Raw genomic sequence first — 56,819 nt, forward strand, 5'->3', positions numbered from 1 at the left:
GGCCAACGTGTCAGCCCCTAGCCTAACGCCAACTCTCCTTAACCGCACCACGTCGCCCACCCAGTATCAACCGACCTATCCCCAGCAACAGGCTTTCTACCACGAATGCCAGCACGAACCCGGCGCCGACGCCCCAGCCGATGGCCTGCGGAACCAGCAAGACCTGGTAGCTGTAGCCGTTGAGCGTTTCTTCTCGCAGCCGCGGGTCGGCTTGCGTCAGGACATGCCAGGTACGCTGCGCCCATGAACCTTGCAGCGCCTGCCACTCGTCTTCGAGCATCTGGTTGCGAATCATCAGGCTTTCGATGCTGTTGGCATCACTGAGAAAAACGGGGTCGTCACTGCTGCGGTAGTGTCGCAACAAGGCTTGCAGGTCGCCGTTGAAAAAACGCTCAGCCGTCTGGCGAAAACCGTCCAGCGCCTCGCGAGATTCGAATAGGTGGGCCTCCACGCGCTGGCTATAGTCCTTGACCAGCCCCGGGACCTGGATGCCGGCCAACAGCCCGAGGGTGAACAGCAGCAACCGCAGGTAACTTCTGAACATGCAGCATCCTTAGCTTTGTCCGTGCGCGGTGCACTCGCCGTGCCGCCACAGGGCCCACTGACCTGGCGCGTAGCGGTTCCAGGTTTCGTTCTCGGTCAAGGCCTCGGTGGCGATCACCGTGACCACGTCGTTGGGGGTGGTTTGGGTATGGAAATCGACGATCAGGTCTACATCCTTCAGCCGTGCCGCGCCAAACGGCGCGCGGCGGGTAATGTGGACCAGTTTCGTCGAACAGAAGCAGAACAGCCAGTCGCCATCGCTGAGCATGCAGTTGAACACGCCGCGGGCGCGATAACCGGCACAGGCTTCGACCAGCACCGGCAGTAGCTGTTCCACCGGCACCGGCTCCGGGAAGGCGCCGCGGATGCGATTGAGCAGGTCACAAAACGCCGCCTCGCTGTCGGTATCGCCAATGGGCTGGTAAAAGCTTGTGGAACCGGTGAAATCACCCAGTTGGCCGTTGTGGGCAAAGCACCAGTTGCGCCCCCACATCTCGCGCATGAAGGGGTGGGTGTTGGCCAGGCAGACCTTGCCGACATTGGCCTGGCGGATGTGCCCGATCACCACTTCGCTCTTGATCGGGTAGCGTCTTACCAGGTTGGCCACTTCGGACTCGCTGCTGGCGGCAGGGTCCTGGAACAGGCGCAGGCCGCGCCCTTCGTAAAAGCCGATGCCCCAGCCGTCACGGTGCGGGCCGGTGCGCCCGCCGCGTTGGATCAGGCCGGTGAAGCTGAAGACGATGTCGGTGGGGACGTTAGCACTCATGCCCAGCAGTTCGCACATGGCGGTGTCTCCGTTTACAGGCGGGGCTCGACCCGGCCAGCGCCGGCAGGCAGCGCAGGCGGGTCGTCACGGTAACGATCGCTGCGTTCCGCGGCCAAGGCCTCCCCAGGCGCCAGCGCCTGCGCTTCGGCGGCCTCGCGCTGGGCGGCGGCTTGGGCACGCAGGCGGCGCTCGCGGGCGCGTTTCTCCAGCGGCCAGCGCACCAGCACGAACAGGAAATACAGCACGAAGGCGATCATGCCGTACATGGCAAAGTCCGATACTGCGCGCCAGGCGTTGTTGCCCACTTTGAAGGCGACGTCCAGCACCGTGATGGCAATGGCCGGAGCGAAGCTGTCCTTGACTGGGTCGACCACGGTCGGCGTAAGCAGCAGCACCGCCAGCACGACGCGCAGTGGTTCGCGCAGCCAGCGCCACATCCAGCCGGTGAGCTTGAAGCCCACCAGAAGGCAGCCCAAGGCGGCCACGGCGTAGAGGCCCCAGGCCAGGGTGTAGTCGTTCTCGATCATGGTAATCGTGCAAGCCAGGCAAAGAGGTGCCTATGATAAACACATTTCCTGGCGCAAACAGTGTTTGCCTGTACCGGCACGCCAACGAAGCTGCCGGCAGCGCCCTTCAAGAACCGAGAGAAATTCGATGCCAAGCACCCACTTGCCGCCCCTGGCCAGAGCCGACGACGCGACCGACCCCTATGCGTGGCTGCAACAGCGTGACGAGCCCCAGGTACTGGCCTACCTCGAAGCGGAAAACGCCTACCAGCAAGCCTGTCTGGCTCATCAGGCCCCGTTGCGCGAGCAGTTGTTCGAGGAGATCAAGGGCCGCATCCAGGAAACCGATCTGTCCCTGCCTTCGCCATGGGGGCCCTACCTGTACTACACCCGTACCACCGCTGGCGATGAATACCCCCGCCATTACCGCTGCCCACGCCCTGGCGATGATTCCAACACGGTCGATGAAGGCCAGGAGCAACTGTTGCTGGACCCCAACGCCCTGGCAGGCGGCGGCTTTCTTTCGCTGGGGGCGTTCAACGTTAGTCCCGACCATCGCCTGTTGGCCTATAGCCTGGACACCAGCGGGGACGAAATCTACACCTTGTACGTCAAGGATCTGGCCACAGGCGATGTAACCACCCTGCCCTTCGACGGCTGCGATGGCAGTCTGACCTGGGCCAATGACAGCCGCACGCTGTTCTTCGCCGAACTCGACGATACCCATCGCCCTTGGCGGCTGTACCGGCATACGTTGGGTCAGGACGGTGCCCAGCGGGTGTTCGAGGAGCCCGATGGCCGGTTCTTCCTGCACTGTTACCGCACCAGTTCCGAACGCCAATTGGTGCTGCTGCTCAACAGCAAGACCACTAGCGAAGCCTGGGTGCTGGACGCGGCCACGCCGCAAGCGCCGTTCACCTGCCTGGCACCGCGCGTGGAAAGCCATGAATACTTCCCCGATCATGGCCTGCTCGATGGGCAGTGGCGATGGTTCATCCGCACCAACCAGGACGGCATCAACTTCGCCTTGTATCACGCCCCAGTCGACCCCGTGCCTAGCCACGCCCAGTGGCAGCTGTTGGTAGGCCATCGCGATGACATCATGCTCGAAGGGCTGAGCCTCAATGCCAGCGCGTTGACCCTGAGTCTGCGTGACGGCGGGCTGCCGATCATCGAAGTGCGCCCACAGGGGCTGGCGCCCTACCGGGTGGCTTTACCCGACGCCGCCTATAGCCTGTACGTGCAGGACAGCCTGGAATTCGACAGTCCTCGGATACGCTTGCGCTACGAGGCGCTGAACCGGCCGGCCCAGGTGCGGCAGCTGGCGCTGGCCACTGGCGCGCAGGAAGTGCTCAAGCAGACGCCGGTGCTGGGGCCCTTCGATGCCGACGCTTATGTCAGCGAACGCCTGTGGGCCACCGCCGCAGATGGCACCCAGGTACCGATCAGCCTGGTGCGACGGCGTCAGGATGGGGGCCGCACGACACCGCTCTACCTGTACGGATACGGCGCTTATGGCGAGAGCCTGGACCCGTGGTTCTCCCATGCGCGGCTGAGCCTGCTGGAACGTGGCGTGGCGTTTGCCATTGCCCATGTGCGCGGCGGCGGCGAGCTGGGCGAGGCCTGGTACCGTGCCGGCAAGCAGGAGCACAAGTGCAATACCTTCAGCGACTTCATCGCATGCGCCGAACACCTGATCAACGAGGGCGTGACGTCCCCCGCCACCCTGGCCATCAGCGGGGGCAGCGCTGGCGGGCTGCTGATCGGCGCCGTGTTGAACCTGCGTCCCGAGCTGTTTCGCTGTGCCATCGCCGAGGTGCCGTTCGTGGATGTCCTCAACACCATGCTCGACCCTGAGCTGCCGTTGACGGTGACCGAGTATGACGAATGGGGCAATCCCGAGGTACCTGAGGTGTATGAGCGCATCAAGGCCTATGCGCCGTATGAGAACGTGAAAGCCCAGCCTTACCCGGCGATGTTGGTGGTGGCCGGCTACAACGACAGCCGGGTGCAGTACTGGGAAGCGGCCAAGTGGGTCGCCCGCCTGCGTACGCGCAAGACCGATGACAACTTGCTGCTGCTCAAGACCGAAATGGGTGCCGGACACGGGGGTATGAGCGGGCGTTACCAGGGGTTGAAGGATGTAGCCCTGGAGTACGGGTTTGTGCTGGGTGAGCTGGGGGTTGCCTGAGGTTTCGAGCTGTTTGTGTGTGTGAGGCGGCCCCAGCGGCCTTGGCGTTCGTGTTCGGTTGTGGCGCTATCGGCAACGCTAGGACAGCCGCCTTCGCTCACTCCGTGTCCCGCACCGGTTTCTCTGCATCCTGCCGCAACCCTGGTAAAGGCTGGTCCTTTGGCGGGCCAGGCACTGGCATTGGCGGTAGCAAAGGTGCCCCTTGGGAGGTGCCGGTGGCCTTGGGCGGGCTGCTTGGGGTGATCTGCGGATACGGCGTGGGTGTAGGCGTGCCCGGCGCGCCGGGTACAGGTGTGGTCAACCGGGGTGGCGTGCTGGCAGCGTGAGCCGCAGGCACGCCTGCCGCCAGGACAACGGCGAGAATCGCAGCAAGCATCGGCAACCTCCTGTTCAGAACCTTCCTACAGGCTACGCCCATATGACATTTTTCGCCTGTGCGCCGATCATGCAGCCGCGCTAGACTCGACGGCATAACCGTCATTTGCCTGATCAGAACGAAGGAAACACCATGACCTCCTCTACTTCCGCCGCCACTGCGCGCCTGGACCGCATTCTCGCCGATGCCAAGCGCGACAAGGAAATGGGCTACCGCGACAAGGCCCTGAGGATGTACCCGCATGTATGCGGGCGCTGCGCACGCGAGTTCGCCGGCAAGCGCCTGAGCGAGCTGACCGTGCATCACCGCGACCACAACCACGACAACAACCCGCAGGACGGCTCCAACTGGGAGCTGCTGTGCCTCTACTGCCACGACAACGAACACTCGCGCTACACCGATCAGCAATACTTCAGCGAAGGCTCTACCAGCACCCCTAGCATTGCCAAGGCCACCCACAACCCGTTCGCGGCGCTGGCAGGCATGCTGAAGAAGGACTGACCGGTAGCCCCCGCTATGACCGGGCAACCCGTATAATCGCGTCTTTTTTGCGAAGGGCCCCGGTTCGTGGCTAACAAACGATACAGTTGCATCGGCCTGTTCAACCCCAAGTCGGCCGAAAACGTAGGCTCGGTGATGCGTGCGGCCGGCTGCTACGGGGTAAACTCGGTGTTCTATACCGGCAAGCGGTACGAACGCGCGCGGGACTTCGTGACCGACACCAAGCGCGTGCACTACGACATTCCGCTGATCGGCATCGATGACCTGCAACGCATCATCCCGCTGGGCTGCACCCCGGTGGCGGTGGAGCTGGTCGAAGGCGCCCGCCCCCTGCCCGACTATACCCACCCGGACCGGGCCATCTACATCTTCGGCCCCGAAGACGGCAGCCTTAGCCCCGACGTCAGGGCCTGGTGCGAGGAAACCATCTACATCCCCACTACCGGTTGCATGAACCTAGCGGCGACGGTGAACGTGGTGCTGTACGACCGCCTGGCCAAGGGCCTGAACACCCGCTCAGGCCCGAAATTCAAGTGATGCGTGCGCTGTCATGACCGCCAGGAGGCTCGCCTGGCACATGGAGTGAACGCCGCCCGCCGCCGGCAGGTCAGCTGCTTACACATCACGAAGAGGGCTTACCAATGCTTGATAATCACGCTGATGCACCGTTGCAGGAAAAGAACGTCCATGGCATCGAACGCGCCACGTCGTTGGCCGGTGGTGCTTTGCTGGTGGGCAAAGGGCTGAGCCAGGGCGGTATCGTAGGGCTGTTCAAAGTGGCCGTCGGTGGCCTGGCGCTGGTGCGCGGCTTTACCGGGCATTGCGCTACCAAGGCGTGGTTGCAGCACCACCGCGATCAGTACGATCAGCTGAAATCGGACCTCAAGCGTACTGGGGACGAGCTGACTGCACTGAAGGACAGTGCTAAAGCGGCCACCGAAGGCGTGACGGTGACTGGCAAGGACCCTGTCGCTGGAGTGTGATGCCCTGGCCAGTGTTTTGGCCTTGCCGTGGCGGCGCTGCGGCAAGGCGTAACCATGACGTCTTGCGGTTTGATTGGTAGTCGTCACACGTTCGACTTGAGGGCGGCCGGGGCGCCGGACCGGCCGCGACGGGCTGCGCAGCAGCTCCGGAATCTCAGATTCCGTACTGCTGGAACCGCTTTACGGACCCGATGGCCTTCAAAGGTTGTGCAACGCGTGGCTCCCATCAGGCATTGCGTAGCGCGTCAACGCAGCACTTTGCTCTGCAACGCCTCCGACCGACGCCCAAGTACGTTTTCACTGATCTGCACGAAGTCCTCGAGGCTGACGCTCGGTAGCCGCATCAGCCCTCGCGCCACGTCGTCGAGTGATTGCCGGGCCTGGGTGTGAATACGGATCTCCTTGTCCAGCGCCTGCAACAGCATCACCCCTCGCGCCACTTGGGCAGGCGTTGCCTGCTGCCCCTTGAGGTGCTTGACACTTGCGCCCTGCTTGCTCAGGCGCGCCTGCCAGGCCTGGTAACGATCATCACTCAGGCCGCCTGATCGGCGCAGGAGCTCGGTGGCGTAATAGTCGGTCAAGCTCTCGATCAACCAGTCATTGCCCTCACGCCCACGCAGCTGCGTGAACAACTGGACCACTTCGCGCAGCAGTGGGCTGCTACCGCTCTCGCTGACCATGGCCTGGCCACTGTGCAGGTAGAGCGAGCCGTGAGCTGCCATCGCCCCGCGCCACATGTGATCGCGTGCGCCCACCACCAGCAGTTTGGGCGGGTTTCTTGGGAAGGTGGCCTGCAGTTGCGGCCAGATGTAGGTCAGCAAGGTCAGGTTGTCCAGGCGGCGCATCCCTTCCCCGACCGGCGCTGCCACCGTCACGTCGGTTTCGCCCAGGCGCGCACGGCGGCTACCCAGGTTGCCAGCCAGCATCCAGCCCGTGGGTCGATCAAACAGCCGCGAGACGTTGTCGATGCGGAACTTGTCCTTGCCAATACGTGGCCAGGCGGTCTCGACGCTGTTCCAGCCTTCGGGCAAATCGAATGCCAGGCGGGCGACCAACTCCGTGCCGTCCTGCTGGTCCAGCCGACCGGGTGGGACCAGTTGGTCGCCCAGGAACAGCGCCCAGTGCGCCGTCATACGGGTGTTGTACACCCCAGGACCGTGGAGCTGGTTCAACTGCACGCGATAGCTCAGGCTGGTCTTGCCAGCCGCTGGCTGCCATACCCCGCGCTGGCCGCGAAGCTGCCAGTGGCCATCTGCCTGGAAGCCGCTGTAGGCCCCCGCCTTGCCCAGGTCGAAGTCCAGGCTGCGCACGGCGCTGCCATCGGCAAGCGTGAGGCGCACTTCGGCTTGCCCGGTCGCGGGCAACAACCGGACCTGATAGTCAAGATCGACTTTTTTCGCCCAGGCCGGTGCCACCGCCAGCAATCCCAACATGGCCACCAGCACACTCAAACGGCAACGCATACCGACACTCCTTGTTCACCAGTGGGTAAAGCGCCTGCTTAGCTGGCGCGAAAGATCAGGTGATCTTCCCAGTCGTCCTCATGCACGTCACGCTCGCTGAGCATGCGCCCGGCCTGGGATATGCGCTGTTCATGCACTTGCTGGCGGTCACCGCATACCAGGTGGTGCCAGGCCGGCAGGTCCTTGCCTTCGCTGACCAGGCGGTAACCGCAGGTCGCTGGCAACCACCGAAACTGGTCAGCCTTGCCCGGGGTGAGCTGAATGCAGTCGGGCACTTGGGCAAAGCGATTGGGGTAGTCGCTGCACTGGCAGGTGTCGAGGTCGAGCAACGTGCAGGCGATGCGGGTGTAATAAACACTGTTGTCGTCCTCGTCCTCGAGCTTTTGCAGGCAGCACAGCCCGCAACCGTCGCACAGCGATTCCCATTCCTGCGGGTTGAGTTGCTCGAGGGTTTTGCGCCGCCAGAAGGGGGCGTTGTCAGCGATCATGACGCGAATTCCTGCAAGGGATCAGCAGCGCGTGTCCGGCATCGGGCCCGAAGCAGACAGCGCCTGAAACGGTTCGTTAAGGCGTGCAGCATGAAGCTGCTGGCCGTGGCGGCGCCAGTCTAGGGCCTGGCATGCAGCAATACCAGACCGCTTGTCAGCCATGCTCGCGCACAGGCGCGTGGTAGATCGGTACGCGTGAAGGGCCGCCATGAGGCGCTACCCGCAGGCAACGCGCTCTGGCCCAGGCCGAACGATCAATACCCGCGGTCGAAGTCCACTTCGCCGCGCAGCGCCTGGTCGGCTTCGAACGCCTGCAGGTTGTCGAGAAACAACCGCACCATGGCCGCAGGCGTGGTGGGCGCGGCGCTGTGTCCGGTGAGCAACAGGCCCCAGGCGGTCCAGAACGGATGCTGCCTGGGCAGCGGTTCCTGGCGGCATACATCGATCACCGCCCCGGCCAGGTGACCCTCCTTCAGCGCATCCACCAGGTCCGCGTCGACGACTGCCACACCGCGTCCGGCATTGATGAACAAAGCAGTCGGCTGAAAACGCCGGAACATCGCCGCGTCAAAGATATCGTGCGTGGCCGGCGTGTCGGGCAGCAGGTTCAGCACATAATCGACCTGGCCCACCAGGCGCGCGAGATCGTCCAGGGCGGCTACCTCGACGAATGGCGGCTGTTCACGGGCCTCACTGGCCACACCGTACAGCACCACCCCGAACGGACGCAGGAACTCGGCCACCGCCTGACCGATGTCGCCGGTGCCAACGATCAACACCTTGCGGCCCTGCAGCGAGCAACCGGGGCGGTCATCCCAGCGCCGCTCCACCTGGCTGACCAGGCGCGACAGGACGTGCCGTTCATGGCCCAGCATGTAGGTGAGCATGTATTCGGCCATGACCTGACCGAAAATGCCCACGGCGCGGGTCAGGCGATACTCGCGGGGCAGTCCCGCCGCCAGCAGCGGCGTCACGCCGGCCCAGGTCGACTGCATCCAGTGAGGCCGATGCCCCTGGCGCAACAGGCTCGCCAGCAGGTCGGGCTGACCGAGCCACACCGGGCACTGCGGCGCCAGCCGGGCCAGTTGCGCGGAGTCGTCGCTGGTCAGGACGTCAAGGTGCGGTGCCGCCTGGTGCAACAGGTCGGCGTAGCGGACGTGGTCATGCTCGGCAATCAGTACGCGCATGATCAGGCGGGATCGTTACGGTGCAGCAACTCGTCGGGCAGGTGCTCGATGTACTCGTCATCCGGCGGCGGCATCTGCAGGTGATACCCCTGGTTGTCGAGGTTTTCCAGCACCTTGGTGATGTCTTCGCGGGCCAGCTTGCGTTCGGGGCTGAGCACCAGGTCGAAGGCGTGCTGGGGCGTGCCGAAGAACGGCAGCAAGCCTTCGGGGACGCGTTGCAGGCCATCGGCCTTGAGCACGTACAGGTACATTTCGTTCTTGCGGGGGCTCTTGTAGATCGAGCAGATGCGTTTCATTGAGGGTCTCCGGCACCGGCCAGGCTGTCCAGCAGTGCCTGGCCCATCCGCTCACGGCGCCAGCCGCGCAGCGAATCGGGCAAGGTGTAAGGGCCGTCGGGGTAACCGCTTTTAAGCAGGGCCTCGAGGGTTTTCTTGCGCAGCATCAGCTCGGGCGCGATGCCCAGCCGCTGCCCTTCGGCCTGGCCGACGGCGCGCAGTTGCTTGAGAATGCCCGAGGCTTCGATCGGCAGCGGCTCAGGCAGTGGCTCGGGCCATTGTTCGGCCGGCAGGCTGGCGGCGTGCTTGATCAGTTGCAGCAAGGTTTCGCCATCCTGGCGCAAGGTGCGCGGGTGCATGTCGTCGATGCGGGCCAAGGCCGCCAGGTTGGTCGGCTGGCTCTTGGCAATGGGCCACAGCGCATGCTCCTTGAGGATGCGGTTGCGCGGAACATCACGCAGGCGGGCCTCGCGCTCGCGCCAGGCGCACAGGGCGCGCAGCACCGCCAATTGCTGGGGCGACAGTTTCCACGCCAGCTTGACCTCGCGGTACAGGCTGTCGGGCTGTACCTCGCGGCGCAACTGGGCCACCAGTTCAGCACCGTCTTCCAACACCCAGGCATACTTGTCGTCGGACAGGCGCGCACGCAAGGCGCTGAACAGCTCGGCCAGGTGCACGGCGTCCTCGGCAGCATAGCTGACCTGGGTCTCGGACAGCGGGCGTTGCAGCCAGTCGGAGCGGGTTTCGCCTTTGGGCAGGTCGATGCCCAGCACCTCCTGCACCAACCGCGAATAGCCCATGGAGAAGCCCAGGTTGAGGTAGCCGGCGGCCAGCTGGGTGTCGAACAGCGGCTGGGGCAGCTTGCCGGTCAGGCGCAGCAACACCTCCAGGTCCTCGCTGCAGGCATGCAGCACCTTGACCACGTTACGGTCTTCGATCAGCTCGGCCAGCGGCTGCCAGTTGCCGATCAACAGCGGGTCGATCAGGAACGCGCACTTGCCATCGCCAATCTGGATCAGCCCTGCCTTGGGGTAGAAGGTGTCGACGCGCATGAATTCGGTATCGACCGCGACAAAGGGCAATTGGCGCCATTCGCGGCAGTGTTCGGCCAGGCTCAGGTCGTCACGGATCCAGTGAATTTCGATGGCCACAAGGCTCTCCCACTAACATTGGCGCGCAGTATATACGGCGCGGGCACTGCTGGTGAAACCCGGGCCATCCTTGATGTCGATCAATGGTGCAATTTCATGGACTGTGCAACCCGGCCGGCGGCCTGCTCAACGCTTGGCGGTGAGCCAGGGCCGGCAGCTGGCGAACAGGTCCAGGGAACGCTCGTACACCTGGGTGTGAACTTGCAGCAACCCCAGCATCGAGTGGAACAGGTTGTCCTGGGACAAGGGCGCGTCGTTCAACTTGGCCAGGCAACCGGTATCGACACCGAAGTCCTGTTGATAGCTGTCGGAGAACCAGGCCAGCAGCGGTACATGCTTTTGCTGTTCCGGAGCGATGGCGTACGGTGTCCCGTGCAGGAACAGGTTGTACTCGCCCAGCGATTCGCCATGGTCTGACAGGTAGATCATGGCCGTATCGACCTTGTCCTGCCGGCTGCGCAGGGTGTCGATCAGGCTGGCCAGGACCCGGTCGGTGTAGGCCAGGGTGTTGTCGTAGCCATTGATGATCTGCGCTTGGCTGCACTGGTCCAAGGCGTTGCTCTGGCACACCGGGGCAAAGCGCTGCTCGGCCTTGGGGTAGCGTTTGAAGTAGTCGGGCCCGTGGCTGCCCATCTGGTGCAGCACCAGCACGGTGTCCTTGTCCAAATGGTCGATCAGCTCGCCCAGGCCCTGCAGCAGGATTTCGTCGTGGCACTCGCCTTCGGCGCAGAACTGCGGGTCCTTGAGCTTGCTCATGTTGATGAACTGCACGCGGTCGCAGGTGCCCTTGCACCCGGACTGGTTGTCGCGCCACTGCACGTCCAGGCCTGCCCGTTCGAGGATATCGAGCAACCCTTCACGGTTCTTGGCAACGCGGGCATCGTAGGCTTTGCGGGGCATGCCGGAGAACATGCAGGGTACCGACACAGCCGTTTCAGTGCCGCAGGAATGAACGTCCGAGAACGCCAGCAACCCCTGCTCGGCGGCAAGCCTGGGGGTGGTATCGCGGTTGTAGCCCAGCACGCCGAAGTGATCGGCGCGCGCGCTTTCACCCACGACCAGCACCGTCAGGGATTTGCGCTGGTGATGCTGCCAGTCCGGGGTGCGGGCGGCGTCTTCACCATAGTGCGCAAAGGGGCGTGCACTGGTGACCACGCGCTCGCTCACGTACGCCACGGAGGCACCGACGATATTGCTGGGGGTCAGCATCAGGCGCAGTTCATGATGATTGCGAAACAGCGACGACAGGCCCTGATAATTGGCCAACCCCACCGAGCCCAGGCCTACCACGCAGGCCGCCGTGACCACCAGCTTGCCGAACAGCTCGCGCTGCCACGGCCGGTACACCACCGGTGCTCGCCATAGCAGCACCGAGGGCAACACCCCAAGGCCAAGGATGTACAAGGCGAACTTCAGCGACAGCAGGTCGCGCACTTCTGCCACGTTGGTTTCGGCGATGTTGGCGAACATGCCCGCGTCGATCAGCACGCCGTAGCGATTCATGAAGTACGCCACCGCCGCGCCACTGACGAACAGCAGCACCAGCAAGGGCTTGAGCACATAGCGGAAGGCAATGAGGGTAAGGATGAGGTTGAAGGCGAACAACATCAGCACCGCAAACGCGAGGGTCAGCCACAGGCCGGGCAAGCCGGGGGGCACGACTTGCTCCAGGTGCTGCCACAGGAAAACATTCATGCCGATCAACAGGTACAGGCTGGCCAGCAGCGTGACCCATTCGGTGCGCAGGGGTTTGATGTTGAGCATTCAGGTTCGCAACCAAGAGAAGTGACCACCAGCGCCGGATGGCACTGGGAGCAAGCAGGGCGAACTCTAGAAACCGGGCCATCAATTTTCTGTGAAAAATAACGTAACAATTTAGTGAAAGCGCTGATTTCGATGAGGACCTGTCAGTCGTTCAGCAGGGGTTCAGGATTCGCGGCCTCCCCCGTCGAGGCAAACGCGGCTATCCTCAGAGGTCAGGACCTTAACCAATCCCCCTGACAGAGGTGAAGAAATGCCTGTTCCGCACGATCTGCTCGCTGACTTGCACGTTACCGCTGACGCATTCCAGGCGCTCATTGACAAGGACCAGACGCTGCATGGCTTGCACAAGGAGTACAACGCCAAGGACAAGGAAGTGGTCGCCGCCGAGAAAAACGGCACCAACGACGACGCCGTCACGCGCTTGCGCCGCGAGCGGCTGCTGATCAAGGACAAGATCGAGCGCATCATCCACCCGCCCAAGTAATCACCGGCCTCTTTGCTGGCGCCAGCCCATCATCGGTCGCATGACGGGTTGGCGCTGAACCCCTCGCCAGTACAGCCTTGCCCTTGTTATCCGGCCAAAGCGCCCAGCGCCGTTTCCAGGTCATCGATCAGGTCGGCAACCGCCTCGATGCCCACTGACAGGCGCAACAGGTTTTCGCTGATGCCCATCGCCCCTTTCTGCTCGGGGCTCATGGAGCAGTGGGACATGCTCCAGGAATGGTTGATCATGCTTTCGACCCCGCCCAGCGAATCGGCCAGTACGAAAATCTGCAGCGCTTCGACCAGACGGTTTAGCGCTGCCCGATCGCCCTTGACCTTGATGGCGACCACGGCCCCGCCGCTGCGCATCTGGCGCTTGCACAGGTCATGCTGCGGGTGGCTTTGCAGCCCTGGGTAGTACACCTGCTCGACCTGCGGGTGGCCTTCGAGCCTGCGGGCCACTTCCAGCGCGTTGGCACACTGGCGTTCCATGCGCACGTCCAGGGTCTTGAGGCCGCGCAACGCCAGGTAGCAATCGAACGGCCCTTGCACCGCGCCGATGGCCATGCTGATGCGGCGCAGTTGCCGGTGCAGGTCTTCGCTGGCCGCCACCACCACGCCACCGGTGAGGTCGGAATGGCCACCGATGTACTTGCTGGCCGAGTGCATGACCAGGTCTACGCCCAGGGTGATCGGGCGCTGGTTCCACGGTGAGCAGAAGGTGTTGTCGATGCAGGTCAGGATGCCCCGGGTACGGGCAAGGTCGCACACGGCCTTGATATCGACCAGGTGCAACAATGGGTTGGTCGGTGACTCAATCCAGATCAGCCGGGTTTCGGGCTTGATGGCAGCAGCCACGGCTTCCAGGTCATTGAGATCGACGTACGTGGTGGTCAGGCCGGAAGTACGGCTGCGGTAGTCCTCCATGATACGGAAGGTGCCGCCGTATACGCCGTTCATCACCACCACGTGGGCATCCTTGGGCAGCAGTTCCAGCACGGTGGCGGTGGCATTCACGCCTGACGCACAGGCCACCGCCCCGACGCCTTCTTCCAGGGCTGCAACACAGGTCTCGTAGGCGTGGCGGGTGGGGTTGCCTACGCGGCTGTAGGAGTAGTCCGGCGTATCGTCCAGGCCGCGCTTGATGAACGAACTGGCCGTGACGATGGCCGGGAAAATGGCATTGTCGGCGACTTCGAACTGCTCGCCGGCATGAATGGTTCGGGTGGCGAAATGGCGCGGCTTGTCGGACATGGTCGGGCTCGTTGGCAGAGGTAAGGTTGCCACTATCGCACAACGCAAAAGCCCTGACCTTGGAGTACCCTGTGAAAACTTCTTCGCCACGGCCCATGCCCCCTATGGACAGCTTCGACCGACACATCCTGACCCTGTTGCAGCGCGATGCCGCGCTCTCGCTCAAGGCCTTGGCCGAGGCCGTCAACCTGTCCACCACCCCGTGCTGGAAGCGGGTCAAGCGCCTGGAAGACGAAGGCTACATCGTTGGTCGTGTGGCCCTGCTGGATCCTGACCTGCTGGGGCTGGGCCTGACCGTGTTCGTGCAGGTCAAGACCCAGCGTCATGACAGTGCATGGCTGGAGCAGTTTGCCGCCACGGTCACGGCGTTCGAGGAGGTGATGGAGTGCTACCGCATGTCCGGCGACTGGGACTACATGCTGCGGGTGGTAGTGGGTGATATCGCAGCGTATGACCGGTTCTACAAGAAGCTGATCACTAGTACTGATGGGTTGTCGAACATTACCTCGAGCTTTGCCATGGAGCAGATGAAATACACCACGGCTTTTCCAGTGAATCGCGGTTGACGCGGGGTTGCAGAGGTGACCCTGTCGCCTGATCAGACTCAGTCGGTCGCCAGTGCCGCTGCAATGCGATTATCCGCCTTGGCCTTCTCGACCTTGATCGCCACGAACTTGGAGGTCGGGGTATAGGTCCCTTCACCATAACTCTCCAGCGGCACCAGGGGGTTGGTTTCCGGGTAATAGGCGGCAGCCTGCCCCGGCGGTACGTCATAGGCCACCAGACGAAAACCCGACACCCGACGCTCGACGCCGTCGTCCCACAACGACACCAGATCGACGCGCTCACCCGGCTCGAGCCCCATGCGCCGAATGTCGGCCTCGTTGACGAACACCACTTCGCGCAGCCCGAACACACCGCGGTAACGGTCATCCAGACCGTAGAGGGTGGTGTTGTACTGGTCGTGGGAGCGCAAGGTCTGCAAGATCAAGTCTGGCTTGTCGCCACGCGCCAGCACCTGGGCGTTGACCAGTTCTGCGGGGAGCGCATTGGGGCTGAATTGTGCCTTGCCGGTGGCGGTGCGCCAGATACGGTCGGCGGCGTGGTTGCCTAGGTGAAAGCCCCCAGGTTGCTGCAGGCGTTCGTTGAAGTTTTCGAAGCCTGGAATCACATCGGCAATCAAGCTACGGATATGGGCGTAATCGGCCACTGCGTGTTCCCAGTCGATGGGGTGCTTGCCCAAGGTGGCCTGGGCCATGCCGGCAATGATCCAGGGCTCGGAGCGCATGTGGGGCGAACGTGGCCGCAACTGGCCGTGGGAGATGTGCACCATGCTGAAGGTGTCTTCGACCGTCACGCCTTGCGGGCCGCTGGCCTGCAGGTCGATTTCGGTGCGGCCCAGGCAGGGCAGGATCAACGCATCGCCACCGGTCACCAGGTGCGAGCGGTTGAGCTTGGTGGAAATCTGCACGGTCAGCGCGCAGTTGCGCAGGGCGGCATGGGTGCGCGCGGTGTCAGGGGTGGCCTGGGCAAAATTACCCCCAAGGCCGATGAACACCTTCGCCCGGCCTTCTTCCATGGCCTTGATCGCCAGTACGGCATTGTGCCCATGGGTGCGCGGCACCTGAAACTCAAAACGAGCTTGCAAGGCATCGAGCAAGGCGGCCTTGGGCTTCTCGTCGATGCCCATGGTCCGATCACCCTGCACGTTGCTGTGACCGCGCACTGGCGAAAGCCCTGCGCCGGGTTTGCCGACATTGCCACGCAGCAATTGCAGGTTGACGATTTCCTGCACGATGGCCACCGAATGACGATGCTGGGTAACGCCCATGGCCCAGCACATGATCACGCGTTCGGCCTTGCGGTACATGCGCGCGGCCTGCTCGATCTCGGCCTGGGTCAGCCCGGACTGCGCCACGAGGGCAGGCCAGGGTGTAGCATCCAAGGTCTGCAGGTAGGCCTCGATGCCGCTGGTGTGCTCGGCAATGAAAGCATGGTCGAACACCGCCGGTTCACCCTTGGCCTTGGCTTCGCGCTCCCATTGCAGCAGGTACTTGGCAATGCCGCGCATCACCGCCATGTCTCCGCCCAGTGCCGGGCGGAAGTAGGCGGTATTGGTAGGCTCGGAGCCATTGCTGAGCATTTCCAGCGGGTGCTGCGGGTGCTGGAAGCGCTCCAGACCCCGCTCCTTGAGCGGGTTGAAGCACACCACCTGGGCACCGCGCTTCACGGCTTCGCGCAGCGGTTCGAGCATGCGCGGGTGGTTGGTGCCAGGGTTCTGGCCAATGACGAAGATGGCGTCTGCCAGTTCCAGGTCGTGAAAGACCACGGTGCCCTTGCCCACGCCCAAGGTCTGCGCCATGCCGACGCCGCTGGCCTCGTGGCACATGTTCGAGCAATCCGGGAAGTTGTTGGTCCCGTAGGCGCGCACGAACAACTGATAAAGAAAGGCTGCTTCGTTGCTGGCCCGGCCCGAGGTATAGAACTCGGCCTGATCGGGTGATTCCAGGGCGTGCAGGTGCTTGGCGATCAGCGCGAAGGCCTCTACCCAGCTCGTTTCGACATAGTGGTCGGTGGCTGCATCGTAGCGCATGGGATGGGTCAGGCGACCCTGGTACTCCAGCCAGTAATCGGTCTGATCGGCCAGGGCGCTGACGCTGTAGCGGGCAAAGAAGGCCGGATCGACCGAGCGCCCAGTGGCCTCCCAGTTGACGGCCTTGGCACCGTTCTCGCAAAACTTTACCGTGTCGTTTTCCGGCGACTCGCCCCAGGCGCAACCAGGGCAGTCGAAGCCGCCATTCTGGTTGGTCTTGAGCATGGCTCGCAAATTCTTGAAGGCGTTGTCACTGCCCAGCCAGCTTTTGGTCACGCTCTTGAGCGCGCCCCAGCCGGCAGCGGCGCCTTTGTAGTCGCGGATGTGTGGGTCCTGGCTCATGGGTGAAGTCCTCGCCCTGCTATGGCTTTTGTCCAGCCTATGAAGCCTGGCGTAGAGCCGTCCAATCGAAAGATCCTACGAGGTGATAAGCGCCTTCGATGACCCCCGTAAACGCGGGGGCTGAACGGTGATAGAGAGCATTTATCGGTCGGTCGGTCAAAGCCATTTGACGGCCCGCCCCACCAGGCGCTAGCTTGGAGGCCAACCTCCCTGATTCGAGCGCGTACGTGGAACAGAGCAGCCGGGCACTGATCGACGGCTTCAACCGGAAAATCGACTACCTGCGGATGTCGGTCACAGACCGCTGCGACTTCCGTTGCGTGTACTGCATGGCCGAGGACATGCAGTTTCTGCCCCGCCAGCAGATCCTGAGCCTTGAAGAACTGTTCCAGGTAGCCGAGCGTTTCGTGGCGCTGGGCACCCGCAAGATTCGTCTGACCGGGGGCGAGCCGCTGGTACGCCAAGGCATCGTCGACCTGTGCGGGCGCATCGCTGCCCTGCCGGGGCTGCGCGAGCTGTGCCTGACCAGCAACGGCTCGCAGCTGGGGCGCCTGGCGCAACCGCTCTTCGATGCGGGGGTGACGCGGCTGAACATCAGCCTCGACAGCCTGGATGCCGACCGGTTCAAGCAACTGACCCGCACCGGCGACCTGCACCAGGTGATCGCCGGCATCGATGCTGCACGTAAAGCCGGCTTTCGCCGGACCAAACTCAACTGCGTGGTACTCAAAGGGCGCAATGACGACGAACTCGTCGACCTGGTGCGCTTTGCGATCGATCGCGAACTGGACATCACCTTCATCGAGGAGATGCCGCTGGGACAGATCAGCGAGCACGCCCGTGAAGAGTCGTTTTTCTCAAGCGATGAGGTACGCGCGACGCTGGCCGAGCAGTTCAGCCTGGTGGAGTCGACCGAATCTTCGCAGGGCCCTGCGCGGTACTGGCGCCTGGCCGATGCCCCGCAAACCCGGGTGGGGTTCATTTCGCCCCACAGCCACAATTTCTGCGCCACCTGCAACCGCGTACGTCTCACCGTAGAGGGGCGCTTGTTGTTGTGCCTGGGCAATGAGCACTCGGTCGACCTCAAGCACGTGCTGCGTGCCCACCCCGGCAACGCTGAACGGCTGGAAAAAGCCATTCGTGACTCGTTGCACCTCAAGCCGTATCGCCATCACTTCGAGGTGGGCGGCGACGTTCAAATCCTGCGCTTCATGAACATGACCGGCGGCTGACCCGCCGTCTCTGGATTGCCATGATCGTTCATCCCACCCAGGGTGTGCTGCGAGTGCTGTTCACCCTCAAAGGGTCGATCATCAAACAGATCGCCCTGCGCTGCCTGATGGTCACACTGCTGGCGGCGGTCATCGTCCTGGTCGAACGGCATTACCCAGCGTTCTTCTATCCGGTCAGCGCTACGCCGTTCACCTTGCTCGGCTTGTCGCTGTCGATTTTCATGAGCTTTCGCAACAACGCGTGTTACGACCGTTGGTGGGAGGGCCGCAAGGCCTGGGGCAAGTTGATCGTCGAGATTCGGTCGTTCACTCGCGAAAGCGTGGTGATCGCCGATGCCGCGCTACGCGCCGAGATGCTGCGCAGCCTGTGCGGGTTCGCACAGGCGCTCAATGCCAGGCTGCGAGACGAAGACGACCTGGCTGCCGCGCGGCCCTGGCTGGGGAATGCCGAGGCGGTCAGCCCTCACAACGTGTGTAACGGCATCGTCCTGCAACTGGGCGAGCAGTGTTCGCGGCTGACCGAGCAGCAGGGCTTGTCCGAGTGGCGCTACAACCTCCTGGCGCAGCGGTTGGCGGGCCTTGGGGAGGTTCAGGCCACCTGCGAGCGGATCAAGGGCACGCCGTTGCCCTTCCCCTATACCTTGCTGCTGCACCGCACCATCTACATCTTCTGCCTGTTGCTGCCGTTCGCCCTGGCCGAACCGCTAGGCTGGCTGGCACCGCTGTTCACGACCATCGTGGGGTACACCTTCTTTGGGCTCGATGCCATTGGCAACGAGTTGGAAGACCCGTTCGGCCGCGACGAGAACGACCTGCCTACCGATGCCATGGTGCGAACGGTGGAGCGTGATGTATTGGCCGCACTGGGGCAGACGCCGCTGCCGCCAGCGCTGTTGCCGGTGGGGTATGTATTGAGTTGAACGCGCTGCGAAGCTCGAATGAAGCGGTCACCCACAAGCGCTGATACAGGTGCCCGGGGTGAGATTCGCTGCAGTCAGGCTACCGAAGCCAGGGTTGCCCTGGCCTGGTTCAGGCCCTTTTCATGGAAATCCCCGCTCATGTTCAGGCCCTCGGCATGAATGAATGTCACGTCGTGAATGCCAATGAAGCCCAGCACCTGCCGCAGGTAGGGCTCCTGGTGGTCGCTACCAGCCCCTGCATGGATGCCGCCGCGCGCTGTCAGTACGATGGCGCGCTTGCCATTCAACAGGCCCTGAGGGCCGGTGGGCGTGTACTTGAAGGTGATCCCGGCGCGCAGCACATGGTCCAGCCAGGCCTTGAGGGTGCTGGGTATGGTGAAGTTATACATGGGCGCCGCCAGCACCAGCACATCGGCTGCCAGCAATTCGTCGGTCAGCTGGTTGGAGCGCTCCAGGGCTTGGAGCTGTGTTGCACTGCGCTGGTCTTGCGGGTTCATCCAGCCGCCGAGCAGGTCGGCGTCCGGGTGCGGCACCGGGTTGGCCGCCACGTCACGCACGGTAATCTGGTCGGTCGGGTGAGCGGCACGCCACTGGGCGGTGAAGTCCCGGGTCAATTGGCGGGAAATCGAATCCTGCTGGCGTGCACTGCTTTCGACGATCAGAACGTGGGACATGACGGCCTCCATTGGGCTGGGATAAATGCGATGGAGGAAGGTTAGCGCTTGACCTATCGATGAAAAAGCGTAAATAGTCGGTACGATTTATCGATTAATTAGTTTATTCAGCCGCGCAGTTCACGGTGACGCGCAGCTTGATGATCTGACGGGTGAACTTGGCGGTGACGTCGGCGCGTTTGCCGGCCGGCACATTTATCCGGCGCACCCGCGGGGCTTCAGGACCGTTGCGAAAGGTCACCTTGCAGGCGGCGGGCACCTGGCCGTAGTTCTCCAAGGTAATGGCGCCCAGGTCATAGGCCGTGTCGTAGGCAGTGGCGTCGACCTTTACCCCGTCCATGTGTTTTTCCATGTCGATGGGATAGGCAAAAGCGGTCACCGGCAGGCATAGCAACAATGCCGCACAATAGTTCTTCATGGGCGTTCTCCTTGTGTAGAGCGCAGCTTAGGCCAACAGGAGCAGGACATGAAAGCGCCGCGCGTGACGCTGGATCAATGGCGGACCTTGCAAGCTGTAGTCGATCACGGCGGCTTTGCCCAGGCTGCCGAGGTGCTGCACCGATCACAGTCATCGGTCAGTTATACCGTGGCGCGCATGCAGGAACAGTTGGGTGTGCCGTTGCTGCGCATCGACGGCCGCAAGGCGGTGCTGACCGAGGCAGGCAGCGTGCTGCTGCGCCGCTCGCGGCATCTGGTCAAGCAGGCCAGCCAATTGGAAGACCTGGCGCACCACATGGAACAGGGTTGGGAAGCCGAGGTGCGCCTTGTAGTCGATGCGGCCTACCCCAGCGCGCGCTTGGTACGTGCCCTGGCCGCCTTCATGCCGCAAAGCCGCGGCTGTCGCGTGCGCCTGCGCGAGGAGGTGCTGTCCGGGGTCGAGGAGGTGATGCTCGAAGGCATCGCCGATCTTGCCATCAGCAGCTACAGCATTGGCGGCTACCTAGGCGCGGAGTTGAGCGCGGTGGAGTTCGTGGCCGTGGCTCATCCAGACCACAGCCTGCACCGGCTGGGACGCGAGTTGACGTTCCAGGACCTTGAAAGCCAATTGCAGGTGGTGATTCGAGATTCGGGCCGCGCTCAGCCACGCGATGTGGGCTGGCTTGGCGCCGAACAGCGCTGGACGGTCGGCAGCCTGGGTACGGCTGCCACCTTCGTCAGCAGCGGGCTGGGCTTTGCGTGGTTGCCGCGGCATATGATCGAGCGCGAGCTGCGTGACGGTGTGCTCAAACCGCTGCCGCTGGACCAGGGCGGTAGCCGCCATCCGCTGTTCTATCTTTACGCGAGCAAGGAGAAGTCCTTGGGCCCGGCCACGCAGATCCTGATCGACCTGCTGCGCAACTTTGACACGGCGCCGTTGGATGTGCCCTTCGCAGCCCCGGCCCAGGCGTGAGGGTGATGGCCAGGGCCGGCTGCGAACGCCGGCACCGGCTGGCTGTCTGAGCGGGGTGCAACACCTTGCGACCAGGCCCTGACACACGTTCAAACGCTGCGCTTGTGCTCGGCCCGCAACCAGCACTGGCAGACGTCGAAGATTCACGGCACGCTATTGCCCTTGTTCATTGCGATGTATCCACCGTACCGGCGGCCCTCGAAAGCCGCCGCCTCCACTTTGAAGGACCTTTGCGCCCATGCTGAAAAAACTGCTGCTTACCGCCTGTTCCGTCGCGTTCGCCACCAGTGTCATGGCTTCCGACAAGACACCGCACGTTGTGCTGGACACCAGCTTCGGCCAGGTGGAAATCGAGCTCAATGCAGAGAAGGCACCTGTCAGCACCAAGAACTTCCTGCAGTACGTGGACAGCGGCTTCTACAACAACACCCTCTTCCACCGGGTAATTCCGGGCTTCATGGTGCAAGGCGGCGGTTTCACTGAACAGATGGTGCAAAAGGGCACCAAGGACCCGATCCCCAACGAAGCCAGCAATGGCCTGCAAAACACCCGCGGCACCCTGGCCATGGCCCGCACCTCGAACCCGAACTCGGCCACCAGCCAGTTCTTCATCAACGTGGCCGACAACGATTTCCTCAACCCAGGCCGGGACGCGGGTTATGCCGTGTTCGGCAAGGTAACCAAGGGCATGGAAGTGGTCGACCAGATCGTCAATTCGCCCACCACCGTCAAGAAAGGCATGCGTGACGTGCCTGCCGACCCGGTGTTCATCAAGTCGGCTAAACGCATCGATTGATCACGGGTCTCACAGGGACGTGACCCGATTACCGGTCGGTTGAACAGGAGTTTCAACGCTGATGCTGTACCGTCGTTTCGAGCAACTGATCGACATCTTCCGCGACGCCCCCAGTGAAGCGCCGCCCAGCGGCGTATGGGCGTTCTATATCTATTATCTGCGCCAGGTATGGCCGAGCTTTCTGGCCTTGCTGGTGGTTGGGCTGATCGCTTCGTTGATCGAAGTGGCCATGTTCAGCTTCCTGAGCCGCATCATCGACCTGGCCCAGGGCGCGCCCAACGCCCGTATTTTCAGCGAGCACAGCGCCGAGTTGATCTGGATGCTGGTGGTGGTGCTGTTGCTGCGTCCGTTGTTCTTCGGGTTGCATGACCTGCTGGTACACCAGGCCATCAACCCGGGCATGACCAGCATGATCCGCTGGCAGAACCACAGCTACGTGCTCAAACAGAGCCTGAACTTCTTCCAGAGCGACTTCGCCGGGCGCATCGCCCAGCGCATCATGCAGACCGGCAACTCGCTGCGCGACTCGGCGGTGCAGGCGGTGGATGCGTTATGGCATGTGCTGATCTATGCCATCACGTCGCTGGTGTTGTTTGCCGAGGCTGATTGGCGGTTGATGTTGCCCTTGGTGATCTGGATCGTGTGTTTCATTGCTGCCTTGGCGTATTTCGTGCCACGCGTCAAAGCGCGCTCGGTGGTGTCGTCCGAGGCCCGCTCCAAGTTGATGGGCCGCATCGTCGATGGCTATACCAACATTGCCACGCTCAAGCTCTTCGCCCATACCGATCACGAACAGCAGTACGCCCGCGAGGCCATCAGCGAGCAGACCGAGAAAACCCAGTTGGCTTCGCGGGTGATCACCAGCATGGACGTGGTCATCACAACGTTGAACGGCTTGCTGGTCGTCGGCACTACCGGGCTCGCCCTGTGGCTGTGGAGCCAGTCGCTGATCACGGTGGGGGCCATTGCCTTGGCGACGGGTTTGGTCATCCGCATCGTGAACATGTCGGGGTGGATCATGTGGGTGGTCAACGGCATTTTCGAGAACATTGGCATGGTGCAGGATGGCCTGCAGACCATCGCCCAGCCCGTCACCGTCACCGACCGCCCTGCTGCCCCGGCCTTGAAGGTCACCCAGGGCGCCGTGCGGTTCGAGAACGTGCGCTTTCATTATGGGGAGGCGAGGAATGTGATCGAGGGGCTGAACTTGGCGATCAGGCCCGGGGAAAAGATCGGGTTGATTGGGCCGTCGGGTGCCGGGAAATCGACCCTGGTGAATTTGCTGTTGCGTCTGTACGACGTGCAGGGTGGGCAGATTCTGATCGATGACCAGGACATTGCGCAGGTGAGCCAGGCAAGCCTGCGTGCGCAGATCGGCATGATTACCCAGGACACATCGTTGCTGCACCGTTCGATCCGCGAGAACCTGCTGTACGGCCGTCCGGATGCGACTGACGCCCAGTTGCAGGAAGCGGTGCGCCGCGCCCGCGCCGATGAGTTCATCCCTCACTTGTCGGACGCCCAGGGCCGTACCGGCCTAGATGCGCATGTGGGTGAGCGTGGGGTGAAATTGTCCGGCGGCCAGCGCCAGCGCATCGCGATTGCCCGGGTGCTGCTGAAGAACGCGCCGATTCTGATCATGGATGAGGCCACATCGGCGCTGGATTCGGAGGTGGAAGCGGCGATTCAGGAGAGCCTGGAAACGCTGATGCAGGGCAAGACCGTGATCGCCATCGCCCACCGGCTTTCCACCATTGCCCGCATGGACCGGCTGGTAGTGCTGGACAAAGGTCGCATCGTGGAAGTGGGCAGCCATGCCGAGTTGCTGGAGCAGCGGGGGTTGTATGCGCGGCTTTGGCAGCATCAGACAGGTGGGTTTGTGGGGGTTGATTAGGTGAGGCCCCGGCTTTGAGGTTTCAGGCTTGAGGAGGGAGATGAAACCTCGCGCCTGCTCAAAACCCAGGGCCGCTGCGCGGCCCATCGCGGCCGGTCCCACCCCTGATAGCGCTGGCCTTCGGGTGTCATGAAGGTGAGCAATTCTTCAAAGAGCAACTGCTTGCGCCGACTTGGAAGCTAGCAAACTTCCGGGTAGGAGCGGCCTTGCCGGGGCGCCGGACCGGCCGCGATGGGCCGCAAAGCGGCCCCACTCTGATAGTGCTGGCCTTCAGGTGTCATGTAGCTGAGCAACTCTTCAAAGAGCAACTGCCTGCGCCGACTTAGAAGCTAGCGAACTTCCGGGTAGGAGCGGCCTTGCGCCGCGATGGGCCGCAAAGCGGCCCCAAGTCATAAGCTGTAAAACTGTCTCACTCTGCCCACTTCAATGGCCAGCTACCCTTGAAATGACTACGCAAGGGGGTAGCCATGATAGGCCGAGGTTCTCATCGCTTACGTCTGGGCAGGTTCTCCGAACCTGGGCGTTTATACCTGCTGACCACCGTCACCCGAAACCGTACCCCACTCTTCAAACACTTGTGCTACGCCAGGGCCGTGATCCAACAATTGCGACTCACCGCTACGCACCGTCAGTGTCAAAGCCTCGCCTGGGTACTGATGCCCGATCACCTGCACTGGCTAATCACGCTCGGCCACTGCAGCCTCGGCGAACTGATGCGTGAGTTCAAATCACGCAGCAGTTGCGCGCTTTACAGGCAAGGCGCCGAGCACCAGCGGATCTGGCAGCCTGGCTTCCATGACCGCGCCCTGCGCCGTGACGAACAAATGCGCAGCCTCGCTCGCTACATCATTGCCAACCCGATCCGCGCTGGCCTGGTAACGCGAGTGAGCGATTACCCACACTGGGACTGTGTCTGGCTCAATGCCCCTCGTTCCGGCGATAAGGCAACATCTCCCGTGCCTGCGCAGCATACGCCATCACCCCTTCACGCTCCTGGAGCAGAAAATCGGCCACCGCCGTACGCAACCCGGGATGCAGCAGGTAATGCCACGACCGGGTGATCACCGGCTCGAACCCGCGGATCAGCTTGTGCTCACCCTGGGCGCCAGCATCGAAACGTTGCAGCCCATGGGCAATGGCGAAGTCCATACCTTGGTAGAAGCACGTCTCGAAATGCAGGCGATCGAATTCGGCCAGGCAGCCCCAGTAACGGCCAAAGAAGCTGTCGCCACCTACCAGGCTCAGTGCCATTGCCACGTCTCGCCCGGCCTGGCGGGCCATTACCACGCGCAGGGCGTGGGGCATGCGCTCGGCCAGCAGGCTAAAGAACTCGCGGGTCAGGTAAGGCGCCCGGCCGCGCACGGCGTAGGTGTTGGCGTAGCACAGGTAGACGAAATCCCATTGGGCTTCGTCCAGTTCGTCACCGCGATACCAGCGAAAATCGATGCCCTGCCCCGCCACCTGCTCACGCTCCTTGCGCATCTGCTTGCGCTTGCGCGAACTGAGGGTGTCGAGAAAATCCTGAAAATCGCGATAGCCGCGGTTCTGCCAGTGAAACTGGCAACCCAGGCGCTCCATCCAGCCCGGCAGACGCGCCATCTGTACATCCAACGCAGGCTCGGTGAAGTTGATGTGGGCGCCGGACAGGGCGGCTTTGCTCAGGTACTCGGGCAAGGCTTGCAGTAACAAGTGCCCGGCTGCCGGATCGGCCGTCAGCAAGCGCGGGCCACTGACCGGGCTGAACGGCACGGCCCCCAGCCATTTGGGATAGTACGCGATGCCCGCCCGTTCGCAGGCGTCCGCCCAACCATGATCGAACACGTACTCACCGTACGAATGCCACTTGCGGTAACCCGGCAGCAGCGCTTGCACCTTGCCCTCATGCTCAAGCACCAGGTGTTCGGCCGCCCATCCGGTGGTGCGCGCGACACTGCCACTGTCTTCCATCGCACTGAGAAAGGCATGGCTGAGAAACGGCTGGCCCGCAGGGACCAAGGCGTCCCAGGTGGCGGCTGGCATATCACGTAAATGAGCAAGGCTATACAGACTGGTCACAGGGTCGGCTCGCGGCATCAAGGCCCCCAGTATTACCAAGCCGGGCGCCGGACTCAAATGACGATCGCCTGGCGGCCTTCACTTCACAACAGTGCCACTATTCCGACATTAATCTGTCACTCGCCCCCGCAATACTTGCGCCTGTTTTCCGGAACCACAGAACCTGTCTATTCAGGCCCTTTCGGAGACGTGCCAACACAGGGGCGGGCGCTCGGCGTCCCCCATCTTATTCAGTAGGGAGAACCGTATGCGTCTTGTTTCTACACTTACCGGAGCAAGCCTGACCGGCATGGTGCTGGCCATGAGCACCACTCCGGCCAGTGCGGCCGTTGACGCCAAGCTGCTCGAAATGCTCCGCGCCAATGGCTCGATCAATCAGGCGCAATACAGCGAGCTGCAGGCTGACCTGGCCCAGGAAACCAAGGAAAAGGCCGCTCAGAAAGCCCAGTCCGAGCGCATGAGTTCGTTCGAGCAGAAAGTAGCCTGGGCAGCGAAGACTCAGATCAAAGGCGACGTGCGCCTGCGGTATGAAGACGTCAACGTGGACAACCCGATTTCCCGCAGTGGCAACCAGGACCGGGAACGTGTGCGTGCCCGCGTCGGTTTCTACAGCGAAATCAACCCGCAAGTAGACGCCGGGGTACGGGTAGCCACCGGCAGCAGCGCCGATGCACGTTCGACCAACCAGAGCCTGGACAACTACTTCGAGAAGAAATCGCTGTGGGTCGACCTGGCCTACCTCGACTGGCACCCCACTGCCGTGCCGAACCTGCACCTGATCGGCGGCAAGATGATGCAGCCCTGGGTGAGCATGGGCGACATCATCTGGGACAGCGACATCAACCCTGAAGGCGTAGCCGCCACCTACAAGACCAACCTGGGCCCTGCCGAAGTGTTCGGCAGCATTGGCCACTACAACCTCAAGGACAACGTCGACGGCGACGGCGTGCAGTTCAAGCACGATGCACAGCTCTACGCCGCGCAGCTTGGGACCAAGTTCAACGCAGCCGATACCGTCAAGGTCACGGTGGGCGGCAGCGTGTACGGCTACGACAACGACAAGTCATCTGCGGCCCTGCGCTCGCTGGGCAACACCACCGACGAATTCAACCTGGTCGAAGGTTTTGGCCAGGTGGACTTCACCGGCTTCGCCATCCCGCTGTCGGCCTATGGCCAATTCGTGAAGAACACCGAGAGCACCGATGGTCAGGACAAGGCCTGGCTGGCGGGTCTGAAGAGCAAGATCGGGGCATGGAGCCTGGACTACAACTACCGCGACGTGCAGCGCAATGGCGTCGTGAGCCTGTTCACAGACTCGGACTTCGGCAACGGCTTCACCGGTTCGCGCGGCCACAAGTTCAAGGTTGGCTACGAGATCGACAAGAACTTCGCACTCGGTGCGGCCTACATGATGGCCAAAACCGACTACTCCAACCTGCCCAACAGCAACGCCGATGTGGATACGCTGCAGGTGGACCTGGAAGCCAAGTTCTAAGCATCGCCAAGCTGCAAACGGCCGCCCCCATCCGGCCGTTTGCGCGTTTATGCGGGCATCGCCCGCCTTGCCGGCTTAGCGTTTGCGCAAGATCACGCTGCCAATCGAATACCCCGCCCCGAACGAGCTAAGCACCCCCAACGCACCTTGCGGCAAGTCATCTTGATACAAGTGGAAGGCAATGACCGACCCTGCCGAACTGGTGTTGGCGTAGCGGTCCAGGATCACCGGTGCTTCCTGTTCACTCACTTCGCGCCCCAGCAGCTTCTTGACGATCAGGTGGTTCATGCTGAGGTTGGCCTGGTGCAGCCAGAAGCGCGCCACGTCGCTGGGCTGAAGGCCGTTTTCCTGCAAATGCTCGCCTACCAGCTCCGCCACTTTCGGGCACACCTCGCGGAACACCTTGCGGCCTTCCTGGATGAACAGCTTGTCTGCGGCGCCCTCGCCCTCCTCCGCTGCGCGGTTGAGGAAACCGAAGTTGTTGCGGATGTTGTTGGAAAACTCCGTCCACAGCTTGCTGCTGACCACGTCGAACTGGTGCACCGATGTGGCTCGATCGGCGCGTTCGAGCAGCACCGCAGTCGCCGCATCGCCAAAGATGAAGTGGCTGTCACGGTCGCGGAAGTTAAGGTGGCCGGTGCACACTTCGGGGTTGACCATGAGCACGGCCCGCGCCTGCCCCAGCGCCACGCTGTTGGCGGCGGTCTGGATGCCGAAGGTGGCTGACGAACAGGCCACGTTCATGTCGAACGCAAACCCCTGGATGCCCAGCGCCTGCTGCACTTCGATGGCAATGGCCGGGTACGGGCGCTGCAAGTTGGAGCAGGCGACGATGACCCCGTCCACATCGGCCGCGCTGCGGCCAGCGCGCTCCAGCGCCTGACGTGCCGCTGCCACGGCCATTTCGCACAGCACGGAGGGTTCGTCGTTGGCGCGCTCTGGCAGGCGCGGTTTCATGCGCTGCGGGTCGAGGATGCCGGCCTTGTCCATGACGAAGCGGCTCTTGATACCGGAGGCCTTTTCGATGAACGCCGCATCGGACAGCGGTGCGGCTTCGACCTCGCCACGCTCGATGGCCTGGGCGTTGTCCTGATTGAATTGCTGCGACCAGGTGTTGAAGGACGCTACCAGTTCTTCGTTGGAGATGCTCTGGGCCGGGGTGTACAGGCCGGTGCCGCTGATCACGACATTATGCACGGTCGTTCCTCTGTTCGTGGGCCATCGCCACCCGGCGCTGGCTGGAAATACACTGGATTAGTGGCACTTTAGTACTAACTTCACGACGAGGGCCAAGCCCTCGTTTGACAGTAGCCCGTCTCACTTAAGCCATCACCCCGCGAACGGTGAATGGACAAGCGAAGCAGGGCTGCCCGCACTGGGCCGCCAAGCGGCCTGAAATTGTCTCAATAGTGCCACAACTGTGTGAGTTTAGCCTTCCACCAGGCTCCACTGCTTGCTCAATCGCTTGTCTGAAATCGGCACTTTTGTGCCCAACTGCTGGGCGAACAGCGACACGCGGTATTCTTCCAGCCACCAGCGGTACAGGGCCAGTTGCTCGTCGCGCTTGCCTTCCTGAGCATGTTTGTCGGCACGGGCCTTGTACTGCGCCCACAGATTGGCCAGTTCGCCACTCCATACCCGGTCCTTCTGCACCTGAGAACCCAACTTCTCCAGGCGCAGCTCGATGGCCCTGAGGTAGCGTGGCAGTTCCTTGAACCATACCGCCGGCGTTTCGCGCACAAAGCCGGGGTACACAAGGTTGCCCAACTGCTGCTTGATATCGTTCAGGGCCACGGCCTGGCTCAGGTCGATCTTGCCCTTGAAGCGTTTCTGCAACCCGTGCCACAGCTTCAGCACCTCGAGGGTTTGCCGCGCCAGGCGCTCGGCATGTTCGGCCCAGCTGCCCCGCTTGCGTTCGGCCAGCGCCGCCAGCGCGGCACCTTCACGGGGCAATACCGGCTCACCGTCGAGGATGCAACTGTCCAGGCTTGCCAGCAGAATGTCCTCGACCAGCGCGTCGACCCGGCCCATGTCGCGGTACAACAGCCCCAGTTCAGTCAGGCCAGGCAGTTTGCCACGCAGGAACTTGGCCGGCTCGGCCAGCTGTTGCAACAGCAGGCGCTGCAAGGCGCGGCGGTGCTGGAAGTCGGCCTCGGCCTGGGTCGAGAAGCGGCCTTCACGCACCGTGCCGTTATCCTCGACCAGTGCCGGGTAAACCGTCATCGACAGCCCTGCGATCTTTTGCTGCGCCGTGGGCTTCACTTCGCTGAAGGCCTTGGCCTGCACCGGCTGCTCGCTCTTGGCATCGCCTGGCACCGCCAGGGCTGCCTGGCTGGCAGCGGCGAACCGCGCCGTAAGCTCAGCCAGGTCACGCCCTTCACCCAGGAACTTGCCCTGCCCGTCGACCACCTCGATGTTCATGCGCAGGTGACCTTCAACCAGGCTGACCGACTCGTCCCAGGCGTCATCGGGCACGCGCGCACCGGTCATGCGCAGCAGTTCATGGCCCAAGGCCTGGGGCAACGCGCCTTGGCCAAACGTCATGCGGGCCAAGGCGGCCTTGACGAAGTCCGGCACCGGCACGAAGTTCTTGCGCAGGGCCTTGGGCAAGTTGCGAATCAGCGCCACGCACTTGGCCTCGAGCAGGCCCGGCACCAGCCACTCCAGGCGCTCGCCCGGCAGGCTCGGCAACAGGGGTGCCGGCACCCGCACGGTCACGCCGTCACGGGGGTGATTGGGCTCGAAGTGGTAGGTCAACGGCAAGCGCAGTTGGCCGACCTGCAAGCTGTCGGGGTACTGCGCGGCGGTCACCTCACTGGCCTCGCGCGCCAGCACGTCTTCCTCGCGCATGATCAGCAGGTTGGGATCTTTCTGGCTGCCCATGCGGTACCAGCTGTCGAAGGTGGCCGTCTGGTGGATCTCGGCCGGCAGACGCGCTTCGTAGAAGGCATAGAGCGTTTCTTCGTCGGCCAGAATATCGCGACGGCGGGCCTTGGCCTCGAGGGCGTCGAGCGTTTCGAGCAGGCGCTTGTTGGCCGCCAGGCACTTGGCCCGCGACTGGATCTCACCGCCCACCAGGGCTTCACGAATGAACAGCTCGCGGGAGGTGGCCGGGTCGATGGGGCCAAAGTGTACCGGCCTGCGGCCGACCAGGATCAACCCATACAGGGTGATCTGCTCATAGGCCACGACCTGTCCGCGCTTCTTCTCCCAATGGGGCTCGAAGTGGTTCTTCTTGATCAGATGGCCGGCCAGCGGCTCGATCCAGTCCGGCTCGATGCGCGCGACCACGCGGGCATAAAGCTTGGTGGTTTCCACCAGTTCGGCCGCCATGACCCACTGCGGACGCTTGCGCCCGATACCCGATGACGGGTGCACCCAGAACCTGCGCTGCCGCGCGCCTTGGTAGTCACCGTCTTCGGTCTTGTGGCCTATCTGGCTGAGCAGGCCGCTGAGTACGGCTTTGTGCAGCTTGGGGTAGTCGCACGGTTCCTTGTTGACCGTCAGTTGCAGCTCGCGGCAGATCAGCGCCAGCTGGCGATGGGCGTCGCGCCACTCGCGCAGGCGCAGGTAATTGAGGAACTGCTTGCGGCACCAGTTGCGCAAGGGGTTGGCCGTCAGCGCCTGGCGCTGCTCCTCGAAGCCCCGCCACAGGTTGACCAGTGCGGCGAAGTCCGAATCCACGTCCTTCCATTGTGCGTGGGCCTGGTCGGCGGCCTGCTGGCGCTCAGGGGGGCGTTCGCGTGGGTCCTGCACCGACAGGGCGCTGGTGACGATCAGCACTTCCTGCAGGCTGCCCAGGCGCGCGCCTTCGAGCAGCATACGGCCCAGGCGCGGGTCGATGGGCAGCCGCGCCAGCTGACGCCCGACCGGCGTCAGTTGGTTTTCACGGTTGACCGCCGAGAGCTCTTGCAGCAGGTTGAAACCGTCGCTGATCGCCTTGCCGTCTGGCGGCTCGATGAAGGGAAACGCGTCGATGGCGCCCAGGCGCAGGTGCAGCATCTGCAGGATGACGGCCGCCAGGTTGGTGCGCAGGATCTCGGGGTCGGTGAAAGCCGGCCGGCTGTTGAAGTCTTCTTCGCTGTACAGGCGCACGCAGATACCCGGCTCCACCCGTCCACAACGGCCCTTGCGCTGGTTGGCGCTGGCCTGGGACACGGCTTCGATGGGCAGGCGCTGCACCTTGGCGCGGTAGCTGTAGCGGCTGATGCGGGCCGTACCGGTATCGATCACATAACGGATGCCGGGCACCGTCAGCGATGTTTCGGCCACGTTAGTGGCCAGCACCACACGCCGCCCGGCATGGGGCTGGAAGATCCGTTGCTGCTCGGCTGGCGACAGGCGCGCGTACAGGGGCAGGATTTCGGTATGGCGCAGCTGCGCCTTGCGCAGAATCTCGGCGGCGTCGCGGATTTCGCGCTCACCGGGCAGGAAGATCAGCACATCCCCCGGGCCCTTGCCCTGGCCGCGCTCGTGCTGGGCCAGTTCGTCGAGGGTGGCGAGGATAGCCTGGTCGACGGTGAGGTCGTCCTCGATCGGGTTGCCCTCCTCGTCCTGTTCGCTGGTCAGCGGGCGGTACCAGGTTTCCACCGGGAAGGTACGGCCGGACACCTCGATGATGGGCGCGTTGTCGAAATGCTTGGAGAACCGCTCCAGGTCGATGGTGGCCGAGGTGATGATGAGCTTGAGTTCGGGCCGCCGGTGCAGGAGGGTTTTGAGGTAGCCGAGCAGGAAGTCGATGTTCAGGCTGCGTTCGTGGGCTTCGTCGACGATGATGGTGTCGTAGCGTTCCAGGAAGCGGTCGTGCTGGGTTTCGGCCAGCAGGATGCCGTCGGTCATGAGTTTGACCAGTGTGTTGGCACCGCTCTGGTCTTCGAAGCGCACCTGGTACCCCACCAGGCCGCCCAACGGCGTGCCCAACTCCTCGGCCACCCGGGCAGCGACACTGCGCGCGGCGATCCGGCGTGGCTGGGTGTGGGCGATCAGGCCATGGCTGCCACGGCCCAGTTCCAGGCAGATCTTGGGCAGCTGGGTGGTCTTGCCCGAGCCGGTTTCGCCAGCGATGACCAGCACCTGGTGTTCGGCCAGGGCCTTTTTGATCTCGTCGCGCTTGGCGGCGATGGGCAGGCTGTCGTCGTAGCGCACCAATGGCACGCTCTGCTGGCGGGCGGTGACCTGGGCGCAGGACGCCTGCACCCGCTCAGCCCACTGCGCCAGCTTCGCCTCGTCGGGGCGCTTGCGCAGTTCGTGCAACTGGCGCCGCAGGCGGTGGCGGTCGGCGATCATGGCGTGGTCGAGGTTTTGCAGCAGTTTGTCGATGGCGTGGTCAGTCATTGGGCTTTTCGGTGATGCAGGTGGGCCTGCGGTGTGATCGGCATTCGAAAGAGGTGTGATTGTCGCAGATTTGGTTAGTGCGTGCTGGGGGTGCTTGAGCGGTTGGGCTAGCGGGTCGGTGTGAGGGTTCAGTTTCTCTCGGCGGGGGTGTAGCTGGGGGGTGCAGGGATGATGGACGGTGATGTGGGTGAGAGCAGGCGATGTGCGACTGGCTGAGGTCGCCTGGGCCGATTTGCGCCCATCGCGGCCGATCCGCGCCCCGCCAAGGCTGCTCCACGGAGCACTGGACAGCCTCGTAACGCAGCGCAATGGGGTCGTTCCCACGCCAACGAAACCGCTCGAACGCTTGAGGCTCGAACGGCTTCATTTCAGGGCATCAGCGCACAGCGTTCTACTTGCCCGTCCAGTCCTTCACGCGCTCAGGGTGCTTGGCCACCCAGTCCTTGGCAGCCGCTTCGGGCTTGGCGCCTTCCTGGATAGCCAGCATCACCTCGCCGATCTCATCCTTGGACTGCCAGCTGAACTTCTTCAGGAACTCGGCCACTTCCGGGGCCTTGGTGGCCAGCTCCTTGCTGCCGATGCTATTGACGGTTTCAGCAGCGCCATACACGCCTTTGGGGTCCTCGAGGAACTTGAGTTTCCATTTGGCGAACATCCAGTGCGGTACCCATCCGGTCACGGCGATGGATTGCTGCTTGGCGTAGGCACGGCCCAGCTCGGCGGTCATTGCAGCACCGGAACTTGCCTGCAGCTTGTAGCCGGTCAGGTCGTAGTCCTTGATCGCCTGATCGGTCTTGATCATTACACCCGAGCCAGCATCGATGCCGACGATTTTCTGCTTGAACGAGGAATCGGTCTTCAGGTCAGCGATGCTCACCGCCTTGACGTACTCAGGCACGATCAGGCCAATCTTGGCATCCTTGAAGTTCGCGCCGTAGTCGACCACGTTGTCCTTGTTCTTGGTCCAGTACTCACCGTGGGTCACCGGCAGCCATGCCGACAGCATGGCATCGAGCTTACCGGTGGCCACGCCCTGCCACATGATGCCCGTGGCCACGGCTTGCAGCTTCACATCGTAGCCAAGCTTCTGCTTGATCACCTCGGCGGCCACGTTGGTGGTCGCCACACTGTCTGCCCACCCATCCACGTAACCAATGCTGACTTCTTTGGCCATGGCCTGTGCGCCGCTCAAGGCCAGTGCCAGGGCGGTACCTACGCCCAGGAAACGACGCATTTTTGTTGAAGTAGCCATCAAAGCATTCCCTCGTCAGGTCTCGGAGATTCCATCATCTGCCTGCAACCAAGCCAGACCTGATCCAAGTACGACGCCCAGGCGCTCATACGCGACAGCACTGTGCCATTAGCGGCAGCGGCATGAACCTGCCTGCGCGATCCTTGCATGCCAAAGGTTTGGCGCCGGGCTACTATTGACCCTTTTGCCCCCGATGATGGACCGCCCGATGCCCAGTTCCACCCGCCTGCTGACACTTCTGTACACCCTTGCTTGCCTGATCGGTCTGCTCGGGCTCGGCGTGCTCTGGCACGGGCTGGGCAGACCGGTGCACCTGCCCGACGCCGCCAATGCCACGCACAAGCTGCAGTGCGCATCCTATACCCCGTTCGACAAGGACCAGTCGCCCTACGATCAACCCATGCAACTGCGCCCGGCGCGCATGGATGCCGACTTGGCCCTGCTCGCTGAGCGATTCCAGTGCATCCGCACCTATTCGATGAGCGGTCTTGAGGCTATCCCAGCGCTGGCGCGCAAGCATGGACTGAAGGTGATGCTCGGGGCCTGGGTCAATGCTCACCCGGCCGACACCGACCGGGAAGTCGCGCTGCTGATCGCCGCCGCCAATGCCAACCCCGATGTGGTCCGCGCCGTCATCGTGGGTAACGAGACCTTGCTGCGCAAGGAAGTCACCGGCAAACGACTGGCCGAGTTGATCGCGCGGGTCAAGCGCCAGGTAAGCGTGCCGGTCACCTACGCCGATGTGTGGGAGTTCTGGTTGCAGCACCCCGAGATCGCGCCTGAAGTAGACTTTCTCACCATTCACTTGCTGCCGTATTGGGAAGACGAGCCACGGGGCATCGACGATGCGTTGGCCCATGTCGCCGACATACGCCGACAATTCGGCCAGCGCTTCGCGCCCAAGGACATCCTGATCGGTGAAACCGGCTGGCCCAGCGAAGGCAGGCAGCGTGAAACCGCCCTGCCCAGCCGGGTCAACGAAGCGCGCTTCATTCGCGGCTTCGTCGCCATGGCCGAGCACAACGGCTGGCGCTACAACCTGATCGAAGCCTTCGACCAGCCCTGGAAACGCGCCAACGAAGGTGCCGTGGGCGGGTATTGGGGCCTCTACGATGCCGACCGGCAGGACAAGGGCATCCTTGAAGGGCCCGTCAGCAACTTGCCCGACTGGCCCACATGGTGGCTGGCATGCGCGGCGCTGGCGGGGCTGATGCTGTGCATGGCCGGGCGGCCACGCACACGCCGTGGCGCGTGGGCCATGCCAATACTGGCCATGTTCGGTGCGGCGTGCCTGGGCCTGTGGGGCGAGCTGATGCGCAGCCACGCCCGTTTCGCCCCCGAATGGATGTGGGCAGGGCTGTTGGCGGGGTTGAACGTGCTGGTACTGGCCCGGGCACTGCTGCACCTGTCCCAGCCGCAAGGCGTGCGCGGGCGCTGGTCTGCCTGGCTGCAAAGGCGAGCTGGCGGGTTGCTGCTGCTGGGCGGCTTTGCTGCCGCCGTAAGCACGTTGGCGATGGTGTTCGACCCCCGCTACCGCAGTTTCCCCAGTGCCGCGCTGGCCTTGCCAGCCCTGGTGTTCATCCTGTGGCCCGTGCCAGTGCGGCGACGGGAGGCCACCTTTCTGGCAAGTATCATCGGGCTTGGCATACTGCCCCAGCTACTCATCGAGGGGATGAACAGCGGGCAGGCGTGGCGCTGGGCAGCAGTGAGCGCGCTGATGACCGCCGCCCTGTGGCGCAGCCAGAGACTCGGCCGCGCCTGATACCTCTATTTGTCAGCGTCACGGAGCGCCCCCTGGCGGGCGCACGTTTACCTGACCAGGCGCAACCCCGCCAGGACCAATGCGAATACGGCGATGCTCGCGGTATACAGCACCAATGCTGGCACTGCGAACAGCAGGGCAATGCCGGCCAGCCATGTACCGGTCCGCCCCTGTAGCAGCCAGCCAAGCGCTGCCAGGGCCAGCCCGGTCCAGGCCAGGACCTGGTGGTGAATGCCCAACCCCAGCACTGCCCGCATCTTGCACTGCCAATAGGCGGCTGGCTCCGTGCACAACCCCACCCACTGGCCGTCCTCCATCAGTCCATAGCGCACGCCGTAGCTGGCAGCGAGCCAGAGCCCGACGAACATCAGCAGTAGTGCGCCAGGCAGCCTGCGACTCATTGACTTTTCCCACTTGATTGATCAAAAAATCAATGATCGCTTACATCACGGTCTAAGGCAAAATACCTGCCTGCAACACGGTTCAGATAACTGGCACACCAAAGGCCATCACGCCCGGCAACTTTGCCACGGCCCATGTGGTCTTAGCTTGCACACGCGCTACCTTGCGTTCTTTTGGGGGATTACATGCTTCGTTCTTTGCGCCTCGCTGCCGTTCTCGGCAGCCTGCTCATGGCTGTGGCCGCTTCTGCGCGGGATATCGATGCCGCGAGCTATGGCTACCCCCTGACCAACCCGTTCGAGGCGACCATCGCCACGACGCCGCCGGACCAGCGCCCGATGCTGCCCAGCGATGACGAGATCGACCAGTCCGACTACAGCCTCACCTTGCGCCCGGAGCGTGAATTCACGCTGCCGGACAACTTCTGGGCGGTCAAGAAACTCAAGTACCGCATGGCCCAGCAGGACCACGCTGCCCCCTTGATCTTCATCATTGCCGGCACCGGTGCGTCCTACAGCAGCAGCATCAACGAATACCTGAAAAAGCTGTACTACAAGGCCGGCTTCCACGTGGTGCAGCTGTCCTCGCCCACCAGCTACGATTTCATCAGCGCCGCGTCTCGCTTCGCCACGCCCGGCATCAGCCAGGATGACGCCGAGGACATGTACCGGGTGATGCAATCGGTCCGCGCCCAGCACCCTCGCCTGCCGGTGACCGAGTTCTACCTGACCGGCTACAGCCTGGGCGCGCTCGATGCGGCCTTCGTCAGCCACCTGGACGAAACCCGGCGCAGCTTCAACTTCAAGCGTGTGCTGCTGCTCAACCCACCCGTGAACCTCTACACCTCGATCAACAACCTGGACAAGCTGGTGCAGACCCAAGTCAAGGGGATCGACCGCAGCACCACGTTCTATGAGCTGATGCTGGAAAAACTCACGCGCTACTTCCAGGAAAAGGGGTTCATCGACCTCAACGAAGCGCTCTTGTACGACTTCCAGCAGTCGCGCCAGCACCTGTCCAACGAGCAGATGGCCATGCTCATCGGCACCTCGTTCCGCTTCTCGGCCGCCGATATCGCCTTCACCTCCGACCTGATCAACCGCCGCGGCCTGATCATCCCGCCGAAGGTCAAGATCACCGAAGGCACGAGCCTGACGCCCTACTTCAAGCGTGCCTTGCAGTGCGATTTCGACTGTTACATGAGCGAACAGGTAATCCCGATGTGGCGTGCCCGCACTGGCGGGGGCACCATCCTGGAGCTGACCAACCAGGTCAGCCTGTACGCCCTGGCCGATTACCTGCAAAACAGCCCCAAGATCGCCGTGATGCACAATGCCGACGATGTCATTCTCGGCCCTGGCGATATCGGGTTCCTGCGCAAGGTGTTCGGTGATCGCCTGACCCTTTATCCCCATGGTGGCCATTGCGGCAACATCAACTACCGCGTCAACAGTGACGCCATGCTGGAGTTCTTCCGTGGTTAACAAACTGCTCTTTGCCACGGCCCTGCTTGCCGCAGGCCATACCCTGGCCGCCGAGACCGCTCCCCGAGCCAGCGTCATCGAGGCTGATCCGCAGGTGATCGGTACCGCCCCGCTGGCACCGGAAGCCGATGGCTTCCTCGACCCGCTGCGCGAGTTGAAATTCAACCCGGGCCTGGACCAGCGTGAGTTCGAGCGCTCGACCCTCGAAGCGCTGAACGTCTACGACCCGCTCGAGTCGATGAACCGCCGCATCTATCACTTCAACTACCGCCTGGACCAATGGGTGCTGCTGCCGCTGGTCAATGGCTACCAGTACGTCACCCCGCGTTTTCTGCGCAGTGGCGTGACCAACTTCTTCAACAACCTGGGGGACGTGCCCAACCTGTTCAACAGCGTGCTGCAGCTCAAGGCCAAACGCTCGGCCGAGATCACAGCGCGGCTGATGTTCAACACGATCATCGGGGTAGGCGGTTTGTGGGACCCGGCGACCAAGATGGGCCTGCCGCGCCAGAGCGAGGATTTCGGCCAGACCTTGGGCTTCTATGGCGTACCGGCAGGCCCGTACCTGATGCTGCCGCTGTTGGGCCCTTCGAACCTGCGCGACACCACCGGGCTGGTGGTGGATTATTCCGGCGAGCAGGCGATCAATTACCTGGACATGGCCAAAGTCAGCCGCGAGCACCCGGAGTTCTTCGGCCTGCGGGTCATCGACAAGCGCTACACCACCAACTTCCGCTACGGGCAGATGAACTCACCGTTCGAGTATGAAAAGGTGCGCTACGTCTACACCCAGTCGCGCAAGCTGCAGATCGCCGAGTGAGCCGGCAGCGCCACTGCCATTACGGCAGCGGCGCACTCGCTTTCAACGCCCTTTCTTTTCGTACAGCCTTGGGGCCCCGTCCGGTCGGGACTTGAACCGGCGGTGTGCCCACAAGTACTGCTCGGGGCATTCGCGCAGTACCTGCTCGACCCATTGATTGATTCGCAGGCAATCAGCCTCTTCGCTCTCACCGGGGAAATCGCTCAGTGGGGGATGAATCACCAACCGATAACCGCTGCCGTCTTCGAGTCGCTTCTGCGTGAAGGGAATGACCTGGGCGCGGCCCAGGCGCGCAAACTTGGTGGTGGCCGTGACCGTGGCTGCCGGGATCCCGAACAAGGGCACGAACAGGCTTTGCTTGGCGCCGTAGTCCTGGTCGGGTGCGTACCAGATTGCGCGGCCGGCCCGCAGCAGCTTGAGCATGCCCCTGACATCCTCGCGTTCGACGGCCAGTGAGTCCAGGTTGTGCCGTTCGCGTCCGCTGCGCTGGATGAAATCGAACAGGGCATTGCCATGTTCGCGGTACATGCCATCGATGGTGTGACGCTGGCCGAGCAAGGCCGCACCGATTTCCAGGGTAGTGAAGTGCACCGCCATCAGGATTGCGCCCTGCCCCGCCTGCTGGGCGGCCTGCAAGTGCTCAAGCCCCTCGACATGGGCCAGGCGCGCCAACCGCGTCTTGGGCCACCACCAGCTCATGGCCATTTCGAAGAAGGCGATGCCGGTCGAGGCAAAATTGGCTTTGAGCAGCCGTTGCCGTTCGTCCGCCGACAGCTCGGGGAAGCACAGTTCCAGGTTGCGCGCGGCGATACGCCTGCGTTCACCGGCAAAGCGGTACATGATCGCGCCTAACGCCGCACCCAGCTTGAGCAATGCCCGGTACGGCAACTGCACCACCAGCCACAGCAGCCCCAGGCCCAGCCACAGGCCCCAGAACTTGGGATGAAGGAAATAGGGACGAAAACGCGGGCGATCCATTGAAGCTTCCAGCAAGACATGGGCCGCGCATTCTACAACGGATCGGCTCATGTTGCGGGCAACCGGTCTTATCGTTATAAGTCAGGGCACTTTTTCCGCAACAAGCCGTCTATGCAGACCATGAGCCCAAACCACACCCCCGACACCCCCTCCGTGTTCCAGCTCAAGGGCAGCATGCTTGCCATTACCGTTCTGGAACTGGCGCGCAACGACCTTGAAGCCCTCGATCGCCAGTTGGCGGCCAAAGTGGCGCAGGCGCCGAACTTCTTCAGTAACACGCCGTTGGTGCTGGCGCTGGACAAGCTGCCGGCCGGCGAAGGCGCGGTCGACTTGCCTGGTTTGATGCGGATTTGCCGCCACCATGGCCTGCGGACCCTGGCCATCCGCGCCAACCGCATCGAGGACATTGCCGCGGCCATCGCCATCGATCTGCCAGTGCTGCCCCCGTCCGGCGCCCGCGAGCGGCCACTGGAACCCGAGCCCGAGGCCAAGAAACCCGAGCCGGCCCCTGCCCCGCCACCGGTACTCGAACCTGAGGTGCGCCCCACGCGCATCATCACCGCTCCGGTACGTGGCGGCCAGCAGATCTATGCCCAAGGGGGGGACCTGGTGGTCACCGCCTCGGTCAGCCCGGGTGCGGAACTTCTTGCCGATGGCAACATCCATGTGTACGGCGCCATGCGTGGCCGTGCCCTGGCAGGTATCAAGGGCAATACCAAGGCGCGTATCTTCTGCCAGCAGATGACCGCCGAAATGGTCTCCATTGCCGGCCAGTACAAAGTGTGCGAAGACTTGCGCCGCGATCCTTTGTGGGGGGCGGGCGTACAAGTCAGCCTGTCTGGCGACGTGTTGAACATCACCCGTCTTTAACGGATACTTGCCAGCATTTTTAGAGCAACTTTTTTATCGTTGCCGTTATTTCAGTTATTTGCAGGGACTTGCGTCCCGATCATTTTAGGGGTGAAACACCTTGGCCAAGATTCTCGTGGTTACTTCCGGCAAAGGGGGTGTGGGCAAGACCACCACCAGCGCCGCCATCGGTACCGGCCTCGCACTGCGTGGCCACAAGACGGTTATCGTCGACTTCGACGTGGGCCTGCGTAACCTCGACCTGATCATGGGCTGCGAACGCCGCGTGGTGTACGACTTCGTCAACGTGGTCAATGGCGAAGCCAACCTGCAACAAGCCCTGATCAAGGACAAGCGCCTGGAAAACCTGTACGTGCTGGCTGCCAGCCAGACCCGTGACAAGGACGCGCTTACTCAGGAAGGCGTCGAGAAAGTCCTGATGGACCTCAAGGAGCAGTTCGAGTACGTGATCTGCGACTCGCCGGCCGGTATCGAGAAAGGTGCCCACCTGGCCATGTATTTCGCCGACGAGGCCATCGTGGTCACCAACCCCGAAGTGTCTTCGGTCCGTGACTCCGACCGCATGCTGGGCATCCTGTCGAGCAAGTCGCGCCGCTCGGAAAACGGCGAGGAGCCGATCAAGGAGCACCTGTTGATCACTCGCTACCACCCCGAGCGCGTCGTCAAGGGCGAAATGCTGAGCGTGGCCGACGTGGAAGAGATTCTCTCGATCAAGCTCAAGGGCGTGATTCCCGAATCGCAGGCGGTGCTCAAGGCATCCAACCAGGGTATCCCGGTCATTCTCGATGACCAGAGCGATGCCGGCCAGGCGTACAGTGACGCAGTCGACCGCCTGCTGGGCAAAGAGAAGCCGATGCGCTTCATCGATGTACAGAAGAAGGGATTCTTCGAGCGCATTTTCGGGAGCAAATAAACCATGAACCTTTTTGACTTCTTTCGTGGCAGACAGAAACAGACCAGCGCGTCGGTGGCGAAAGAGCGTCTACAGATCATCGTGGCGCACGAGCGCGGACAACGCAGCGAACCGGACTATCTGCCCGAGTTGCAGAAGGAACTGCTGGAAGTGATTCGCAAGTATGTGAACATCGGCAATGACGATGTGCATATCGAGCTGGAAAACCAGGGCAGCTGCTCCATTCTGGAGCTGAACATCACCCTGCCGGATCGCTGATCCGGCCAAGAGCCGGGGCTGCGCTGTAGCCCATTCGCGGCACGAGGCCGCTCCGACAAGGGATCGCGTTCCACTGTCGGAGCGGCCTTGCCGCGTATGGGTTGCAGCACAGCCCCGCTTTTTTCTCCCGATTCAACAGAGACCACGCAATGCCGCTGTCCACCCTCCAGATCCTTCACGAAGACGCCGCCATCCTGGTGATCAACAAGCCGACGCTGCTGCTGTCGGTCCCGGGCAGAGCTGACGACAACAAGGATTGCCTGATCACCCGCCTTCAGGAAAACGGCTATCCCGATGCGCTGATCGTGCATCGCCTGGACTGGGAAACCTCGGGCATCATCCTGCTGGCCCGCGATGCCGACAGCCACCGCGAGCTGTCGCGCCAGTTCCATGACAGGGAAACCGAAAAGGCCTACACCGCCCTGTGTTGGGGGCAGCCGGCCCTGGACAGCGGCAGCATCGACCTGCCACTGCGGTATGACCCACCTACCAAGCCACGCCACGTCGTGGATCATGAACAAGGCAAGCATGCGCTGACGTTCTGGCGGGTGGTGGAACGTTGCGGCGAGTATTGCCGTGTGGAGCTGACGCCGATCACAGGGCGCTCGCACCAACTGCGTGTGCACATGCTATCGATCGGCCACCCGCTGCTGGGTGATCGGCTGTATGCCAACCCCCAGGCCTTGGCCGCCCACGAGCGGCTTTGCCTGCATGCATCGATGCTCAGCTTTACCCACCCGGTGTCCGGTGAACGCCTCAGATTCGAGTGCCCGGCACCGTTTTGATGGGGTGTGCTGTGGCTAGCAGTCCACGAGCGCTGCTGGGCCTGTCCTGACGAGCTGCAATGCAGGCCGAAGCGCTGGGGCCGCAGTGCGGCCTGGAGCCTGCGCTATACCTTCGCAACAACTGTCGCCTGGCCAACCGCACAACCCACAGCCCGACACCGCTCGGCGACTCAATACGCTAAACTCGCGCCACTGCTGTCTGGAGTGAACTATGCGCGATGTACTCAATGCAGGCCTGATCGATTTTCTGAAGGCCTCCCCTACTCCCTTCCACGCTACTGCCAGCCTGGCCCTGCGCCTGGAGGCCGCTGGTTACCAGCGCCTGGACGAACGCGAGAGCTGGTCCGTCGTGTCGGGCGGGCGCTATTACGTCACCCGCAACGATTCCTCGATCATCGCGATCAAGATGGGCAGGCAGGCGCCGCTGCTCAACGGCATCCGCATGGTCGGCGCCCACACCGATAGCCCCTGCCTGCGGGTCAAGCCGCAGCCGGAACTGCAGCGCCAGGGCTTCTTGCAACTGGGCGTGGAAGTGTATGGCGGTGCCCTGCTGGCGCCGTGGTTCGACCGCGACCTGTCGCTGGCGGGGCGGGTCACCTACCGCCGTGACGGCAAGGTGGAAAGCCAGCTGATCGACTTCAAGTTGCCGATCGCCGTCATCCCCAACCTGGCCATCCACCTCAACCGTACCGCCAACGATGGCTGGCATATCAACCCGCAGACCGAACTGCCACCGATCCTGGCCCAGGTGGCCGGTGACGAGCGCATCGACTTTCGCGCCCTGCTGACCGAGCAACTGGCACGCGAGCACCAACTCAACGCCGACGTGGTACTGGACTACGAGCTGAGTTTCTACGATACCCAGGACGCCGCGCAGATCGGGCTCAATGGCGACTTCATTGCCGGCGCCCGCCTGGACAACCTGCTGTCGTGCTATGCCGGGCTGCAGGCCCTGCTGGCCGCTGACAGCGATGAAACCTGCATCCTGGTGTGCAATGACCACGAGGAAGTCGGCAGCAGCTCGGCCTGCGGCGCCGACGGGCCGATGCTCGAGCAGACGTTGCAGCGCCTGTTGCCCGACGGTGACGCCTACGTGCGCACCATCCAGCGCTCGTTGATGGTCTCGGCCGACAATGCCCATGGCGTGCATCCGAACTACGCCGACAAGCACGACGGCAACCACGGCCCGAAACTCAACGCAGGGCCGGTGATCAAGGTGAACAACAACCAGCGCTACGCCACCAACAGCGAAACCGCCGGCTTCTTCCGCCACTTGTGCATGGCCGAAGAAGTACCGGTGCAGAGCTTCGTGGTACGCAGCGACATGGGCTGTGGCTCGACCATAGGGCCCATTGCGGCCAGTCACCTTGGCGTGCGGACGGTCGACATCGGGCTGCCGACCTTCGCCATGCACTCCATCCGCGAGCTGTGCGGCAGCCATGACCTGGCGCACTTGGTGAAGGTCCTGACAGCGTTCTACCGCAGCCACGACTTGCCGTGAGCCACGCGGGGCGCCGGGGTGCTACACACCCGGCGCCAACAGGCCGCGCTGCTGCACATGGCCGACGAGTCCGCTTCCAGCAGGCCAGGTCGGGGGTTAGCGACTATGCTAAAGGCATGTCTCACTGCAAAGGACTGTCGCCATGTCACCCTTCCTGGCCCTGCTGATTCCCGTCTGCGCATCGCTGTTGTTGCTGACCCTCGGGTTCGGCCTGCGCGAGCGCGATGTTGGCGTGCTGATGATGTGGGTGGGCACCCTGGGCATCTTCGGCCTGACCTGCTGGAAGATCCTGGAGAAACTGCCGTCATAAACCTCTACACTCGGGCAATCGTTTGACCTGAGGTAGATCTGCCCGTGCCTGCCCTTCTGCGTTACCTGTTTGTTGTGCTGTTGCTGTTCATAGGTTCTGCACACGCAGCAGGCCTGCCCGGCCTTCTGGGTTCCAGTGCCCCCGCCCAGCCCGAGGCTTCCGAGCCGCTGGGCAAATCTCTCGACGAGGTGATCAAGAGCCTGGAGAACGACCAGCAGCGTGCCAAACTCCTGGCCGACCTGAAAAAGCTGCGCGACGCCACGCAAAAGTCGCAACCGAGCGTTGAGCAAGGCGTGCTCGGCTTGATCGGTGGCGCCCTGCACGATTTCGAAAAGCAGTTCACCGGGGAAGCCAACCCGTTCCAGCGCTGGGGCATGGAAATCGACCAGGCCCAGGAAGAACTGGCGGCCTTGATGGTGCCTGTTCACCAATGGCCCGCGATCCTGTTCGGCTTTGCTGCGGTTATCGCGGTGTGGAGCGTACTGGCGTTCGCGTTCAACTGGGTGGGCCATCGGGTCCGCCTGCGATTCGGCCTGAGCGAAGAACTGCCCCAGCATCCTCGCACCTGGGACCTGGTCCGCTTCGCCCTGCGCAAGCTGGGCCCCTGGTTGGTCGCGCTGGTGTTCACGGTGTACCTGAGCTTCGTACTGCCCCCGTCGCTGGGTAAATCGCTGGCCATGGTGCTGGCGTATGCCCTGGTGGTCGGCACCTGCTTCTCGGCCATCTGCGTGATCGCGTTTTCCCTGCTGGACGGCCCGCACCGCCACCGGGCATTGCACATCCTGCGCCACCGTGCATTCCGACCCTTGTGGCTGATCGGCAGCTTTGCCGCCTTCGGCGAGGCCATGAGCGACCCGCGCCTCACCGCTGCGCTGGGCATACACCTGGCTCATGGGGTGGCAACCCTGGCCAACGTCGTCGCCGCGGTGTGCACCGGCCTGTTCATCCTGCGTTTTCGCCGGCCCATTGCCCACCTGATCCGCAACCAACCCTTGTCGCGCCGCCTGACGCGACGAACCCTGAGCGATACCATCGAGATCCTGGGCAGTTTCTGGTTCATTCCGGCGCTGATTCTGGTAGCCATCTCGCTGTTCGCCACTTTCGTTTCGGCCGGTGATACCAGCACGGCGCTTCGCCAGTCACTGATGTGCACGGTGCTGGTGGTGGTGTGCATGGTGCTCAATGGCCTGGTGCGCCGCCACGCTGCCAACCCCAAGCGCGCCGGCAAGCGCCATGCGGTGTATGCCGAGCGGCTGCGCAACTTTGGCTACTTGTTGGTCCACCTGTTCATCTGGCTGGTGTTCATCGAACTGGGTCTTCGGGTATGGGGGCTGTCGATGATCAGCTTCGCCGAAGGCGATGGGCATGACATCAGCCTGCGCCTGATGGGCCTGGCAGGGACGCTGATTGTCGCGTGGCTGGTGTGGATCCTGGCGGACACAGCGGTACACCATGCGCTGGTCCGCTCGCGCCGCGGCATGGCCAACGCCCGGGCGCAGACCATGATGCCGTTGATCCGCAACGTGATGTTCGTGTTCATCTTCATCATCGCGGTGATCGTCGCCCTGGCCAACATGGGCATGAACGTGACGCCGCTGCTGGCCGGTGCCGGTGTCATCGGCCTGGCGATCGGCTTCGGCGCCCAGTCGCTGGTGGCCGACCTGATCACCGGGCTGTTCATCATCATCGAGGACTCCCTGGCCATCGACGACTACGTGGATGTCGGCGGCCACCTGGGTACGGTGGAAGGCCTGACCATCCGCACCGTGCGTCTGCGGGACATCGATGGCATCGTGCACACCATTCCTTTCAGCGAAATCAAGAGCATCAAGAACTACTCCCGCGAATTCGGCTATGCGATCTTCCGCGTGGCGATCCCCTACAACATGAACATCGACCAGGCGATCACACTGGTGCGCGAGGTCGGTCAGAAGCTGCGCAGCGATCCGCTGATGCGCCGCAACATCTGGTCGCCGCTGGAACTGCAAGGGGTGGAGAGCTTCGAGTCGGGTTCAGCGGTGTTGCGGGCACGCTTCAAGACGGCGCCGATCAAGCAGTGGGAGGTGTCGCGGGCCTTCAACCTGGCACTCAAGCGCCAGCTCGACGAAGCCGGGTTGGACTTGGCAACGCCCAGGTTGTCGGTGCAGGTGGTAACGGCCGGCGCAGGCGCCATGACACAAACCGAGCCGTCCGGTTGAAGCCGGTTGGCCATGGATCGCGTCCTCGCTGGCGCCCTCAAGAGGCCGCCCGGCTAGCCTGCCTGTGCCCTGATGCAGATGGCGTCATGGCGCCAGTATTCAAGGTCGCAGTCGATCAGTTGCCCCTGCTGGTCGCTGTTGACCCGGGTGATTTGCAGCCCAGGGCTGCCTGCTGACACCTTCAACGCACCGGCCGCCTGCACGGGCAATGCGGTGGGCAGGATCTCGAAGCACACCTGCCCGTAGTGCAGACCGTACTGGCGCGCGTAGATTTCGGTCAATGACTGGGCCAGGTCTTGCTCGAGGATGGCCGGAAAGTAACGCGGGTTGAGGTAGTGCTCGGCGTACAGCACCGCCCTGCCGTCGATGCGCCTGAGCCTGCAGATGCGCACCACACTGGACAACGCCGGCAGTTGCAACCGCGCGCAAATGGCTGCCGACGCGGGCTGCAGCCGAGCCGACAGCAACTCGGTACTGGCGGCCCGCCCCTGCTCACGCACCATTGCATGAAAGTGGCTGCGCGCGATGAGGTCATAGCTCAAGCGTTCGGGGGCGACGAACCAGCCCCGCCGCTCCTCGCGATAGATCAACCCCCTTGCCTCCAACTGCACCAACGCTTCGCGCAGGGTGATGCGCGTGGTGGCGAAGAGTTCGCTGAGCCGGCGTTCGGCAGGCAGCTTGCCGCCAGGCGCCAAAAGGCCGTGTCCGATCTGCTCCTCAAGGGCGTTACAGATGGCTGTTACCGCGCGCGGTGGCATCGGCTGCATCAAAGGTTACCTATCTGGACTAGGCCAGCCCCACTACAGGGCACGGGGCACTGGATACAAGCCTAGGCAGGGCTGATGAACATCCCGTGACAAGACTGCCCGGCTGGTGCTGCCAGAAACGGGCCAGGCCTTGTGAAGCCCCGCTCGCAGGTGGTCTACGCTGTATTGCCAGAGGCCGCGATCAGGCAGCTGGACCTGGGGCTACATCAAATTGTCACGCTACCGGCCTACCTTGGCTCAAGGTTTGCTGACCTAGACCAAGGCTGCAGACAACGGCTTCATACACAACAGCGTTCGGTCGATGCACCCACCCAAGGAGCTACGGATGAAAAAGTTGTTCATGGCGTCACTGCTCGGTTCGGCAATCGCGTTCTGCACGTCGGCCATGGCCGCAGATGACCTCAAGGCACTGGAGGATGCCGCCCGCAAGGAAGGCATGGTCAACAGCGTGGGCATGCCCGACGCCTGGGCCAACTGGAAGGACACCTGGCAGGACCTGGCCAGCAAGTACGGGCTCAAGCACAGCGACACCGACATGAGTTCGGCGCAGGAAATCGCCAAGTTCGAGGCGGAGAAAGACAACGCCAGTGCCGACATCGGCGATGTGGGCGCAGCGTTCGGACCCATCGCCATCGCCAAGGGCGTAAGCCAGCCGTACAAGCCAAGCACCTGGGACCAGGTGCCAGAGTGGGCCAAGGACAAGGACGGCCATTGGGCGCTGGCCTACACCGGCACCATCGCGTTCATCATCAACAAGGACCTGGTCAAGGAGTCAGAGCGGCCCAAGACCTGGCACGACCTGGAGCGCGGCACGTACAAGGTGGCCATCGGTGATGTCGGCACCGCCGCCCAGGCCGCCAATGGTGTGCTGGCCGCCGCCATCGCCTACAAGGGCGATGAGAGCAACGTGGCCCCAGGCCTGCAACTGTTCACCAAGCTGGCCCAGCAAAAGCGCCTTTCTCTGGCTAACCCGACCATCCAGACCCTGGAAAAGGGCGAGGTGGAAGTGGGCGTGGTCTGGGACTTCAATGGCTTGAGCTACCGCGATCAGATCGACCCCAAGCGCTTCGAAGTGCTGATCCCATCGGACGGCTCGATCACCTCGGGCTACACCACCATCATCAACATGTACGCAAAACACCCCAATGCCGCGAAGCTGACGCGTGAATACATCTTCAGCGATGCCGGGCAGATCAACCTGGCCAAGGGGCATGCACGCCCGATCCGCGCCGAGCACCTGAAGTTGCCGGAAGATGTGCAGGCCAAATTGCTGCCCAACGAGCAATATGCGCCTGCGCAGCCGATCAAGAACGCCGAGGTGTGGGAAGCGACCTCCAAGAAGCTGCCGCAGATGTGGCAGGAGCAGGTGATCATCGAGATGGAATGAGGCATGCAGACGGGCCTGCCAGCTGCCACGCTGGCCGTCCCGCCTGTATGGCAGCCCCAGCGAGCCGGCGTCGCGCCAGCAGTAACTCCCCGGCGCGGCGCCGCGCAATGCGAGCGCCCCCTTCCCCGATGGTTTTTTGCGGAGTCATCAATGAGCCACAACGTCATCCTGGTGCTGTTGGACGGGCTGAACTATCAGGTTGCCCACCACGCCATGGGCCACTTGCACGCCTATGTCGAGGCCGACCGCGCCGCGCTTTACCGCATGGAGTGCGAGTTGCCGTCGCTGTCCCGTCCGCTGTACGAGTGCATTCTCACGGGTGTGCCCCCTATCGACAGCGGCATCGTGCACAACAACGTCAACCGGCTTTCCAACCAGCGCAGCGTGTTCCACTACGCCCGCGAGGCCAACCTGGGCACGGCAGCGGCGGCCTATCACTGGATGAGCGAGCTCTACAACCGCTCCCCGTTCGACCCCCAGCGTGACCGGCATACCCACGCCCCCAAGTTGCCCATCCAGCACGGGTTGTTCTACTGGGACGATCGCTACCCCGATTCACACCTGCTGGCGGACGGCGAATACCTGCGCCGGCGCCATGCGCCCAACTTCCTGCTGGTGCACCCGATGAGCATCGACGATGTGGGCCACCACCATGGGCTGGACAGCAGCCAATACCGCAATGCTGCCCGCAGCGCGGACATCCTGCTGGCCGATTACCTGCCCAGGTGGCTCGACGAGGGCTATCAAGTGCTGGTGACCGCCGACCATGGCATGAACAACGATCGCTCGCACAACGGGCTGCTGGCCGAAGAGCGCGAAGTACCCCTGTTCGTGGTCGGCGCAGCCTTCAGCCTCGACCCATCGGCCAAGCCACTGCAGACCGACCTGTGCGGGACCATCTGTGAGTTGCTTGGCGCCGCTCACGACAAATCGGTCTGCCGGGAGTTGCTCAAATGAGCCAATCGCCTCGTGGCCGTTACCTGGCGTTGCTGTGCCTGGTGCCCTTCGCTGCCGTTTTCGTGATCTTCCAGATCGCCCCGCTGGCCTGGGTGGCGCTGAGCAGCCTGCAGTCGGAGGCGGGTTGGGGCATGGACAACTTCAGCAAGGTGTTCGCCTCCAAGTTCTACCTGCAAGCCCTGCAACGCAGCCTGGAGATCAGCTTCTGGTCCAGCCTGTTCGGCATCATCATCGCGACCCTGGGCGCCTATTCGCTGCGTCAGGTGGACTCGCGGCTGCGCGACTTCGTCAGTGCCTTTGCCAACATGACCAGCAATTTTGCCGGCGTGCCGCTGGCGTTCGCGTTCATCATCCTGCTCGGCTTCAACGGCGCATTGACCTTGTTGCTCAAGCAGATGGGCCTGCTGGAAGACTTCAGCATCTACTCCAAGAGCGGGCTGATCCTGGTGTACACCTATTTCCAGATCCCCTTGGGTGTCCTGCTGCTGTACCCGGCCTTCGACGCGCTGCGCGAAGACTGGCGCGAGTCGGCTGCGCTGCTGGGCGCCAATCACTGGCAGTTCTGGCGGCACATCGGGCTGCCGGTGCTGGCCCCGGCGCTGCTGGGCACCTTCGTCATCCTGCTGGCCAATGCCCTGGGCGCCTACGCCACGGTCTATGCCCTGACCACCGGTAACTTCAACGTACTGCCCATACGCATCGCGGGCCTGGTGGCCGGCGACATCAGCCTCGATCCGAACCTTGCCAGTGCCCTGGCAATGGTGCTGGTAGGGCTGATGACGGTGGTTACCGTGGTGCATCAATGGTTGTTGAAAAGGAGCTACCATGCGCGCTGACCCCAAAGGAGGCGGCTGGTACCACCGCGCCGTGGTCTACCTGCTGTTTCTGATTTTGCTGATGCCACTGGCCGGCACCCTGCTCTACTCCCTGGCCACCAGTTGGTCGGCCACCCTGCTTCCCAGCGGCCTGACCCTGAAGTGGTACGTGGCGTTGTGGAGCGAGCCGCGCTTTCTGGCGGCATTCGGCCAGTCGCTGCTGGTGTGCGTCGGCGCGCTGCTGCTGTCGGTCGTGCTGATCCTGCCACTGCTGTTCGTGGTGCACTATCACTTCCCCCGGCTCGACGCGTTGATGAATGTCCTGATCCTGCTGCCGTTTGCCGTACCACCTGTGGTGTCGTCGGTGGGGTTGCTGCAACTGTATGGCAGTGGGCCGATGGCCATGGTGGGGACACCGTGGATTCTGATCGGCTGCTACTTCACCATCGCCCTGCCCTTCATGTACCGGGCCATCACCAACAACCTGCAGGCCATCAATCTGCGCGACCTGATGGACGCGGCGCAGTTGCTGGGCGCCAGCACCTGGCAGGCGGCTTTGCTGGTGGTACTCCCCAACCTGCGCAAGGGCCTGATGGTGGCCCTGCTGCTGTCGTTCTCGTTCCTGTTCGGGGAATTCGTGTTCGCCAACCTGCTGGTGGGCACGCGCTACGAGACCCTGCAGGTGTACCTCAACAACATGCGCAACAGCAGCGGCCACTTCAACAGTGCGCTGGTGATCTCCTATTTCGCCTTCGTGCTGATCCTGACGTGGGTCGCCAACCGCTTGAACAAGGACAAGACCTGACATGAGCTACGTCAGCGTACGCAACCTGCAAAAAAGCTACGCCGGTAGCCCGGTATTCAGCCAGATCGATTGCCAGATCGAACGGGGCGAGTTCATCACCCTGCTCGGCCCCTCAGGGTGCGGCAAGTCCACGCTGCTGCGCTGCATCGCCGGGCTCACGCCCGTTGACAGCGGGCAGATCCTGCTCGACGGCATCGACATCGTGCCGCAGAGCCCGCAGAAGCGCGGTATCGGCATGGTCTTCCAGAGCTACGCGCTGTTTCCCAACATGACGGTGGAGCAGAATGTCGCATTCGGGCTGCGCATGCAGAAGGTCAGGGGTGATGAAAGCCAGGCACGGGTGCGCGAGGCATTGCAGCTGGTGGAATTGAATGACTTCGCCGCACGTTACCCTCACCAGTTGTCTGGCGGGCAATGCCAGCGCGTCGCCCTGGCCCGCTCCCTGGTCACCCGCCCCCGACTGCTGTTGCTGGACGAGCCGCTTTCGGCGCTCGATGCGCGTATTCGCAAACACCTGCGTGAACAGATCCGCGCCATCCAGAGGGAACTGGGTTTGACCACGATCTTCGTTACCCATGACCAGGAAGAGGCCTTGACGCTGTCAGACCGCATCTTCCTGATGAATCAGGGCCGTATCGTGCAAAGCGGTGATGCAGAGACTCTCTACACGGCCCCGGTGGACCTGTTTGCCGCCGGTTTCATCGGCAATTACAACCTGCTGGACGCCGACAGTGCCAGCCGCCTGCTGCAGCGGCCTGTCACCGGGCGCCTGGCCATACGCCCAGAATCCATCACACTGGGTCTGCACGGCGAACTCGACGCCCAGGTGCGCAGTCACAGCCTGCTGGGCAACGTGATACGTTATCGGGTGCAGGTACGCGAGGTAGAGCTGGTGGTGGATGTGCTCAACCGCTCACCCGCCGACCTGCATGCCGACGGTCAGCGGGTCAGCGTGTCGATAGACCCCAGTGCGCTACGGGAAGTGGCTTAAGGAGATGCATGTATGGCGCTAGCCATTTTCGATCTGGACGAAACCCTGATTCACGGCGACTGCGCGTCACTGTGGAGCGAACACATGGCCCGGCTGGGGTGGGTGGATGGTGACACGTTCTTGCGCCGTGACCGCGCGCTCATGGAGGCCTACAGCAAAGGCGAGCTGGCGATGGAAGATTACATGGCGTTCAGCCTGGAGCCGATTGCCGGGCGGACCCTGGAAGAGGTCGCACACTTGGTCGAGCCGTGGGTGGAAGATGTCATCGAACCGATCATTTTAGGCGATGCCTGCCGCTGCATCGCCGAACATCGCAAGCGCGGGGACCGGGTGCTGATCATTTCTGCGTCAGGGGTACACCTGGTTGGACCGATTGCTGCACGCCTGGGCGTGGACGAATACCTGGCAATCGACTTGGAGGCCCGCAATGGCGTCTATACCGGGGCTACCCATGGCGTACTCACCTACCAGGAAGGCAAGATCACCCGCTTGATGGCCTGGCTGGACCAGGAGCAGGAAAACCTGGAGGGCGCGAGCTTCTATTCCGACTCGCGCAATGACCTGCCCTTGTTGCTGAAGGTGGATCACCCTTGTGCCGTGAACCCGGACCCTGTGTTGCGCGAGCATGCGCAAGCCCACGGTTGGCCGATCTTGAGCTGGCACTGAACCCGCGTTCGCTGTTCAGTGCCAAGGCTTGCCCTGCCCCCGTGGGCCTGCGTTCACGCAGGCCCGCAGGGACTATGAGGGCGCCATGAGGCCAGTACCCGAGCAGGCAAGCGGGCCCGACACTAGGCCAGGCTCGGGTCGATGATCATGACCAGCTTGCCGGACACCTGGTTGGTCTCGAGTTCGGCGTAGGCTGCCTGGGCGAACTCCACCGGGTAGGTATCAACCAACTGCGGTGACAACCGCCCCTCGGTAAACAGCGGCCAGACTTGCTGGTGCAAGTCACTCAACAGTTCGGCCTTGAACGCATCGTCACGGTTGCGCAAGGTCGAGCCCGTGATCTGCGCCCGCTTGCCCATGACCTGGGCCAAGTCCAGTTCGAACGTGCGTCCACCCATCACGCCGATGATCACCCAGCGCCCGTCGCGGGCCAGCAGCTTGAGGTTCAGCTCGCCATAGCTGGCGCCGACCGGGTCGAGAATCACATCGAATGGGCCGATGGCTTCCAGGTCATCGAGGTTCTGGTTGCGCACCACGCCACCTGCCGCGCCCAGGGCCTGGCAATACGCCAGTCGCTCGGCCGAGCCGACGCTGACCCAGACGCTGTTGCCGAACGCCTTGCACAGTTGAATGGCAGCCGACCCCACGCCGCTGGCACCGGCGTGCACCAGCACCTTCTCGCCGGCTTTGACGCCGCCCAGCTGGAAGATGTTCAGCCACGCCGTCGCGTAGACCTCCGGCAGGGCTGCCGCTTCATGCAGGCTAAGCCCTTCGGGCACAGGCAGCACGTGCCGCGCATCGACGATCACTTCCTCGGCCATGGCACCGCTGGCCAGCAGTGCGCACACCCTGTCGCCCACCCGCCAGGCTGCCCCGGCCCCCACTTCTGCGATCACGCCGGCACATTCCAGGCCCATGTAGGGGCTGGCGCCGGGCGGCGGCGGATAGAGCCCTTTCATCTGCAGCAAATCGGCACGGTTCAACCCCGCAGCCGCGACCCGGATGCGTACTTGTCCTGCGTCACACGCCGGACGTTCGGCTTCGACCCAGGTGACATGTCCGTCAACGCCTTGCAATGCCTTCACAGTGCCTCCATAGTTGAATCATATGACCGAGCCTGGGCCACCCGTGCCCAGGCTTTTTGCAGTATGCGCCCGGTTTTTATGGAACCGGCGAACGGAAAAGACGGCCTACTATGCGTGATCAATTGCCCCCACGTCGAATCAGCATGAAGCATTTCCTACCCAGCACCGCCCTGGCACTGATGATCGGCCTTGGCAGCCTTACGCTCGGCGGCAATGCGGCGGCCGCCAACAAATGGGACAGCCTGCAACCGGACCGCGACGAAATCGTCGCCAGCCTCAACGTGGTGGAGCTGCTCAAACGCCATCACTACAGCAAGCCGCCCTTGGATGACGCCCGTTCGGTCATCATCTACGACGGCTACATCAAGCTGTTGGACCCGGCGCGCAGCTATTTCACCGCCGCCGACATCGCCGAATTCGACAAGTGGAAGACGCAGTTCGACGACTTCCTCAAAAGCGGCAACCTCGACCCTGGCTTCACCATCTACAAGCGCTACCTGGACCGGGTCAAGCAGCGCCTGGACTTCGCCTTGGCCGAGCTCAACAAGGGCGTGGACAAGATCGACTTCACGGTCAACGAGACCTTGCTGATCGACCGCAAGGACGCGCCTTGGCTCAAGGACCAGGCTGCCCTGGACGACCTGTGGCGTAAACGCGTCAAGGACGAGGTGCTGCGCCAGAAGATTGCTGGCAAAGAGCCCAAGCAGATTCAGGAAACCCTGATCAAGCGCTACAAGAACCAGCTGGCACGCCTGGATCAGACCCGCGCCGAAGACATTTTCCAGGCGTACATCAATACGTTTGCCCAGTCCTACGACCCGCACACCAACTACCTGTCGCCGGACAACGCCGAAAACTTCGACATCAACATGAGCCTGTCGCTCGAAGGGATTGGCGCGGTGCTGCAAAGCGACAACGATCAGGTCAAGATCGTGCGCCTGGTACCGGCGGGGCCTGCGGCCAAGACCAAGCAGGTCGCACCGGCCGACAAGATCATAGGCGTTGCTCAGGGCAACAAGGAAATGGTCGACGTCGTCGGCTGGCGCCTGGACGAAGTGGTCAAGCTGATTCGCGGCCCCAAGGGCTCGGTGGTACGCCTGGAAATCATCCCGGCGAGTAACGCCCCCAGCGATCAGACCAGCAAGATCGTGTCGATCACGCGTGAAGCGGTCAAGCTCGAAGAGCAGGCGGCCAAGAAGTCCGTGCTCAAACTCAAGCAGGACGGGCGTGACTACAAACTCGGCATTATCGAGATCCCGGCGTTCTACCTGGACTTCAAGGCCTACCGCGCAGGTGATCCGGAGTACAAGAGCACCACGCGTGACGTGAAGAAGCTGCTGACCGAGCTGCAGAAAGAGAAAGTCGACGGCGTGGTCATCGACTTGCGCAACAATGGCGGTGGTTCGCTGCAGGAAGCGACCGAGCTGACCAGCCTGTTCATCGAAAAAGGCCCTACTGTGCTGGTGCGCAATAGCGATGGCCGTGTGGATGTGCTTGAAGATGAAAACCCAGGTGCCTTCTACAAGGGGCCGCTGGCCTTGCTAGTCAACCGCCTGTCCGCCTCGGCATCGGAGATTTTCGCTGGCGCCATGCAGGATTATCACCGCGCGTTGATCATTGGTGGCCAGACCTTCGGCAAGGGCACCGTGCAGACCATTCAGCCACTTAACCATGGCGAGCTCAAGCTGACCCTGGCCAAGTTCTACCGGGTTTCCGGGCAGAGCACCCAGCACCAGGGCGTATTGCCGGACATCGACTACCCGTCGATCATCGACACCAAGGAAATCGGCGAAAGCGCCCTGCCCGAGGCGATGCCATGGGACACCATCCGTCCTGTCGTCAAGCCTGCGGTAGACCCCTTCAAGCCTTACCTGGCCCAGCTCAAGGCTCAGCACCAGGCACGCAGCGACAAGGATGCCGAGTTCATCTACATCCGCGACCGCCTGGCATTGACCCAGAAACTGATGACCGAAAAGACCGTCAGCCTCAATGAGCAAGAGCGTCGGGCGCGTCACGATGAAGTCGAGGCCAAGCAACTGGCTCTGGAAAACATCCGTCGCAAGGCCAAGGGCGAGGAACCGCTCAAGGAGCTGAAGAAAGAAGATGAGGATGCACTGCCGGCCGAGGATGAAGACACCAAGCCGGAAGACGACGCCTACCTGTCGGAAACCGGGCGCATCCTGATCGATTACCTCAGCGCCAGCACCAAGGTGGCTAAGAAGTAAGCGGCAGACCCTGGGGAGGGACGATCCATTCGCCACCCTCCCCTGATGTGTAAAGAAAAGCCGGGCTCATTGATGCCCGGCTTTCTTTTTGGGTCATTGGTAGGAGCGCCTGGAGAAGGGTTGGAGGGCTCAGCGTTGCTGGGTCTGATCAGGCGGGATCGGGATACGTGTATTCGAATACGCGTGCGACTTCAGAGGCATGCCAGGAAGCGGCCTCCATGCCATCGACAGGCCCTGTGAAGCGCCCTAACCGCTCGACGCACTCAAAGAAGCCTGTGCGCGGCAAGCGGCTGGCACCCTGGCTGATCACCAATGAACTGCGCAGGGGTTGTTCGGCACGCGCATCCAGCACTGCCAGGTACTCAAGCGCTGCGGTCAGTGTCTGCATGGCAGGACTTGGCAGTTGCAGGCGCTCGATGAGCGCTCGGTAGGTCAGCAAATGACGTTGCCGTCGGGCCAGATCCAGCTCGCCCAGCAGGTTGTCCCAGTGCTGGCGGCTGATCCTGACCTGACTCATGAAGCCTCGCTCCAGCCAGGCACACCCAGGTGCCAGGCCAGGGCACGGCGAATGGCGGCATCGGGCTCCCGCTCGCCCGACTCGATCATCGCCAGGTAAGCCGGGCTCACCCCCACATTGCGGGCCAGGTGCTCGGCGGCGATGCCTTTGTCCCGGCGTATGGCACCTACTTCGCTAAATGCGGGCAAAGCGGCATGTGAGGCGGCTTCTTCGACAGGTGACTGTACTGGGGTATTCGCTGGGGCCTGCCCTGCTGCCTTGAGCAGCGCCTGGTAGTCTTCCCACGGTACGACGGCATACTCGGGTTGACCGTCGCGGCTGATGACCTGAATATCCATTGCAAAAATCCCTTCGAGAGGACTACTGAAGGTAATCCATTGGCGTGTTTCATGTGCCAATTATATGACCAAGTTCA

Annotated in this window: 53 protein-coding genes and 1 pseudogene; 30 read left to right on the forward strand and 24 right to left on the reverse strand. The window is 62.8% G+C overall.

The window, feature by feature from the left end:
* Positions 1-22: 22 nt before the first annotated feature.
* From NMB38_RS15755 to NMB38_RS15765, 3 genes are read right to left on the reverse strand one after another with little or no spacing between them, the layout of a single operon-like run.
* Positions 23-544: a DUF2937 family protein gene (locus tag NMB38_RS15755; RefSeq protein ID WP_027915825.1), complete on the reverse strand. Its 522-nt coding sequence runs from the start codon at positions 542-544 to the stop codon at positions 23-25.
* 9 nt (positions 545-553) lie between these two features.
* Complete coding sequence (locus tag NMB38_RS15760; RefSeq protein WP_023534887.1) at positions 554-1,327, reverse strand: class II glutamine amidotransferase; 774 nt, start codon at positions 1,325-1,327, stop codon at positions 554-556.
* Between the two features lie 14 nt (positions 1,328-1,341).
* A complete protein-coding gene (locus tag NMB38_RS15765) occupies positions 1,342-1,836 on the reverse strand; it encodes a hypothetical protein (RefSeq protein ID WP_027915824.1) in 495 nt (164 codons plus the stop codon).
* A 127-nt stretch (positions 1,837-1,963) separates the two neighbouring features.
* Here NMB38_RS15765 and NMB38_RS15770 point away from each other — a divergent pair, with 127 nt between their 5' ends.
* Positions 1,964-4,006, forward strand: coding sequence for a S9 family peptidase (locus NMB38_RS15770; protein WP_494354831.1), 2,043 nt, complete (start codon positions 1,964-1,966; stop codon positions 4,004-4,006).
* A gap of 97 nt (positions 4,007-4,103) precedes the next feature.
* Here the strand turns inward: NMB38_RS15770 and NMB38_RS15775 are convergent, their stop codons facing one another.
* On the reverse strand, positions 4,104-4,382 hold the full coding sequence (locus NMB38_RS15775) for a hypothetical protein (protein ID WP_082693192.1): 279 nt from the start codon (positions 4,380-4,382) through the stop codon (positions 4,104-4,106).
* A 132-nt stretch (positions 4,383-4,514) separates the two neighbouring features.
* On the opposite strand from NMB38_RS15775, the gene NMB38_RS15780 reads away from it, so the two are divergent.
* From NMB38_RS15780 to NMB38_RS15790, 3 genes are all read left to right on the forward strand, one after another.
* Positions 4,515-4,883, forward strand: a complete 369-nt coding sequence (locus NMB38_RS15780; RefSeq protein ID WP_023534919.1) for a YajD family HNH nuclease — start codon at positions 4,515-4,517, stop codon at positions 4,881-4,883.
* Between the two features lie 66 nt (positions 4,884-4,949).
* Positions 4,950-5,420, forward strand: coding sequence for an RNA methyltransferase (locus NMB38_RS15785; RefSeq protein WP_028686833.1), 471 nt, complete (start codon positions 4,950-4,952; stop codon positions 5,418-5,420).
* Positions 5,421-5,524: 104 nt separating this feature from the next.
* Positions 5,525-5,866, forward strand: a complete 342-nt coding sequence (locus NMB38_RS15790; protein WP_027915821.1) for a YgaP family membrane protein — start codon at positions 5,525-5,527, stop codon at positions 5,864-5,866.
* A 245-nt stretch (positions 5,867-6,111) separates the two neighbouring features.
* Here the strand turns inward: NMB38_RS15790 and NMB38_RS15795 are convergent, their stop codons facing one another.
* The 6 genes from NMB38_RS15795 to NMB38_RS15820 form a co-directional block, all read right to left on the reverse strand.
* The gene (locus NMB38_RS15795) at positions 6,112-7,329 is read right to left on the reverse strand and encodes a hypothetical protein (protein WP_206406061.1); all 1,218 of its coding nucleotides are present in this window, start codon (positions 7,327-7,329) and stop codon (positions 6,112-6,114) included.
* Between the two features lie 38 nt (positions 7,330-7,367).
* Complete coding sequence (locus NMB38_RS15800; protein ID WP_023534903.1) at positions 7,368-7,817, reverse strand: YcgN family cysteine cluster protein; 450 nt, start codon at positions 7,815-7,817, stop codon at positions 7,368-7,370.
* Between the two features lie 254 nt (positions 7,818-8,071).
* The gene (locus NMB38_RS15805) at positions 8,072-9,004 is read right to left on the reverse strand and encodes a D-2-hydroxyacid dehydrogenase (RefSeq protein WP_027915818.1); all 933 of its coding nucleotides are present in this window, start codon (positions 9,002-9,004) and stop codon (positions 8,072-8,074) included.
* Between the two features lie 2 nt (positions 9,005-9,006).
* Positions 9,007-9,300 carry a YcgL domain-containing protein gene (locus NMB38_RS15810; protein WP_023534892.1) on the reverse strand — a complete coding sequence of 98 codons (294 nt, stop codon included), beginning with the start codon at positions 9,298-9,300 and terminating at the stop codon, positions 9,007-9,009.
* Positions 9,297-10,430, reverse strand: a complete 1,134-nt coding sequence (gene rnd / locus NMB38_RS15815) for a ribonuclease D (protein ID WP_111475264.1) — start codon at positions 10,428-10,430, stop codon at positions 9,297-9,299. The genes NMB38_RS15810 and rnd overlap by 4 nt, the downstream gene beginning before the upstream one ends.
* Before the next feature lie 126 nt (positions 10,431-10,556).
* Positions 10,557-12,194, reverse strand: coding sequence for a phosphoethanolamine transferase (locus NMB38_RS15820; RefSeq protein ID WP_236166066.1), 1,638 nt, complete (start codon positions 12,192-12,194; stop codon positions 10,557-10,559).
* 250 nt (positions 12,195-12,444) lie between these two features.
* Between NMB38_RS15820 and NMB38_RS15825 the strand changes: the two genes are divergently transcribed.
* Positions 12,445-12,678, forward strand: coding sequence for an HP1242/YdcH family protein (locus NMB38_RS15825; RefSeq protein WP_027915815.1), 234 nt, complete (start codon positions 12,445-12,447; stop codon positions 12,676-12,678).
* 86 nt (positions 12,679-12,764) lie between these two features.
* Here the strand turns inward: NMB38_RS15825 and NMB38_RS15830 are convergent, their stop codons facing one another.
* Positions 12,765-13,931: a trans-sulfuration enzyme family protein gene (locus NMB38_RS15830; RefSeq protein ID WP_494354832.1), complete on the reverse strand. Its 1,167-nt coding sequence runs from the start codon at positions 13,929-13,931 to the stop codon at positions 12,765-12,767.
* A gap of 104 nt (positions 13,932-14,035) precedes the next feature.
* On the opposite strand from NMB38_RS15830, the gene NMB38_RS15835 reads away from it, so the two are divergent.
* A complete protein-coding gene (locus NMB38_RS15835; RefSeq protein WP_027915813.1) occupies positions 14,036-14,497 on the forward strand; it encodes an Lrp/AsnC family transcriptional regulator in 462 nt (153 codons plus the stop codon).
* Between the two features lie 38 nt (positions 14,498-14,535).
* Here NMB38_RS15835 and NMB38_RS15840 read toward each other — a convergent pair whose 3' ends face one another.
* The gene (locus tag NMB38_RS15840; protein ID WP_494354833.1) at positions 14,536-16,866 is read right to left on the reverse strand and encodes an FdhF/YdeP family oxidoreductase; all 2,331 of its coding nucleotides are present in this window, start codon (positions 16,864-16,866) and stop codon (positions 14,536-14,538) included.
* Between the two features lie 227 nt (positions 16,867-17,093).
* On the opposite strand from NMB38_RS15840, the gene moaA reads away from it, so the two are divergent.
* The gene (gene moaA / locus NMB38_RS15845) at positions 17,094-18,098 is read left to right on the forward strand and encodes a GTP 3',8-cyclase MoaA (RefSeq protein WP_027915811.1); all 1,005 of its coding nucleotides are present in this window, start codon (positions 17,094-17,096) and stop codon (positions 18,096-18,098) included.
* Positions 18,099-18,118: 20 nt separating this feature from the next.
* Positions 18,119-19,018 (forward strand): bestrophin family protein, encoded by a 900-nt coding sequence (locus NMB38_RS15850; protein ID WP_494354834.1) that lies wholly within the window; start codon positions 18,119-18,121, stop codon positions 19,016-19,018.
* A 74-nt stretch (positions 19,019-19,092) separates the two neighbouring features.
* On the opposite strand, the gene NMB38_RS15855 is transcribed toward NMB38_RS15850, so the two are convergent.
* Both NMB38_RS15855 and NMB38_RS15860 read right to left on the reverse strand, forming a co-directional pair.
* Positions 19,093-19,692 carry an FMN-dependent NADH-azoreductase gene (locus tag NMB38_RS15855; RefSeq protein ID WP_494354835.1) on the reverse strand — a complete coding sequence of 200 codons (600 nt, stop codon included), beginning with the start codon at positions 19,690-19,692 and terminating at the stop codon, positions 19,093-19,095.
* Positions 19,693-19,795: 103 nt separating this feature from the next.
* Positions 19,796-20,110 carry a hypothetical protein gene (locus NMB38_RS15860; RefSeq protein WP_027915808.1) on the reverse strand — a complete coding sequence of 105 codons (315 nt, stop codon included), beginning with the start codon at positions 20,108-20,110 and terminating at the stop codon, positions 19,796-19,798.
* A 48-nt stretch (positions 20,111-20,158) separates the two neighbouring features.
* On the opposite strand from NMB38_RS15860, the gene NMB38_RS15865 reads away from it, so the two are divergent.
* The 4 genes and pseudogenes from NMB38_RS15865 to NMB38_RS15880 all read left to right on the forward strand — a co-directional run.
* Positions 20,159-21,082 (forward strand): LysR family transcriptional regulator, encoded by a 924-nt coding sequence (locus tag NMB38_RS15865; RefSeq protein ID WP_027915807.1) that lies wholly within the window; start codon positions 20,159-20,161, stop codon positions 21,080-21,082.
* Positions 21,083-21,320: 238 nt separating this feature from the next.
* On the forward strand, positions 21,321-21,878 hold the full coding sequence (locus tag NMB38_RS15870; protein ID WP_027915806.1) for a peptidylprolyl isomerase: 558 nt from the start codon (positions 21,321-21,323) through the stop codon (positions 21,876-21,878).
* Positions 21,879-21,939: 61 nt separating this feature from the next.
* Positions 21,940-23,772, forward strand: a complete 1,833-nt coding sequence (locus NMB38_RS15875; protein ID WP_125922395.1) for an ABC transporter ATP-binding protein — start codon at positions 21,940-21,942, stop codon at positions 23,770-23,772.
* Positions 23,773-24,239: 467 nt separating this feature from the next.
* Positions 24,240-24,692 (forward strand): annotated as a pseudogene (locus NMB38_RS15880) (REP-associated tyrosine transposase); the annotation flags it as partial.
* Here NMB38_RS15880 and NMB38_RS15885 read toward each other — a convergent pair.
* The gene (locus NMB38_RS15885) at positions 24,691-25,827 is read right to left on the reverse strand and encodes a GNAT family N-acetyltransferase (protein ID WP_049695598.1); all 1,137 of its coding nucleotides are present in this window, start codon (positions 25,825-25,827) and stop codon (positions 24,691-24,693) included. The pseudogene NMB38_RS15880 and the gene NMB38_RS15885 sit on opposite strands and share 2 nt — an antisense overlap.
* A gap of 247 nt (positions 25,828-26,074) precedes the next feature.
* Here NMB38_RS15885 and NMB38_RS15890 point away from each other — a divergent pair, with 247 nt between their 5' ends.
* Positions 26,075-27,322 carry a putative porin gene (locus NMB38_RS15890; protein ID WP_027915803.1) on the forward strand — a complete coding sequence of 416 codons (1,248 nt, stop codon included), beginning with the start codon at positions 26,075-26,077 and terminating at the stop codon, positions 27,320-27,322.
* 75 nt (positions 27,323-27,397) lie between these two features.
* On the opposite strand, the gene NMB38_RS15895 is transcribed toward NMB38_RS15890, so the two are convergent.
* The 3 genes from NMB38_RS15895 to NMB38_RS15905 all read right to left on the reverse strand — a co-directional run bounded on the left by NMB38_RS15895 (position 27,398) and on the right by NMB38_RS15905 (position 33,908).
* Complete coding sequence (locus tag NMB38_RS15895; protein ID WP_059183708.1) at positions 27,398-28,519, reverse strand: beta-ketoacyl-ACP synthase III; 1,122 nt, start codon at positions 28,517-28,519, stop codon at positions 27,398-27,400.
* Between the two features lie 231 nt (positions 28,520-28,750).
* Positions 28,751-32,656: an ATP-dependent RNA helicase HrpA gene (gene hrpA, locus NMB38_RS15900; protein ID WP_494354836.1), complete on the reverse strand. Its 3,906-nt coding sequence runs from the start codon at positions 32,654-32,656 to the stop codon at positions 28,751-28,753.
* A gap of 391 nt (positions 32,657-33,047) precedes the next feature.
* Positions 33,048-33,908: a glycine betaine ABC transporter substrate-binding protein gene (locus NMB38_RS15905; RefSeq protein ID WP_027915800.1), complete on the reverse strand. Its 861-nt coding sequence runs from the start codon at positions 33,906-33,908 to the stop codon at positions 33,048-33,050.
* A 196-nt stretch (positions 33,909-34,104) separates the two neighbouring features.
* On the opposite strand from NMB38_RS15905, the gene NMB38_RS15910 reads away from it, so the two are divergent.
* On the forward strand, positions 34,105-35,670 hold the full coding sequence (locus NMB38_RS15910; RefSeq protein WP_027915799.1) for a glycoside hydrolase family 17 protein: 1,566 nt from the start codon (positions 34,105-34,107) through the stop codon (positions 35,668-35,670).
* Positions 35,671-35,717: 47 nt separating this feature from the next.
* Here NMB38_RS15910 and NMB38_RS15915 read toward each other — a convergent pair whose 3' ends face one another.
* Complete coding sequence (locus tag NMB38_RS15915; protein WP_027915798.1) at positions 35,718-36,071, reverse strand: hypothetical protein; 354 nt, start codon at positions 36,069-36,071, stop codon at positions 35,718-35,720.
* A 186-nt stretch (positions 36,072-36,257) separates the two neighbouring features.
* On the opposite strand from NMB38_RS15915, the gene NMB38_RS15920 reads away from it, so the two are divergent.
* A complete protein-coding gene (locus tag NMB38_RS15920) occupies positions 36,258-37,556 on the forward strand; it encodes a serine/threonine protein kinase (RefSeq protein ID WP_027915797.1) in 1,299 nt (432 codons plus the stop codon).
* Complete coding sequence (locus NMB38_RS15925; protein WP_027915796.1) at positions 37,549-38,376, forward strand: MlaA family lipoprotein; 828 nt, start codon at positions 37,549-37,551, stop codon at positions 38,374-38,376. The genes NMB38_RS15920 and NMB38_RS15925 overlap by 8 nt, the downstream gene beginning before the upstream one ends.
* A gap of 42 nt (positions 38,377-38,418) precedes the next feature.
* On the opposite strand, the gene NMB38_RS15930 is transcribed toward NMB38_RS15925, so the two are convergent.
* Entirely contained in the window at positions 38,419-39,354 is a 936-nt protein-coding gene (locus NMB38_RS15930; protein ID WP_027915795.1) for a lipid A biosynthesis lauroyl acyltransferase, read from the reverse strand.
* A 111-nt stretch (positions 39,355-39,465) separates the two neighbouring features.
* Between NMB38_RS15930 and minC the strand changes: the two genes are divergently transcribed.
* The 7 genes from minC (at position 39,466) to NMB38_RS15965 (ending at position 46,189) form a co-directional block, all read left to right on the forward strand.
* Complete coding sequence (gene minC, locus NMB38_RS15935; RefSeq protein WP_027915794.1) at positions 39,466-40,224, forward strand: septum site-determining protein MinC; 759 nt, start codon at positions 39,466-39,468, stop codon at positions 40,222-40,224.
* A gap of 100 nt (positions 40,225-40,324) precedes the next feature.
* Positions 40,325-41,137, forward strand: coding sequence for a septum site-determining protein MinD (minD, locus tag NMB38_RS15940; protein ID WP_012313198.1), 813 nt, complete (start codon positions 40,325-40,327; stop codon positions 41,135-41,137).
* A gap of 3 nt (positions 41,138-41,140) precedes the next feature.
* Positions 41,141-41,395, forward strand: a complete 255-nt coding sequence (gene minE, locus NMB38_RS15945) for a cell division topological specificity factor MinE (protein ID WP_009682849.1) — start codon at positions 41,141-41,143, stop codon at positions 41,393-41,395.
* A gap of 149 nt (positions 41,396-41,544) precedes the next feature.
* Positions 41,545-42,180: an RluA family pseudouridine synthase gene (locus NMB38_RS15950; RefSeq protein ID WP_027915793.1), complete on the forward strand. Its 636-nt coding sequence runs from the start codon at positions 41,545-41,547 to the stop codon at positions 42,178-42,180.
* A 211-nt stretch (positions 42,181-42,391) separates the two neighbouring features.
* Positions 42,392-43,681 carry a M18 family aminopeptidase gene (locus tag NMB38_RS15955; protein WP_027915792.1) on the forward strand — a complete coding sequence of 430 codons (1,290 nt, stop codon included), beginning with the start codon at positions 42,392-42,394 and terminating at the stop codon, positions 43,679-43,681.
* A 142-nt stretch (positions 43,682-43,823) separates the two neighbouring features.
* Entirely contained in the window at positions 43,824-43,991 is a 168-nt protein-coding gene (locus NMB38_RS15960) for a hypothetical protein (protein ID WP_165919273.1), read from the forward strand.
* Positions 43,992-44,035: 44 nt separating this feature from the next.
* Positions 44,036-46,189, forward strand: a complete 2,154-nt coding sequence (locus NMB38_RS15965; RefSeq protein ID WP_027915791.1) for a mechanosensitive ion channel family protein — start codon at positions 44,036-44,038, stop codon at positions 46,187-46,189.
* Between the two features lie 53 nt (positions 46,190-46,242).
* Here the strand turns inward: NMB38_RS15965 and NMB38_RS15970 are convergent, their stop codons facing one another.
* A complete protein-coding gene (locus NMB38_RS15970; protein WP_345956345.1) occupies positions 46,243-46,956 on the reverse strand; it encodes a UTRA domain-containing protein in 714 nt (237 codons plus the stop codon).
* A gap of 325 nt (positions 46,957-47,281) precedes the next feature.
* On the opposite strand from NMB38_RS15970, the gene NMB38_RS15975 reads away from it, so the two are divergent.
* From NMB38_RS15975 to NMB38_RS16000, 6 genes are all read left to right on the forward strand, one after another.
* A complete protein-coding gene (locus tag NMB38_RS15975) occupies positions 47,282-48,343 on the forward strand; it encodes an ABC transporter substrate-binding protein (protein WP_490806120.1) in 1,062 nt (353 codons plus the stop codon).
* Between the two features lie 150 nt (positions 48,344-48,493).
* Positions 48,494-49,300 (forward strand): alkaline phosphatase family protein, encoded by an 807-nt coding sequence (locus tag NMB38_RS15980; protein ID WP_494354837.1) that lies wholly within the window; start codon positions 48,494-48,496, stop codon positions 49,298-49,300.
* Positions 49,297-50,136: an ABC transporter permease gene (locus NMB38_RS15985; RefSeq protein ID WP_028686850.1), complete on the forward strand. Its 840-nt coding sequence runs from the start codon at positions 49,297-49,299 to the stop codon at positions 50,134-50,136. Before NMB38_RS15980 ends, NMB38_RS15985 begins: the two co-directional genes overlap by 4 nt.
* Complete coding sequence (locus NMB38_RS15990; protein ID WP_027915786.1) at positions 50,126-50,920, forward strand: ABC transporter permease; 795 nt, start codon at positions 50,126-50,128, stop codon at positions 50,918-50,920. Before NMB38_RS15985 ends, NMB38_RS15990 begins: the two co-directional genes overlap by 11 nt.
* A gap of 1 nt (position 50,921) precedes the next feature.
* Positions 50,922-51,911 (forward strand): ABC transporter ATP-binding protein, encoded by a 990-nt coding sequence (locus NMB38_RS15995; protein WP_027915785.1) that lies wholly within the window; start codon positions 50,922-50,924, stop codon positions 51,909-51,911.
* A 12-nt stretch (positions 51,912-51,923) separates the two neighbouring features.
* A complete protein-coding gene (locus NMB38_RS16000) occupies positions 51,924-52,577 on the forward strand; it encodes an HAD family hydrolase (RefSeq protein WP_027915784.1) in 654 nt (217 codons plus the stop codon).
* Between the two features lie 122 nt (positions 52,578-52,699).
* Here NMB38_RS16000 and NMB38_RS16005 read toward each other — a convergent pair whose 3' ends face one another.
* Positions 52,700-53,662 (reverse strand): NAD(P)H-quinone oxidoreductase, encoded by a 963-nt coding sequence (locus NMB38_RS16005; RefSeq protein WP_027915783.1) that lies wholly within the window; start codon positions 53,660-53,662, stop codon positions 52,700-52,702.
* Between the two features lie 143 nt (positions 53,663-53,805).
* On the opposite strand from NMB38_RS16005, the gene NMB38_RS16010 reads away from it, so the two are divergent.
* Positions 53,806-55,887 carry a carboxy terminal-processing peptidase gene (locus NMB38_RS16010; protein WP_165919272.1) on the forward strand — a complete coding sequence of 694 codons (2,082 nt, stop codon included), beginning with the start codon at positions 53,806-53,808 and terminating at the stop codon, positions 55,885-55,887.
* 148 nt (positions 55,888-56,035) lie between these two features.
* Here the strand turns inward: NMB38_RS16010 and NMB38_RS16015 are convergent, their stop codons facing one another.
* Together NMB38_RS16015 and NMB38_RS16020 are read right to left on the reverse strand one after the other, a co-directional pair.
* Positions 56,036-56,404: a hypothetical protein gene (locus NMB38_RS16015; protein WP_027915781.1), complete on the reverse strand. Its 369-nt coding sequence runs from the start codon at positions 56,402-56,404 to the stop codon at positions 56,036-56,038.
* On the reverse strand, positions 56,401-56,742 hold the full coding sequence (locus tag NMB38_RS16020) for a helix-turn-helix domain-containing protein (RefSeq protein WP_027915780.1): 342 nt from the start codon (positions 56,740-56,742) through the stop codon (positions 56,401-56,403). Before NMB38_RS16020 ends, NMB38_RS16015 begins: the two co-directional genes overlap by 4 nt.
* Positions 56,743-56,819 lie beyond the last annotated feature (77 nt).

Source organism: Pseudomonas sp. FBCC-B35 (genome assembly GCF_059133755.1).

Coding starts and splice junctions, on each gene's coding strand:
- NMB38_RS15755 (WP_027915825.1), bottom strand. CDS start 544: ATGTTCAGAAGTTACCTGCGGTTGCTGCTGTTCACCCTCGGGCTGTTG.
- NMB38_RS15760 (WP_023534887.1), bottom strand. CDS start 1,327: ATGTGCGAACTGCTGGGCATGAGTGCTAACGTCCCCACCGACATCGTC.
- NMB38_RS15820 (WP_236166066.1), bottom strand. CDS start 12,194: ATGCTCAACATCAAACCCCTGCGCACCGAATGGGTCACGCTGCTGGCC.
- NMB38_RS15860 (WP_027915808.1), bottom strand. CDS start 20,110: ATGAAGAACTATTGTGCGGCATTGTTGCTATGCCTGCCGGTGACCGCT.
- NMB38_RS15780 (WP_023534919.1), top strand. CDS start 4,515: ATGACCTCCTCTACTTCCGCCGCCACTGCGCGCCTGGACCGCATTCTC.
- hrpA (WP_494354836.1), bottom strand. CDS start 32,656: ATGACTGACCACGCCATCGACAAACTGCTGCAAAACCTCGACCACGCC.
- NMB38_RS15980 (WP_494354837.1), top strand. CDS start 48,494: ATGAGCCACAACGTCATCCTGGTGCTGTTGGACGGGCTGAACTATCAG.
- NMB38_RS15930 (WP_027915795.1), bottom strand. CDS start 39,354: ATGGATCGCCCGCGTTTTCGTCCCTATTTCCTTCATCCCAAGTTCTGG.
- NMB38_RS15955 (WP_027915792.1), top strand. CDS start 42,392: ATGCGCGATGTACTCAATGCAGGCCTGATCGATTTTCTGAAGGCCTCC.
- NMB38_RS16015 (WP_027915781.1), bottom strand. CDS start 56,404: ATGAGTCAGGTCAGGATCAGCCGCCAGCACTGGGACAACCTGCTGGGC.
- NMB38_RS15765 (WP_027915824.1), bottom strand. CDS start 1,836: ATGATCGAGAACGACTACACCCTGGCCTGGGGCCTCTACGCCGTGGCC.
- NMB38_RS15810 (WP_023534892.1), bottom strand. CDS start 9,300: ATGAAACGCATCTGCTCGATCTACAAGAGCCCCCGCAAGAACGAAATG.
- minC (WP_027915794.1), top strand. CDS start 39,466: ATGCAGACCATGAGCCCAAACCACACCCCCGACACCCCCTCCGTGTTC.
- NMB38_RS16010 (WP_165919272.1), top strand. CDS start 53,806: ATGAAGCATTTCCTACCCAGCACCGCCCTGGCACTGATGATCGGCCTT.
- NMB38_RS15865 (WP_027915807.1), top strand. CDS start 20,159: ATGAAAGCGCCGCGCGTGACGCTGGATCAATGGCGGACCTTGCAAGCT.
- NMB38_RS15970 (WP_345956345.1), bottom strand. CDS start 46,956: ATGCAGCCGATGCCACCGCGCGCGGTAACAGCCATCTGTAACGCCCTT.
- NMB38_RS15990 (WP_027915786.1), top strand. CDS start 50,126: ATGCGCGCTGACCCCAAAGGAGGCGGCTGGTACCACCGCGCCGTGGTC.
- NMB38_RS15910 (WP_027915799.1), top strand. CDS start 34,105: ATGGACCGCCCGATGCCCAGTTCCACCCGCCTGCTGACACTTCTGTAC.
- NMB38_RS15840 (WP_494354833.1), bottom strand. CDS start 16,866: ATGAGCCAGGACCCACACATCCGCGACTACAAAGGCGCCGCTGCCGGC.
- NMB38_RS15830 (WP_494354832.1), bottom strand. CDS start 13,931: ATGTCCGACAAGCCGCGCCATTTCGCCACCCGAACCATTCATGCCGGC.
- NMB38_RS15870 (WP_027915806.1), top strand. CDS start 21,321: ATGCTGAAAAAACTGCTGCTTACCGCCTGTTCCGTCGCGTTCGCCACC.
- NMB38_RS16000 (WP_027915784.1), top strand. CDS start 51,924: ATGGCGCTAGCCATTTTCGATCTGGACGAAACCCTGATTCACGGCGAC.
- NMB38_RS15920 (WP_027915797.1), top strand. CDS start 36,258: ATGCTTCGTTCTTTGCGCCTCGCTGCCGTTCTCGGCAGCCTGCTCATG.
- NMB38_RS16020 (WP_027915780.1), bottom strand. CDS start 56,742: ATGGATATTCAGGTCATCAGCCGCGACGGTCAACCCGAGTATGCCGTC.
- NMB38_RS15995 (WP_027915785.1), top strand. CDS start 50,922: ATGAGCTACGTCAGCGTACGCAACCTGCAAAAAAGCTACGCCGGTAGC.
- NMB38_RS15960 (WP_165919273.1), top strand. CDS start 43,824: ATGTCACCCTTCCTGGCCCTGCTGATTCCCGTCTGCGCATCGCTGTTG.
- NMB38_RS15855 (WP_494354835.1), bottom strand. CDS start 19,692: ATGTCCCACGTTCTGATCGTCGAAAGCAGTGCACGCCAGCAGGATTCG.
- NMB38_RS15985 (WP_028686850.1), top strand. CDS start 49,297: ATGAGCCAATCGCCTCGTGGCCGTTACCTGGCGTTGCTGTGCCTGGTG.
- NMB38_RS15805 (WP_027915818.1), bottom strand. CDS start 9,004: ATGCGCGTACTGATTGCCGAGCATGACCACGTCCGCTACGCCGACCTG.
- NMB38_RS15775 (WP_082693192.1), bottom strand. CDS start 4,382: ATGCTTGCTGCGATTCTCGCCGTTGTCCTGGCGGCAGGCGTGCCTGCG.
- NMB38_RS15790 (WP_027915821.1), top strand. CDS start 5,525: ATGCTTGATAATCACGCTGATGCACCGTTGCAGGAAAAGAACGTCCAT.
- NMB38_RS15825 (WP_027915815.1), top strand. CDS start 12,445: ATGCCTGTTCCGCACGATCTGCTCGCTGACTTGCACGTTACCGCTGAC.
- NMB38_RS15835 (WP_027915813.1), top strand. CDS start 14,036: ATGGACAGCTTCGACCGACACATCCTGACCCTGTTGCAGCGCGATGCC.
- NMB38_RS15915 (WP_027915798.1), bottom strand. CDS start 36,071: ATGAGTCGCAGGCTGCCTGGCGCACTACTGCTGATGTTCGTCGGGCTC.
- NMB38_RS15795 (WP_206406061.1), bottom strand. CDS start 7,329: ATGCGTTGCCGTTTGAGTGTGCTGGTGGCCATGTTGGGATTGCTGGCG.
- NMB38_RS15850 (WP_494354834.1), top strand. CDS start 18,119: ATGATCGTTCATCCCACCCAGGGTGTGCTGCGAGTGCTGTTCACCCTC.
- NMB38_RS15950 (WP_027915793.1), top strand. CDS start 41,545: ATGCCGCTGTCCACCCTCCAGATCCTTCACGAAGACGCCGCCATCCTG.
- NMB38_RS15905 (WP_027915800.1), bottom strand. CDS start 33,908: ATGGCTACTTCAACAAAAATGCGTCGTTTCCTGGGCGTAGGTACCGCC.
- NMB38_RS15890 (WP_027915803.1), top strand. CDS start 26,075: ATGCGTCTTGTTTCTACACTTACCGGAGCAAGCCTGACCGGCATGGTG.
- minE (WP_009682849.1), top strand. CDS start 41,141: ATGAACCTTTTTGACTTCTTTCGTGGCAGACAGAAACAGACCAGCGCG.
- NMB38_RS15770 (WP_494354831.1), top strand. CDS start 1,964: ATGCCAAGCACCCACTTGCCGCCCCTGGCCAGAGCCGACGACGCGACC.
- NMB38_RS15975 (WP_490806120.1), top strand. CDS start 47,282: ATGAAAAAGTTGTTCATGGCGTCACTGCTCGGTTCGGCAATCGCGTTC.
- NMB38_RS15800 (WP_023534903.1), bottom strand. CDS start 7,817: ATGATCGCTGACAACGCCCCCTTCTGGCGGCGCAAAACCCTCGAGCAA.
- NMB38_RS15875 (WP_125922395.1), top strand. CDS start 21,940: ATGCTGTACCGTCGTTTCGAGCAACTGATCGACATCTTCCGCGACGCC.